Source organism: Chlorogloeopsis sp. ULAP01 (assembly GCF_030381805.1).
In the GTDB taxonomy this organism is placed as follows: Bacteria; Cyanobacteriota; Cyanobacteriia; order Cyanobacteriales; family Nostocaceae; genus Chlorogloeopsis.
The window spans coordinates 346,028-403,698 of record NZ_JAUDRH010000004.1 but is presented as its reverse complement, the minus strand read 5'-3'; the positions used below and the strand labels follow the sequence as shown (position 1 = coordinate 403,698).

Here is a 57,671-nt window from a genome sequence, read left to right as displayed (position 1 = left end):
TTGGTGCCATCAAATGCTGCACATCAAGCCAGTGCATACCGCCAATTTCTTCTACTGCCAAGCCCACAATTGTGTCTTGCTCTTCAATCGCTATCACCGGAATCTCTGCGCGATCGGTGTTTAATGCTGTTGTTCCTCCCAGAAATTGACCCAAATCAGCTACCCAAATTACTCGACCTCGTAAATTTAGAGTACCCAAAAGTAAAGGAGAAGCATTAGGAATTGGAGTAATTTTGTCAGGACTGAGTTCAATTACCTCACGAATACCTGTAGCTAATAGTGCAAACTCCTGATGCGAAGGAATGAAAAACCGCAGGTGTAATTCACCTTCAGGACTTTCTACTTGTAATTCAGGACGAAAGTGATCTTGTCCACTGCCCCCTAAAAAGTCCGGCTTGCTCATCATCTTATACTCATCCTTATCCTCGCAGCAGTTGTTTGACTGTTCCCACCAATTCTGTTGGTTGGAATGGTTTGGCTATGTAGGCATCCGCACCTTGCTTCATCCCCCAATAGCGATCAAATTCTTCGCCTTTAGAAGAACACATCACCACGGGAACATTTTGGGTTTTAGGATCGGATTTTAATCGACGGCATACTTCATAGCCATTCATTCGAGGCATAACGATATCCAATACCACTAAATCGGGCGGAGCAGTTTGAATTGCTTCCAACGCTTCTAATCCGTCGCTGGCATGGGTTACTGTTAAGCCACTTGCTTTCAGGAGGTCTGTGATCATCTCCCTTTGGGCAATACTGTCTTCCACAATCAGAACTGTACTCATAAATGCCTAATCTACCTCCTGATGTAAAGGTTCCGACTTGGAACGTCTCCGAATTTACCGCAAGCATTTAATGTAAAAAATCACTTTATTCACACTACTTAAGTTTCCCAAACTGAACTCTAATGTTGACTAATTCTGTGATAATATTTTTACTCTATCTTTTACTGAATCAACAAGTGGTGTATCTCTTTTGTTACTTTTAATACAAAAGGGTAACAAATATTTCTCCACTAAGATAACCAATTCATTATTCCCAAATGGCTTTGTTAAATAATCGGTTGCTCCCACCATTTTTGCTTTGACTCGGTCAAAAAATCCTTCTTTAGCGGTAAGCATAATGATTGGAACTTGCCGAAATGCTTGAGAATGGCGCAACATAGCACAAATTTCATACCCGTCTAAATCTGGCATAGTAATATCACACAAAATTAGATCGGGTTTAAGCTTAAAAATTAGACTCAGTGCTTCTAGGGGATCCCTCTGAGAAATTGCTTCGTATCCTTGGTTACGCAAAATACTTTCTACTGCCGTACAGATAGTGATCGCATCATCAATACATAATATGCATCGCTTTCGGTTTTCCTCTAAATTGGGTATTTTTTCGGATTTATGTGTCAGTAATTGTACCCAACCTTGTTGGATGTAAGGATGTATAGCTTTAGCTAATGTCACAATATCTCGATTCAGATAGCGAGCTAATTGACGCAGAGAAGTTTTACCATCTGCCCAACGCTGTAGCTTATTTACAGTTACTGCTGGTAGTGAAGAGCGTAGATTAACTATGTCAGCGATGACGGGAATTTGATCGGGAGATTGAATATGAGGATACAGTAACTTCCAATTTTGCACCTGCTTGATCATCTCAGTCAGTGCGGGGGCAATCTCTAGAGTAGTTAATTGCGGAGTCAGTGCCGAACCCACCTCAAAAATAAAGTTACCTTGCTGTAAATTCAGTAGATCGAAGAGAGTCTCATGCACCAAGCTGTGGATTATACTGCGAGCTTGGGTTGGATTAATGATATTTTGCTCTAACAACATCCATAGGTATGCATATTCGAGTGCATTTATAGCTCTTATCTGATTTAGTTCTCGTTCATCGAGTTGTACTTTAATTTGATAGTGGCGCAAATTATCACTCAAACGCGATAGACTGTTATCGCCATTAGCTGCATAAATAATTTGACCGTTGAGAAAAAAAACAAACCAAAACTGGCGATCGCCGCAATCATGATGTCTGTCTATTTCATCTACACATAATCCGGAGCATTTGTAGTCACTATGGATTTCTACAAATAATTGTCCAGTGCGTTGCCCCAACTCAATCAATTGCAGGATACTACGAATATCAATTTCATTTAAATTTCCTTGCATTTAGCGAAAAAGTACTCCTTTTAATTTTGTCAATTTTATTTGTAAGACTTACGTCCCTTTTGCTTACGATATAAAGAGCCAGTTCACTCTGGTTCTTGTTACTAGATTCAACCTGGTAATGACGGCTCCTATTGGAACCAACACAAGATGTGAATTAAGGGACAATTTGTGGAATCCAGTTTTTTAATTTTGCCCTTTTGTTTTTCTATCCTTTCAGTAAATGTATTGGAATTTACAGTTAAAGAATTAGAGAAAATTTTTATACTAGCTCTTATCCTGTATTTTCGACAAGGTAATAACCTAATCAATTCCAATTTCTATCTTTTGAGAGACATTAATCTTCCTAGATAACCTGGGTGATAACACGGTAGTCAGTGTAACTGATAGCAGTAGAAAATATAAAGAAGCGACAATTTGGTTGTATAAATCTTAAGACGTGACGGCAGTCGCTACAACTCTGGGAAACAGAGCAGCACGCTGCCTCCAATTTCGCGTCTATAGAATAGAAAATTTTGCCTGCCTTGTTTCCCCCTAGCTTAAGTTTTAAACAAGGCAGCTTACCGAAATTAAATTCGTATAACAAACACTGATATATAAGTCCATCAGAAGGATTAAGGGTGTGCTGTATTTAGCAGAAGTACAAAAACAGAAAGGCAGTTTACTTACTGGTGCTGGCAAAACAGAATTAAAACTGTTAGCTTGTCAGCGAACAGACCAAAGTTGGAGTACCGTATCAGAAGACGTAATCGCTGCTGAGGAAGCCAGTAAATTAAATGATGGCGCACTTATATTGGTGGAAATGACTCCTCAGCGTCAAGTGCAGCGGATTCAAGAGGCGGGGCGTCCGTTAGTAAATATTTTGCAGAATTTTTCTCGTCAGTTGGAAAAAATTAAAGTCAAAGAAGAAGAAATTGATCAGTGGAAAGAATCACTCACGTTTCAAGCACAGGAACTTAATCGTCGCGAACTAGAAATTGAGACGCGCTTGGAACAATTAGAAAACATGGAAGATGAGTTTCAACGCTTGGAGACACAAAAGCAAGTAGTTGAGACATCTTGTGCAGAAATGGAAAAGTTGCGAGAAGAAGTTGAGCGCAACCGTCAAGAGCTAGAAGGAGCTTGGGAACATTTGCGGGGTGAGCAGCGCCGCCTAGAAGAGTCTCAAGCAAATTTACAGCAGGGAAAGATGCTGGATGAACAGCAAAGCCGTCTAGTTAATGAATTACTAGATCGGCTCTCTGGCAACGTTGCTCCTACAGAAACAGTGCGGGAACATCTGCAATTAGCATTGGAAATGCTGGAAAAGCAACAGTCCCTTCTCAACTCTCATTGGGAAAAACTGGAGCAGCAAAAAATAGCGGTTGGCGAACAACAAGCAGAAGTAGATCGCTTGTCACAAGTTTTACCTGAGCGTCAAAACGAATGGCAACAAGCGCAAGATTCTCTAGAACAGCAAATAGCACAGTTGAGGATGAATACAGTTAGTCTCAACTGTAAGCAAGAGTATGCTTATCAACTGAAAAAGCAATTGCGACACCAAGAAGAACTATACCAGCAGATTCAATTCTTGGCAGCAATGTCCGGTGATGGATTTACTAGCCAAGAAGTGGATGTGGCAGCTTTAGAAAAAATGCCTCTGGAAGAATTGCACAAGATAGTGCAGGACTTGCAGGGAAAATTAAATATAGACTTTAATTTTGTAAAAGAACAAGAACAAGAATTTAAAGATAAACAAGAAACTATAGAAGAACTACAAAGAAAGATAAATCAGACATCTAAAACTGAGCGGAGTGCATTAGAGGTTGAACTGGCAGACGAAAAAGATCACTACCAAATGCTAAACGAAACACTCGTTGGACAACGTCGCCATTTGCTTGACTGTCGAGGGCTGCTCAAACAACACAAAGCAGTACTGCTAAATCGGCAAGAACAGGTTTACGCCTACTTGCAAGAAGACAAATTGGATTTCAATTCTATACTGCTACAGCTCGAAAAGCAGCGACAACGACAGTCAGAAGCACTGCAAAACTTGGAACGAGAAATTGAGCAGATTCAGGCTAGTATTGAACAAACCCAGGAAATAATAGAACAACAGACTCAACAGCAACAGACAAAGCGCCAAGAACTGCAAATGATGGAGCAAGATTTGTTGTCTTTGCGAACTGCTACTGCGGAATGTTCAGGCAGAGTGAATTTATATCAAGAGGCTTTACAACCAATTCAGGATTCTCTTGATGGATTGCGGCAGAAGTTACAAGGCATTACTGAAGTCCAACAAACAGGTGATGATCAGCTTCAGGTTATTAACCAGATACGTCAGGTTTTTGTGGATTTGATCTCTCAACCGCAATTAGCAGCAAATTAGGATTAGGGACTAGGGACTCGTTACTAGGGATTAGGAATAAATGAAGAAAGTGGGAGAGATGGGGGATTGGGAGAGTGTAAGATGCACAGAGAGAAAAATTCCCCGTGTCTCCTTGTCTCCGTCTCCCCCAGTCCTCTTTTTAGCCTCTAATCCCTACTTCCCAATCCAGATCCAATCGCCTTGTACTTGGGCGATCGCACCACCAGGAAATGGATCGGTTTGCGATCGATTGGGCGCTGTAATTAAAGCCGTGAGTTTTTCTATTTGCTCGAAGTTGGGAGCATCTGCAAGTATTTGTTGCAATACCTGTCGCATCACACGACGTTGTAAAGCGAGTGGTGCTTTTCGTAAGATGTGACGATTTAATTTGAGAGGAAGAGGGGAAGATGACGTGGGGACGGGGGGACACGGAGACACGTAGAGAATTTCTGATAACTTCTTTGCGTCTTTCTCTTCTTCACTCATCACTTCTTCTCTTAACTTTTGGGCAGCTTTTTCTAAATATTCGACTTCTGCTTGCAGTAGTTCTGCTGTTTGGGCTAAAGCTGATTCAGCTTGAGGGTTAAAATGCTCGCGTAAATATGGTATTAGCTCTTGGCGAATGCGGTTACGAGCATACTTCAAATCTTGATTGGTAGAATCTTCCCATATTGGCAACTGATTTTCTTGACAAAATCTTTCTGTTTCTGTGCGAGTCAATTCTAACAGGGGACGCACTAGCACAATGTCACCAATTAGCGAACGTCGCCAGGTTAAAGCTTGCAAGCCATCAGCGCCAGTGCCGCGAATTAAGTTATAAAGTAGGGTTTCTGCCCGATCGCTTGCTGTATGTCCTGTGATAATGCAGTTGTAATTATGTTGTTGAGCGATCGCACTTAAAGCTTGATAGCGCCAGTTACGTGCAGCAGCTTCACTTTGTAAAGATGGCAGATCTTGCGTCTCTATAGTTGCTAAATAAAAGGGAATTTCCCAAGTTTTAGCTAAACTTTCTACGTGTTGGGCATTTGCTTGCGAGTCGGTACGCCAGCGATGATCGCAATGAGCTATACCTAAATGCCATCCCCATTTGGCTTGTAAATCTAATAGTAATTTAATTAAACACAAGGAATCTTGTCCACCAGATACAGCAACTAATAAACGCTGGTTACGTTCAAATAGGTGACGTGAGCGAATAGTGCGATGGATTTTTGCGTGTAGGGGAGTCCATAACATTTTGAATTCAGATAACCGTCAAGACAATGAATCCATGACGGGATCTATGACCTACTAAACGGCTAATACTATTTTATAGATTAGATAACTGATGATTTAGTATAATTTTCTCTAACCATTTTGATTGATATTCTATTCTTTTCTAGGAATTTTTGGATCTTTCCAAGAATTTGAATTGTTTCTTCAACGCTCTCCATAAATTCATTACAAGCTACTCTATGCAGGAACTGAAATAACTGGTCATAGTAATCTCTAAATAATTCATCTTTGTATAATTTGTAGCTAAACTCAGACAGAGTAATGGGGTACTTTGTTCCTTTATCTACTAGATTATCCCCAATACCGTTTACATAATGAAACCAAAGAATACTCCCTTTGCTGGAAATCGCTCTTTTAAAATCTTCAATTAAGTAAAAAAACTCAGTAGTTAATGATTTTTTACTGAAAGGCAGAAATACAACATCTCTTTCATATAAAGCAATCCAGCAACTAACAGATGCCATTAAATAAGCTGTAGAGGTAATATAGTAACCATCTTTAGTAAACCAATCCAAAGATGAGGCAGTTTTAGGAGATAACTTTAGCGAATGACTAGGGCCATATGGTTCATTAATTTTATCTTTTATGGAAATTAAGCGAAACTCTAATTCATGACAAGCTAACCATAGTGGTTTTGCATAGAGATCTAATTTTTTACGAGCTTCGATTGATTCTTGCAAGCGAGGAGCGATTAGATAAGTTTCTGTAACCTTCATCATAAAAGTAAAGATACCACCTCCAATTACTCCATAAATTAGATTTGATAGCCCATCAGCCATATTTAATATTGCTCTAGATTATTCTTAAAATTAAGATTTTGTTACATTATTGCTTGGATACAATAATAAGTATAAATTAAGACTAAATCTATAGCTACCCTCTCCGCTTGCAGAGCTACGGTGTACACACAAATGATTTAATCACCCCAAATCCCATTTTTTCTCTTACCCAAGGCTCCAGCCTGGGAAAACATGATTGAGGCTCCGCCTCCTTTTCAGGCAGAGCCTTCCAATTTTCATTACCATGCAGAGCATGGTAATGAGAAAAATAGACTTGTGTATACACGGTAGGCTTGCAGAGAGGGAGGTGAGAGACAAATATGCTAAAAAAACCAACCGTATGAGTGTAAACCCTTACCCAAAAGATTCACCCCTAAATAGCAAACCCAGACTACAACAAAACCACTAGCAGCTAAAATTGCAGGGCGACGCCCTTGCCAACCACGAGTAATGCGGGCGTGGAGGTATGCTGCAAAAACTAACCAGGTAATTAATGCCCAAGTTTCTTTAGGATCCCAACTCCAGTAAGAACCCCAAGCTTCGTTAGCCCAAACAGCACCAGCAATAATACCAATCGTCAATAGAGGAAATCCAAGTCCGATGACTCGATAGCTGATATTATCTAAGGTTTCAGCAAGGCTAAGGCGTTGAGGTGAAAGGGGTTCACCAGAGGTTACTGTTTGAGGCTCAGAAGCAGTAACTAAATCTAAAACAGCAGTTTTACCGTTAGTGTTACTTTCATAACGAGCCAAGCCATTATTTTCTACTGCCACTGTTGAGGATTGAGAAACTAGTTCACCTGCTTTTTGTAAGCGGAAGCCGTTGCTGCGATAACCACCAGTACCAACAGAACTACCTTGGAGTTGGATCTCTTGCCCACGGGTAACGACGAGGAAAGCGATCGCCAACAGTGAACCTACCATCAAAGCCGCATAACTCAACATCATGACGCTGACGTGCATCATCAACCAATTTGATTTCAATGCAGGTACTAATGGTTCTGCTACTTGCATTTCTGCTGGTAGTGTGAGGGTAGCAAAAGCAGTAATGCCCATCGCAACTGGGGCAGTAACAACTCCTACCAAACGACTGCGGCTGCTGTTTTCAGCAATCAAATGGATGGTTGTGATTCCCCAAGCTAAGAAAAATAGAGATTCATACAAATTGCTGAGAGGAAAATAGCCAGCCTCTAACCATCGTGCTCCTAACAAAGTTGCGATGCACAAATTAGCGATCGCCATCCCTGCCGTTCCCAAAATCGGTAAATATGGCACGTTTCCAAAAGCCGCCCCAAACCAATAAACTAGCATCGTTATAAAGAGGATGGCAAAGGAGGCATTATCTAACCAGTTCTGGAGTTCAACCAGATTCATAAAATGTTCTCCCCCGTGGATTCCTAAAAATATTTTTTCTGACAGTTTTGATCCTATCTGTTTCTGGCTAATGATTGGTGATTGTCATTAGTCATTGGGAAGGGTGGGTTTTGTTGATTTTCTTTGGGTGAAAACCGACAATTTATCTTTTAAACCCGCCCGTACAGTGGTTAGTAGTTAGTTATTCTCCCTATCTCCTCTGCCCTTATTGCCCCCTGCTCCCCTTATCTGTTTGTCTCCCTCTCTCCCCCTCCTCTTTTTAGGGAGATGGTGGTGTTGCAGGTAAGGGTATGCTAGAAGCCTTAGGTAGAGTCGGCAAAGGAGTAACAAAAGAGGTGGGATTGTTTAGGGAACTATTGGAGGCTGGTTTTCCAGTTTTTTTGAGTCCTAAAATAATTTCGTAACGATTAGTACGACTATCCTCGATTGTAGTTGTTATGCCAATCGAGCGTGTTGCTTTTAACCATGCTTGTTGATTTGGCAACAGAGTTGGTAACGGAAAATTTTTGGCGGTACGTTCCACATCCAAGAAAAACTGGCTATTTTTAGGATTTTTTTCTAAGGGAACTGTTGCTTGGAATAAAAGATTACTAGCTAATGCATTGTTAGGTTTTGGGATAATTCGATCGCTGATGGGAGCGCCCAATGCCAAGAAAGCAACATCTCCATCTAACCAACCGTGAGTAGCAGTTAAGGTACCTAAAGGCCCAATCCAGTTAACAATAGGCTTACCAGCAACTGTTGCCTGTTGAATCTGGAATTGGTATTGAGTTTTCATGACTTCATCGAGCTGCTTTAAGGAAGTTTCTGCACGAGCGCGATCGCGTGCTTGTACCATAAACAGCAAAGAAGCACGAAAATCGTCTGATGAACTGTTGGGAGTATTGGGAATTACCGAAACAGAAAACTCTCCACTCATCCAGCTCAATAAATCTCGTTCTAAATCGAGATTCACAAGAGATTTCACGCCTCCGCGTAACTGTTCGGGTGCGATGGGCGAGAGCGGATTTCCTTGGGATGTTGAAACGTAGTCTGCCCAAAAACGTTGCAAGTTACCACCAGAAAGCATCATCAAGGTTTCAGATGGCACGCGATTTTGCATATTCCCAGCTTTGTTTTCAACTGCTAATACGCGCTGACTATTAGGGTTTAACCACGAAACACCCTTAACACGTATTCCTTGTGAATCCAGACTAACTGTTCCTGCTAAACCTTGGTTATTTTGCAGTTGTGCTAAAACTTGGGCGGGTAAATGACGGTTACCAGATGCGGCAGCAATCTTAGCAGAGTAGGGTACATTCACATAATATTGAGCAAAAGGTTGAGAGCTAGCAATTTTGGGAAAGTTATCCGTAAAACCTGCACTTGTAGCTAGGGATGTTCTATTTTTATATGCTTGAATTGCTTGTTCTATAGTTTTAGAATCGTCAGCAAGCACCAGAAAACGCCCATTGATTACTGCTGCTGATAAATTTTCTCCAGATGTTGAGTTCTTTTCTTTGATGGCAATACCTTCGTAAGTGCGCTCGCTCCATTCTCCTCCTTTGAGTGTTTTCGGTTGTGCTAAAATGCTCTGAGCTTTTTGTTGATTTTTGATTGGCAGCACCACTACTAACGACTGCTGATTAGCAATACTTCCATTTGTAGCTATGGGTTTGAGAGTGGGTTTACTTGCTTGTGGAGCCATGATTGCAATCGTTACTTGCTCGCCAACCCATGGTTTGATATCTTTTTGAAAGTCATAACCTTTACTATTGATAAAGCGATCGCGCAACTGCACTAGATATCGATCTAGTTCGGCTTGAGTTTCTTGTGTGCCAAACTCCCGCAATTGCTGCCATTGAGCAGGATCAGTAGTCAGAGAAACCGCAAATAAAGCATCTTGGGGGATTATATTTGCACCCACTGGTAAATTTCTGGAAAATAGTTGCCCCTGAGCTAACAGCCAGTATGCTGCCACACCACCACCAATTAATAACCCAGCTGATGAGAGTGTGAGTACCAGAGATGGTTTCTTTTTCTTCTTCATCGACGAAACAGATAGGACGGGCAGCGCCATTGAAACAAATACCTCATCATAGCGAATTTGTTAGTTGCTTTGTTGCCAAAGCAAACCAAAAAGTTTCCCCCGTCTGGGGTGTGAATCATACTAAATTATTTATTGGCTCTAGAAGTTAATAATACTTCGGTAATAAGTTACCATTGTTTTCTAAGCTTGACACGTTTTATGAAAGCTAATCCTCATGGTTAACTATCCAAATTTCGGCTAAAGCTTACTAAATTTTAATTTCTGTTGTAAATCCTTTAAATATACTTATTCGTTAGCATTTTCGAGATCATTTCTCCAACTTGTGAAAGTTTATTAATCATGCCATCAATATTAAATATGATCTAATTTAATATCTACAAGTTGATGGACAACTAGAAAATATTAATCTTGCTAAATTGTATTGAATATCACTATTGGTAAAACTTGATTATTTTTTCAAACGCAAAAATAAAATAATACTCTATTAGTATAAGAAATTACTAGCCTGAAAATAGGAACTCTTAACAGAGTTGGGGAACATGGAAGAGGTATTTTTATAGCAAGGTTTGTGTCCAAACCGGGTGTGAATGGCTGGCTTGAAAAAAGAGATATCAGAGGCACCACAGTAGATACGTATAGATACACCCGCCGTAAGCGTTTCATTGGCTAGCGGTATATCAATAAGTAGGCAGTCCAGATGAAAAAATTTCACAAGCCTTGCATGAAAGTGCTTTTCTCACCCAGCTTCCCCAGATTCCCCTGCTCCCCCTGCTCTTTCAAGTCAGATGGCAGAAGAAATCAATAGGGACTAGGGACTAGGAGCACCAGGAGCAATACCTAATCCCCGATACCCAATTACCAGTACCCTGTACCCCAGTACCCAATCCCTAATACCTGGTACCCTTTTAGTGTACGCATTTCATGACGGCTACTTAAATTATGCCGCAATGAGTAATCGTAACAACTCATATGTTTAACCTGGCTCCAACAGCTATATAGGTTTGATTATTTAATAACAATTTTTACTTCAAACTTGTGTTAATAAATGCAACAAGAAGTAAACACAGATAGTCAACAGTAATCTCAGCGAATCTTTAGAATAGCGATCGCTCAACCGTAGTTACCTTTGTGCTCAAATTTTGATTTAATTTGACTGGAATTAGAAGTCAACTATTCAAGCTGACTGTGTCGATCCCAAATATTTTGTTAAATAAGGCGAAAAGACTTCATAAATTAAAGTCAAGGGCTGTCCATGATGCCAAAACAAATAATGGCGTCCCCAAAATGGGCCTTTTTCATCGAAACCAGACTCCAATCCATCCGAATAACCATAATAAAGACCTTGGATATCTCGATATAGCTCTGTACGTAGACGAGCTAGACTAGCCCAAATAGGCAATGAACGATTTTGTAAATACTCATCTACATGGGAAGCCTCCCACCATGAGGTAGCATAAGCCAATCTTTGACCAGAGGCAGTACGCAGCCAGACTTGTCGCCGTAGTCTTGGCCCTGGCACGGCTTTAATCAACTCAGGAGCACCATCCAAATCCATGCCAATCAATGACATATCAATAACATCCACTTCTGTTGGCTCACTCGTGAGCAATTGTAAGTGTCTCGTTGGGGAACCATCGCCTAAAAGTAGCAATTGCCAAGCCGGAGCTAATTGAGCGTGTGGCAAACCTTGTTGAATAACTTCCTCCCCTCCTTGCCAGATGGGAGTTAGGCGGTGCCAACCCGTAGGCAACGTTAAGTTGTTTGTTTGTGCAAAAGTAGCAGTCAATTTCCTTTACAAATCTTCACTTATTTCTATCAAAGCACAAAAAACCCACACACCCAATAATGAAATAAGGCTATATAGGCAAATAAGGAAAATTTCGACTCTTGACTGGAAATTTTAAATGCGGATGGCGAGACTCGAACTCGCAAGGCAAAGCCACACGCCCCTCAAACGTGCGCGTATACCAATTCCGCCACATCCGCAAGGTTTTGCTGAATATCAAATATAGCACAAAAAAATATCTATAGTGGAGTAATACTTAGATATTTCAACAGGTAACGGCGAGGAGTCCCCCACCGCTCGCCCACCTAAAGGTGGGGGAGGAACGCCGCTCCCGGTACTGGGTACTGGGTACTGGGTACTGGGGGAGGTTGCAAAATTTGGGAGGGGTTTAAAGCCCCTTCCATAATTTTTCCGCTTTCCACCCAATTCCCAGTCACGAGTACCCAGTCCCTAGTCCCTTTTACAAAATCAACCATCCATATGCACAAAACTCTCACATAATTTATGTCTAACTGACAACAAAATTGTATCGAAGTGATATTAAATCGAAGTGTTCTTAAAAAGGGGTACAGCCAGAACTACATAGATGCAACACAGAAGTTAGGTACACTGTGGATGCACAGTGCGCCTTAATCGTCTGGAGCGGGAAATACCAGCACTAAGCATTGGTAAGCTAGTGAAACCCGTAAAAGCAGTGAAGTCAATGGTTTGGACTTGGTCATCTCCTGTCATAATGTGAAATCAGGCGAGAGCGTTGTTTCTAAATTGCCGGGAGAAAATGTCAATTTACTAAACTGATATCGAAGCTAGAAGATGAAGTTTGACAAGATATTAATTGCTAATCGGGGAGAAATCGCGCTTCGCATTCTCCGGGCTTGTGAAGAAATGGGAATTGCGACTGTCGCGGTACACTCAACCGTTGACCGTAATGCGCTCCACGTCCAACTTGCTGATGAAGCGGTTTGCATTGGCGATCCTGCCAGTAGTAAAAGTTATTTGAATATTCCCAATATTATTGCTGCCGCCTTAACTCGTAATGCCAGTGCTATTCATCCCGGCTATGGTTTTTTAGCAGAAAATGCTCGATTTGCAGAAATTTGTGCCGATCATCACATTGCTTTTATCGGCCCTTCTCCGGAAGCAATCCGGTTGATGGGTGATAAATCAACAGCCAAAGAAACGATGCAAAAGGCAGGAGTACCAACAGTACCGGGAAGTGAAGGGTTGCTGGAGTCAGAAAAAGAAGGATTAGCGATCGCCAAAAAAATTGGTTACCCTGTCATGATTAAGGCTACAGCTGGTGGCGGTGGTCGGGGTATGCGCTTAGTGCGATCGGAAAACGAATTTGTGAAATGTTTTCAAGCAGCTGCTGGCGAAGCAGGAGCAGCATTTGGTAACTCTGGAGTATATCTAGAAAAATTTATCGAACGTCCCCGTCACATAGAATTTCAAGTTTTGGCGGATAACTATGGCAATGTTATCCACCTGGGTGAACGAGATTGCTCAATTCAGCGCCGCAACCAAAAGCTGCTAGAAGAAGCACCCAGCCCCGCCCTAGACTTAGACTTACGAGAAAAGATGGGACAAGCAGCAGTAAAAGCAGCTCAGTTCATCAACTATACGGGAGCCGGAACAATTGAGTTTCTCCTAGATAAATCTGGAAATTTTTACTTTATGGAAATGAATACGCGGATTCAAGTTGAGCATCCAGTAACCGAAATGATTACTGGAGTAGACTTGGTTGTTGAACAAATCCGTGTTGCTCAAGGAGAAAGACTAAAGCTGACTCAGGATAAAGTGGTTTTAAGAGGACATGCGATCGAATGCCGAATCAATGCCGAAGATCCCGATCATGACTTTCGCCCTTCTCCTGGAAGGATAAGTGGTTATCTACCGCCTGGAGGCCCTGGAGTGAGAATTGACTCCCATGTTTATACTGATTATCAGATTCCTCCATATTATGATTCTCTCATTGGTAAGTTAATAGTTTGGGGGCCAGACCGTTCTACAGCCATTACGCGCATGAAACGAGCACTGCGCGAATGTGCAATTACAGGACTACCCACCACCATCGGATTCCATCAAAAAATTATGGAAAACCCACAATTTCTACAGGGTAATATCTATACTAATTTCGTGCAAGAACTTCAAAGCTAGGGTGAGGGTCTAGGGGACTGGGGAGATGGGGATAATAACCCTAAGCACTAAAGTACAGACGCGATTAATCGCGTCTGTACTAACCACTAACTCATCCCTAATTTACCCTAGACATCATAGTCAACAGTCCTTGCTGACCAAGGAGAATTTCCCTAATTAAACTGAAGATACCAACCCAAATAATCGGTGTAATGTCTACTCCCCCTAAAGGTGGGATCAACTTCCGCATTGGTACCAAAAAAGGTTCCGTAGGCCAAGCCACTAAATTCAAAGGAAAACGATTTAGATCGGCTTGGGGATACCAAGTTAGAACTATGCGGAAAATAAACAAAAGTGTCATCAGTCCCAAGCCGAGACCGAGAATCCAAGCAGTAAGGTTAACACCGATCATTGTCTATTGCTTCTCACTCTTTATGAAAAATAAAAACCTGGGGAGAGCCGAAATATTTAAGCTTTGTAAAGCTATTCCAATATTATTTTAACTAAATGTTCCAACCCTTAGGGTGAAAGAATTTGAGTGTACTGACTGTCAATTATCTAATTTGTGAAGGCAGTAAGCAAGCTTAGTGACCAAAATTTAGAAATCGCAAGTTCATGGGAGAATCAATTTCCCGTAGTAAAATCAATTCAATGCAAATAGCATAATTGCGATTTGACGCTAACACACCAAATGAGTCAACTACAAATACAACAGATGTATGGTTGTACTCTAACAGTGTGATAGACCATTAAAATTAGTATGAAGACTGTAAAAAAAGGTTGAGAACTATGACGCCTTCTTTAGCAAATTTTCTTTGGAGCTTGCTTTGGGGTACTTTAATTGTCGTTATCCCTGCTACTGTTGGGTTGATTTTGATTAGCCAAAGAGATAAAATCCAGCGTTCTTAATCATCTCATGAGAGTCAAATTGACTCTCAAAACTACTTGCAAATCAGTTAATTGCATAATTGCTGACATTTTGCAATTTATCTTTCTCAAGGTTAATCAGACCAAATCAGCAGATAATGGCTTTTTAGCTTTGGGTAATAATGTAGAGACGCGATCGCAGTCGCACGGGCGGATATAACGTCTGCACGGCGCTACTATGAGTTTCGCGTCTCTACAATATATTTATGTCTTGTTAGAGTAGAGATTTAAATTCTGACTGGATAACATAGATTTGATATTGGGAAAAGAACAATGATAACTTTTTGGCTGAACTCAGCCAGTGTTCTGGCTCAAGTAAATTTTGGAGCAAACTCAGCCAGTATCCTGGGAATATTCTTAGCTGTGGCTGGAGCAGCACTTTATTTTCTCCGTACTGTACGTCCAGAACTATCACGAGATCAGGATATCTTTTTTGCAGCTGTAGGCTTGCTCTGCGGCTTTATTCTTATTTTCCAGGGCTGGCGTTTAGACCCAATTCTCCAATTTGGTCAGTTGCTTCTAGTTGGCTCAACAGTCTTTTTTGCTGTCGAAAGTATTCGCCTGCGTGGAATCGCGACTCAGCAAGCCAAGCGCAATACCCCAATTGTGGATGATGAGCGGGAGGTTAGCCCTCGTTATAACTATGAAAAAAGATCCCCCTATAAGGCTCAGGTGGACTATGATTATGACCCACTACCTTACGATGACGAGTATGAGGAGGAGCAACCTCGTCCCCGCATTCCAGGTAGTAGAGAAAATCGTTCTTCTCGCGAAGAATTTTATGAAGAAGAATCTCCCCGTCGCCCAGAGCGCCGGAATGTAAGTGAAAGACCAGAATTGACAGATAGACAGCGCAGACGTGGTACTACGCGTCCGACAAAGCGCACTCCTGAAAAAATTGAAGATGATTGGGGTGCTTCCAGCAGAAAAGTTGATGATTGGGATACCCCAACTAGCGAAGAAAGAAGAACTCCTCGGCGTAGTAATAACGGCTCTTTCCGTCCAGAAAGTCGCGCTGAGGATATTGTAGATAATACGTCCAGACCACCGAGAAGACGTCGCCCATCGAGCAGCTCAGAACCGCAACCAGAGCGGACTGACGACGATGTTATATCTACTGACTATGTAGAATATAAACCAGTAAAAAATTCAGAAGAAGAACCAGATAATTCGGTAAATTTTGATGATGTTTAAATAAACTAGGGAGGAAGTTACAAAAAGGTAACAGAAAACAGGTGAGGTGAAAAAAATTACACCTAGATTTTGGCTCCAAAGACCACTTAATTGGAGTCTCATTTTTGGATTGACAGGTTTACTAATCTCTTGTAGCTCCGATAATATTCCTATTGGCCCCACTTCTGTTAATAGTCGCTACACTGAAGCACAACCGACTTTGAGTGGAAACGGGCGGCTTTTGGCATTTGTATCTAATCGAAATGGCGCTCACCAGATACTGCTGTACGATTTGCAGCAGCAGTCTTTTGTGCGTACACCACGTTTAAATCGTCCGGAGACAATCGCTGAAAGCCCAAGCCTTAGCTACAACGGACGTTACATAACTTATATTACTAGCGATCAAGGTAGACCAGTGGTGGCGCTTTACGATCGCGCCATACAGCAATCACAAATCCTTACTCCTACATATCGCGGTTGGATTAGAAATCCTAATATCAGTCCCAATGGGCGCTATGTAGTCTTTGAATCCGCTAGTCGCGGTCAGTGGGATACTGAAGTACTAGATCGAGGCCCAAATATTGAGTTAGACATTCCTAATGGTGCAACTATAACTCCACCTCCGCAGTAGCAAGAGGACACGGGGAGGTGGAGACACAGAGACAAGGGGAGTAATAAACAACTAACCTAACCACTAACCCTCCGGGTACTCTACCTTGAAGCCGCCCTAGCCTGCGGAAAGCCGCAGAAGCGTCTACCGACTTCTCTTTGCAGTGCTGCCTCACCACTAACAAATGACCAATTACTAATGACTAATGACCAAATGCTATATTTTTCTACCTATACTTACACTAACAACTTTATTAAATGGCTGTGGTGGCTATCCCCGTCTTTTGAGCTATCCTTTTGATCCTGGAGGAAGAAGTCTTAACAGTACTGCTTCAGAATTAACGCCGCAAGTTTCTGGAAGATTTATTGTTTTTACTTCTGACCGACGAGGCAGCCAAGATGTCTATATGTTTGATATGGTGACTCGCAGTTTAATTGATTTACCTGGTTTAAATTCTTTTGATGCGATCGCCTCTCATCCCAGTATTTCAGACAATGGTCGTTATATTGTTTTTGCTGCTTCTCGTCAGGGGCGAACAGCTATTTTCCTGTACGACCGAGAAACAAGACAATCACGTAATTTAACTACCAATCTACAAGCAGAAGTTCGCAATCCCACAATCAGCGCTGATGGCAGCAGAATTGCTTTTGAGTACAGTAACAATGGGCAATGGGATATTTTAGTCTATAAAACTTCAGGGCAACCATTAAATATACCTCAAGACCCACGGTGAGATAGGAGACGCGGGGACAAAGAGTAGAGGGAGGTGAGGGAGGTGAAGAAGCGATCGGAGTAAATTCTTCCCCATCTTCCCTATCTTCCAGTCCCTAATCCCTAATCCCTACTTCCTCTTTTTGCACAGCTTCGATTAGCGATCGCACTTGCCCTGTGCCTTCTGAAGGTTCAAATGACAAAGGGAATTTGCGCCTAGCTAGCATTCGCAAACCAAGGGGTACAATACCAAGCAATCCTCTTAAATCTCTAAAATAGTTCCCAACCACTTGTAAACCAAATTGCCGTTCATCAATCCAGCCACCTTCTTTGACTAGTTCTATTAAAACTTTGCGATGGCGAATAGAACGGCTGTCGCTTTTTTGTTTATGATCAAGAATTACTTGTTTAATTTTGGTGATTTGATCAAGCGGAGCTACATCCATTGGACAAACTGAGTTGCAGTATAAGCAACGTGTACAACCCCAAACTCCTTTTGTTCCTTCGTTATATTTTTCTAAGCGATTTTCTGTTTCGCTGTCGCGGGAATCTTCGACCATTCGATAAGCTTTGGCCAGAGCATGAGGGCCAACAAAATCAGGATTGACTTCAAAGGCATTACACTCAGAGAAGCAAGCTCCACACATAATACAATTACCAGTTTGATCCAGGCGCGATCGCTCTTCTGATGTTTGTAGAAATTCTCTTTCTGGTACTTGGCGGGCAGCAGTACTTACATAAGGAGTGATCGCTTCTAAATTGCTCCAAAAATTGCTCATATCTACTACTAAATCTTTGATCACGGGCATATTGCCAAGTGGAGCAATTATGATTTCTGGAATATTATTTGCGCTATTTTTTAGTTCTGCTAGCTGTTGTACTCTGGCAATTTCACTACCAACATTTTCCTTACAAGCTAAAGCTGAACGCCCATTGATTCGCATAGCGCAGCTACCACAAATTGTATTACGACAATTTTTACGAAACGCTAATGTTCCATCTTGTTCCCACTTAATCTGATTCAGGCAATCTAAGATTGTATTACCTGGTTCTGCCTGCAAAAGGTAAGTTTGTACAACAGGAGAAGAATTTTTTTGTTGACGAATAACCTTAAAAAGTACTTCCATTGCTATCAACCTATGTCTTGAAATCACCACATCTGGCTTAAAAATCATTCCTACACGCAGCTTCCTTACCCAATCAGCGATAAAATTGTCTCTCTTAATTACAGCTAGCTGTTAATATGCTGTTCATTCAAGAGCTAGTGATTCTTGTTTGAGGATAAGCATAAAAATTTAATTGTAGAAGCACTGAATGGGGTTTACGACTGTTTTGTCAACCTCTACACCCAGTTGTCTAAGGATATCACTGTATTTTGATGCTAACAAAAGTAAACCTGCTATAGGAAAAATGTATTAATAGGTAGCAGACTACCATTTCTTGGTTATATAGAATTGTTCAAGCTTTTAATGAACATCTTGGCTAATGAATCAACGACAGAATACTACGATAGTTTTTTTGCCTCTTCTCAATCAACAAGCTTGATAATGTAACTCAACTTGCCAAAACTACTTGTCTAAATTACATGAATTTTTATAAAATCTAAGCCACAATCCTCACAACGGCAATAAAGCGGTAAGAAAATCCTCACCGCTTTTTGCCTTCTCAAGGTCAGATATTAAGATATTAAAGTATAGTAGTAAAATTAATTCAAACTTAAACAATAATTTTGCTATTATTATTGCATGTTAGTATTTAATATAAAATTACGAGGTAACAAAACCAGTATAAATAGCCGTATAAGAGCGGCCAATACAGCTTTGTTTCATCGTAGTGTAGAGACGCAAAAAAGTCGTCTCATTTAGCAGGATAAAAAGGTGTATGTCTGTCAACCTTATGCAAATACTATGCTGTTAGAAGCTAAAAGTATGCATAAGGAAAACCTTATGAGTCAAGGGTAATAAAGGCAAGCACCAAAATCAGAAGCCTGTTATTTCTGAGTTCTACGACTAAATAATAGTAGTAGGGCTTACCTGCTTTGTAAAGTTGGCTTAAAATTACACCGTCACAGTAATGCCAAAAAAGAAAAATATTTCATTTTCAATGGCAAATGATGGTTAAAAGTGCCGTGAAATCAGCAGATTTAATGCCTGTACAACCACAATCTCTCATAAATAATGGGCAACCACAAAAGAGGTTGTTGGTCTGTTATAAACGGGAATTTGCCCTTTGTAAGGGTTAGCGTTCTTCATTGTATAAACTCGAAAAGCCAACTAATTGGCAAAAGACGTCATCTTTGAATAGTTTGGAGAGATTAAGGATATTTTGAGCGTAATGACTGAAACCGCAACCGCACCATTAACCGGCAAAGCACTGCTTGCTAAAGTAAAAGAACTTTCCAATTTACCACGACGAGAAAGAGCAAAGCAGTGTGGCTATTATACAGTTACAAAAAACAACCAGGTTCGTGTAAATTTAACCGATTTTTATGACGCATTATTATCGGCTAGAGGCATTCCCCTAAGTCCGGAAGCACCTAAAGATGGCCGTGGGCGCGAACCAACTTATCGGGTTAGTGTTCATCAAAACGGTCAGATTGTAATTGGTGCAACATACACCAAAGCGATGGGTTTACAACCTGGTGATGAATTTGAAATTAAGCTGGGATACAAACATATTCACTTAATTCAAGTTGACACTGATAAAAAAGGAACCTCGTCTGACTTAGATATCGAATCAGACGAAGAAGACATCGAAGAAGAAGAAGAGTAAATTGATCTGATGATAAGGATAAGTTGAAAGTGAACACTGGAAAACTTATCCCTAGAGTCAGTAGAATTTGCTACTGTAGTTAAAAATTTTCTTCATTCCGAAAAATACGATTAGACCTCTTGCAGAAAATACCTATTTTGGTAGAGGCTTGTTCCAAAATAGAAGAAAGGTAGAGCAAAAGTGTATTGTTTGGAGTTTTGAATAAGCGATCGCATCGTTACACCCAACAAAATTAAAATTTGCCCAGACAATAGAGAAAGTTTTTCTCTTTCCAAACAAAAAATTATAATTGCAAGAAGTCTGTCGTGTTTTTAATGAATTTGAGAGTGTTATTTGAGTTAACAGTCAATACTTTAAGGTCATTTCTGGAAAATGCGCCAGGATTGGTTGTGGTAACCACTTTTTTCATATTGTGGGTGGTGTGCTGGTTACCAATGGCAGCATTAACAGTTATCTTTCAAAATTGGCAACCAAACCAGCCTTTGCCTCCACAAAAAAAGCTGCCTTTACTCGTATCGCTCTACCTATTAGCACCACTTATTGTTTGGGCAGTCAGTTGGCTTACCGACACATCATTGTTAGATTACGGCTTTATTACTGAAGTTTCAATGCTAGGTTCTGTAACCCTGGGTTTTAGTTTAGGAGTAATGAGCCTAGCTTTTGTATTTTCTTGGCAATTATGGCTGGGTTGGTGTAAATTTCAAGAGTTTAATATCAAGCAAATATTATCTATTACCCTACCTATCTTTTTGATAGCTTTATTTGTAGGAGGTGTAGAAGAGTTAGTTTTTCGAGGTTTTCTATTCACGCAATTAGAGCAGGATTACCCAAGTTGGGGAGCAGCGATTATTTCTGGTTTTATATTTGCTGTACTACATTTAGTTTGGGAACAACGAGAAACCATACCCCAACTACCGGGATTGTGGCTAATGGGGATGGTACTGGTACTAGCAAGATTTGCTGATGGTGGGAAGTTGGGCTTGGCTTGGGGATTGCACGCGGGATGGGTATGGGCGATCGCCACCTTAGATACAGCACAACTAATCGAGTATACCGATAAAACCTCAGAATGGTTAACAGGTAAGAATAAAAAACCCTTAGCTGGTGTTGCGGGAATAGTATGTTTACTGTTAACTGGAGTAATTCTGTGGTTGGGCGATCGCATCTTACACAGCCCTGTATCATAGCTGATTAGGCTATCTTGATGCATATATATTCAGCAGCAGTAGGTGTAAGGTAGTTTGCTTGTGTGATTTCAAATCCAGCCCGCGTTAGCATACCTTCAATAATCCACGCAAAGGTACTGTGTTCCTCCCGCACGTGCATATGGTAGTCTTTATCTGTCCAGCCCTCACCTTCAGGCTTTGATGAATGCTCAATCCACTCATCAATAAAGGTTTTATGCTCACTAATTGGGAATGAGAATATAGCATCACGTAAGTAAAGAATGCCGTTAGGTTTCAGCATTGAAGCCATTCGCATCAAAGCAACCATTTTCCAGAAGTCTGGCAGAATATGCAGCGCAGCTTTTGTAATCACAAAATCACCCAGATTGTCATTATGTTCATAAGTTAAGAAACCAGCTCGGTGAAATTTGATGGTGCTAGCGCCCATTTTTCGAGCTTTTTGTTGAGCATAAGCCAGCATACTTTGAGAAATATCAATAGCGTGTACAAATGCCCCTTCAAGTGCAGCCTGGATTGCAAAAGTACCCGTGCCTGCTCCTAAATCGATTACGGTATGCCCTAAAGAAATTCCCAATCGCTTCACTAAAGCCTGTTCCTTCTGGGGGGTACTTGATGTTTGCTTGCAGTCAAAGGCTTCAACTTGAGCTATGTCCTCAAAATTAATACCAGCCATTTGAGATTCATCAAAGTACCAAGCAGGAAAGGAGTTCATATTGTGTCCATTTCTGTGTGGATTTGATAGATAGTTTAGATAATTTTAAGCTATGGAGTTTGAATCGTTCTTTAGAAAGAGTAATAACTAGTGGAATTTTTGTTACTGTGCTTGGTTGTAGTATTAGCCAATTTTTTACTACAAACTAAAATATTAGTATAAATTTAAACGAAATTGCAATTTTTAAAGATATGAGTTTTAGCATCTGGATAAAAAGATTGCTATTAATTTCGCTTATGCTCATTACCACCGTTATTATTCTGATCAGTGGAAGAGTACAACTACAATCAAATAAGCAAATTGCATCCGATCTAAGCTCAGAATCTGCTGCCTGGAGTCCATCTCATCTTCCTCAGCAAACTGCACAACAAAAAGAAAAACTTCAATCTTTTTCCAAATCCTCAGTCAAGACAACACCTAGCCCAAAGCCTAAGGCACAACTCGAATCAACCAATAATCAACAAAGCAAACTTAAAAATCTTCCTCAATATTCTTTTCAAATTACTCAAGCTTTTAAAGAGTATAGACCTAGATATGAAATTGCATTAGCTCACCCAAACAACTATGGAGAGCGTCATAGTACCGATATTAATGGCATATCTGTCAATAATCAAGCAATTATAGTACTTCATGAAACAGGCGGTTCTGCATCAAGTGCAATTAATACCTTTCAAGTTCCTCATGAGGATGATGATCGGCAAGTGAGTTACCATACCTTAGTCAAGCTAGACGGAACGGTTGTTTATATCGTTTCTCCAGAAAAGCGAGCTTTTGGTGCAGCTAACTCAGTTTTTGACGGCCCAAATGGTTCTGAAACAGTGCAAACTAATTCTAATTTGCCACCCTCTGTAAATAACTTTGCTTATCACGTATCTTTAGAAACACCACCGGAAGGCCACAATGAACAACCAACTCATGTTGGTTATACTGATGCTCAATATTATTCTTTGGCTTGGTTAATTGCTCAAAGTAGCGTTCCAGATGAGCGAATTACTACACATAAAGCAGTAGATAGATCAGGTCAAAAAAATGACCCCAGGAGTTTTGATTTCAATAAATTTTTTAGCTTGCTTCATTCTTTTCGTCAGCCAATTTCCTAAAAGTTTGGCAAGAACTATCGACTAAAACTATAAATTTTCTGTGTTTCTAATTGCTCGCAACAGATAGATGAAGGCAAGGTACCTGGGGAGAACGTCTGCCGATCCAATTGCACTTGCAGATTACTCAGGGGATCTACACCAGGAGAAATAAGAAATTCTAGCTTTTGAATGTAAGGCAAGGTAACTAGATAGTCGAGAATTTGCCCGATCGCCTGCACATAAGGATGACTTTTTTGTGTGTACCAATCATGAGTTGCCAATCTTGCTTGGTCAAATCCTAAGTGTACTGTTAAAGATGGTTTGTCAAATAAGGCGATCGCAAGAGGACGTGCTTCTTCTTGTAACAACAGATCGTGGCTTTTTACCAAATGCCGCAGTTTTTCTAAGCGTTCGTAACGTTCGGTTACAGCTTGCGGATCGTCTTGCCAGTGAATCGCTACTGTTACTAAGTAAGTCTGCAACAGCATATGACCCAACTTTTTCGCTTTTGTCGCCAAATAATTGGAATTATAGTTATTCGATTCAATTAATAATGGCACACGGTCAACTACTTCCATGTTGTAGCCTTTAACACCAGCAATTTTTCGGGGATTGTTGGTAATCAAGCGGATTTTATGCACGCCTAAGTCCATGAGGATTTGCGCTCCCATCCCATAGTCTCGTAAATCGGCAGGGAAGCCCAAGCGTTCGTTTGCCTCTACCGTATCCAGTCCCATATCCTGCAAAGAATAGGCTTTCAACTTATTAATCAGCCCAATTCCCCGTCCTTCTTGGCGCAGATAAACTACAACACCTTGACCAGCATTTTCAATCATTTTCAGAGCTGCTTGCAACTGCATCCGACAATCACAGCGCAAGGAACCCAAGGCATCCCCAGTTAAACATTCAGAGTGCATCCGTACCATGACTGGCTGATCTCCGAATTGGGAAGGATCGCCCTTGACAATCGCAACGTGTTCGGAACCATCAAGTGTATGGCGATAAGCGTAGATTTGAAACAGGCCGAATTGAGTGGGGAGATCGGCCACAGTTTCGCGGATGACAATGCGATCATGCCGGAGACGGTAGCTAATTAAGTCGGCAATGCTAATAATCTTCAAGTTGTGATGTTTAGCATACTCTACTAATTGAGCTAACCGTGCCATTGAGCCATCGGGATTTTGAATCTCGCAAATTACCCCGGATGGATACAATCCAGCTAGTCGGGCTAAATCAACAGCTGCTTCTGTATGTCCTGCTCGTTTAAGTACTCCTCCTTCCTTAGCACGAATCGGAAAAATATGACCGGGACGACGTAAATCTGAAGCTTTTGTACTAGGGTTAATAGCAACTTGAATTGTGCGAGCTCTGTCTTCTGCTGAGATTCCAGTAGTCACTCCCAAATGCGGCCCAGCATCAATACTAACGGTAAAAGCAGTTTGGTTTGTATCTGTGATGTTACTTACCATTAAAGGTAAATCTAATTCATCCAAGCGATCGCCCGTCATTGCTAGACAAATCAACCCCCGCGCTTCTACCGCCATAAAATTAATTGTGTCGGGGGTAGCAAATTGAGCTGCACAAATTAAGTCGCCTTCATTCTCTCGGTTTTCGTCATCGACCACCACAATGATACGACCAGCTTTTAAATCTGCAAGAGCTGTATCAATCGAATCAAATTTAAAGGCTTGGGTTGAATTAGTCTTAGACTCAGACACAGATTTTAGCCACCAAATATAAATTTTTCTTACAAAAACTTTATTTCAATTGTACCTTTTTATAAGGCTTGAAAACTATAGAAGTAATGATTTGTCAGCTTTGCTTTGAAATTGGGTATGTGGTACACAAGAAAGCTCAATTTTCATGCCTGGCTGTAAATTTTTTGATTGGAACTATCTTGGTAATCTTTAATTCTTCTGGCAGGGATTATAAAAATAAATGCTGCTTCGGTCAGAAATTTTCAAATTGTTGAATTTTGTAGCTAATTTATCTAGTTTAGAGTGCTTTAGCTGCATTTTTTTACTCTATCCTAGTTTTTTGCACTTTTGCACTACTTGATTTTTTTAACGACTTAGGGTAAATGAGCGCCTACATAATAATTACGATACCATACCAAAATTTAGGAGTAATGGACTCCACAGAACACAACTAAAATTTTTCCTACTTGTGGGTTGGTTGAAATGACGTAGCAAAAGATTCTATCGCTAAAATTGGGTTTTAGTACTCAAATGCAATACAACTTTCATAATCAGATTATGAACGGTTGGCATTAAACCTTCAACCGTCATATATGCTAAAAGCTAATAGCTTTTTGCTGTTTGCAGATTGTTAATATCTAAAAACAAATTAACCACAAAGCGGATAAGGATTTCATTATCATGGGCAATTTTAGACGCGTACCAGTTGGGATTGTTGGCGCGTCAGGCTATGGCGGAGTACAGTTGGTGCGCCTACTGATGGATCACCCAGAAGTAGAGCTAGTTTATTTAGGTGGTGATAGTAGTGCTGGTAAGTCATTTGCGGATATTTACCCGCATCTAGCTCAGACAGTGAACTTATCAATAGAAGCGGTAGATCCAGAACTTATTGCTCACCGTTGTGAAGTAGTTTTTCTCTCTGTACCAAATGGTTTGGCTTGCCAACTCGCTCCAAAATTACTGGAAAAAGGATGCAAGGTACTCGATTTAAGTGCCGACTATCGTTTTAGCAACCTAGCAACTTATACAGCTTGGTATGGTAAAGAGCGGCAAGATAATACAACTGCTGCCACAGCAGTTTATGGATTACCAGAAATGTTTCGCGATCGCATTGCCGAAGCTCAATTAATAGGTTGTCCTGGCTGCTATCCTACCGCCAGCCTTCTCGCACTTTCTCCACTCCTCAAACAAGGGCTAATTATCCCTGAAACTGCCATTATTGATGCCAAATCTGGCACATCAGGCGGCGGACGAGAAGCTAAAATCAATATGTTATTGGCTGAAGCAGACAATTCGCTGGCAGCCTATGGTGTGGTTCGTCACCGCCATACACCAGAAATAGAACAGATTTGTAGTGAACTAGCAGGTCATGAGGTAACCGTACAATTTACTCCTCATCTGATCCCGATGGTACGTGGCATTTTAGCAACTGTGTATGCCACTTTAAGAGATCCCGGTTTAGTAAGAGATGATTTAATAACTATTTACAAAGCCTTTTACCGCAACTCTCCTTGGGTAAAAATTTGCGAGCCTGGCATTTACCCTCAAACTAAATGGGCTTGTGGTAGCAATCTTTGTTATATTGGTATAGAAGTTGACCCGCGTACAGGTAGGATAATTGTGATGTCAGCAATTGACAACCTAATTAAAGGACAAGCGGGTCAAGCAATTCAGTGTATGAACATTATGATGGGTTGGGATGAGACTGTGGGGTTGCCAAAGTTAGGATTTTATCCATAAATCAGGGATTGGGTACTGGGTACTGGGGATTGGGTATTTAATTTGGACATAGCGAATTGGGAGTTGGGCATTGCCCTATGCTCTATGCCCCATACCCATAGCCCTAGCCCCTAGCCCCTAGCCCCTATTTCGGTCCTAGTCCGACAGTGCCAGCATAAATAGCGTGATCGCCTAACTCATCTTCAATTCGCAGCAGACGGTTATATTTTGCTACTCGTTCGCTGCGGCAAAGGGAGCCAGTTTTGATTTGTCCGGCGCGAGTTGCCACCGCTAGATCCGCAATAGTAGTGTCTTCTGTTTCACCAGAACGGTGACTGATTACTGAGCGGAAACCATTACGAGTAGCGAGATCAATTGTTTCCAAAGTTTCAGTTAAAGAACCAATTTGATTGAGTTTAATCAGAATCGCATTACCTGCTTGCAACTCAATACCTTTTTGTAAGCGCGTCGCATTAGTAACAAATAAGTCATCTCCCACCAACTGCACGCGGGAACCCAACTTTTGAGTTAGTGACTGCCAACTTTGCCAGTCTTCCTCGTGCAAGCCGTCTTCTATAGAGACAATTGGATATCGATCCACCAGTTGAGCAAGATAATCAATAAACTCAGCCGGAGAGTGGGGTTTACCATCATAGACGTACTGGCCATTTTTGTAAAACTCACTCGCAGCAACATCCAAAGCCAAAGCCACTTGCTCTCCAGGCTTGTATCCAGCTTTTTCAATTGCAGCAACTAGCAATTCTAATGCTACCTGATTTGACTCTAGATTAGGGGCAAAACCACCTTCATCCCCTACACCAGTAAGTAAACCCTTCTCATCCAAAACTTTGCTCAGGGTAGCAAAAACCTCCGCACCCCAACGCAATGCTTCTCGGAAGGAAGATGCCCCTATCGGGACAATCATAAACTCCTGGAAATCCACATTATTGGCTGCATGAGCACCGCCATTAATCACATTCATTAATGGTACAGGCAGCAAGTTAGCTAAAGGGCCGCCCAAATAACGATACAGGGGAATATCCAAAGATTCGGCACCAGCTTTAGCCGCAGCTAGAGAAATCGCCAAAATCGCGTTAGCGCCCAGATTCGATTTATTCACAGAACCATCTAGAGCAATCATTGTACGGTCTAGAAGTTCTTGGTTGAGGGCATCCATTTGCAACAACTTTGGAGCAAGTACCTCCTTTACATTTTGTACCGCCTTAAGTACGCCCTTCCCACCGTAACGACTTTTATCATTATCCCGCAATTCATGTGCCTCAAAAGTGCCAGTAGACGCACCACTAGGAACTTGTGCCAGTCCTACAGCACCATTTAACACATGTACTTCTGCTTCTATGGTTGGTCTACCCCGCGAGTCCAGAATTTCACGGGCGACAATTGCTTCAATGGCTGTATCAATCATCAGTCTTTTGTCCTTCTTATGAGTGCGTTCTCACTGCTGAACACAAACATTAACAGTTGCAGATCCGACAATCTAGCATAGGCTTTTGAGGGGACACTATAGGCAGAGATTAACGAAGATTTTTGCTCTGGTTCTTAGGTAGTGGTGGTTGGGTACTGAGTATTGGGAAGAATTACGCTTTTGCCAGTCACTAGTCCCCAGTCCCTAATCCCTAGCCTCTACTTTTTGTCTAGGAAACCACAGATAAACGTTGATGCACACCGATAAATTAAAGCAATCCCCTCCCACTATGGATGCTAATTCTTCACAAATTCCTCATCTTTTGCCCTTAGCCTAGAAGCTAGCAATCTGTCAACTATAAGTTGAAAAGTCTGTATTAGCTTAGAGAAGTTGTTTTGAGCTTACCCCAGTGAATTTCAACTAGACAGACAATAATTCATGCCCTGTAGAGAAAAAACTATGACTCAAAATAAAACAGATTCATACATGAAACTAATGCAAATCCCCCCTGGCTATCTCAATATTATGGGTTATGTCGATGAATCTGAAGTAAATGGTCCTGGATGTCGTGCTGTGGTTTGGGTACAGGGGTGCTTGCGAGAATGCCCAGGCTGCTTTAATGAAGAATCTTGGTCATTTGAGGTTAATCAACTAGTATCTGTTGACAGCCTTGCCGAAAAAATTCTTAGCAATCCTCGCAATCAGGGGGTGACTTTTTCTGGTGGCGAACCATTTTGGCAAGCTCCTGCGCTAGCAACTCTAGCTCGTAAAGTCAAAGCTGCTGGACTGAATGTGATGTCATTTAGTGGTTTTACCTTAGAGCAATTACAATCCGATTATGCCCCATCTGGCGCTCAAGACCTGTTAGATCAGTTAGATATTCTGATTGATGGCCCCTATATCGAATCGCTAGCATTGAATTCTCCTGATTCTCCTGTTTCCTCTAGCAATCAAAGGGTTCACGTCTTCAATCCAGCTTTAGAACAGAATATTACTTGGGCAAGCGATCAGATAGAGATTCATATTTTCAAAGATGGTAGTCGAATTATCACTGGTTATCGAGGACGGCTGGAACTGGGGGACTAGGGGCTAGGAAGAGGAGGGGGAGAGGGGGAGATGGGGGGCAAGGGGAAAATCCTTCTCCGCGTCCCCGCGTCCTTTTGTCCCCGTGTCTTCTTCCCAATCCCCAATCACCAGTACCCAATCCTTAGTCGCCTACATTTAGGCTTTCTCTGTTTTTCACATCCCACTTTAAAATCAAGAATTAGTAGTCAAAAAATCTGGAGAGCACTATGCGCCTACTACACACGATGCTGCGAGTTGGCAATCTTGAAGAGTCCCTTAAATTCTATTGTGAAGTTCTGGGAATGAAGCTACTGCGGCGAAAAGATTATCCAGGAGGAAAATTTACCCTCGCTTTTATTGGTTATGGTGACGAAAGTGACAACACAGTCATTGAACTAACTTATAACTGGGGTGTGGACAAGTATGAATTAGGCAATGCTTACGGTCATATTGCCATAGGAGTTGATGATATTTATGCTACCTGTGATGACATTAAAAATCGTGGTGGTAAGGTAGTGCGTGAACCAGGACCGATGAAACACGGTTCCACGGTAATTGCTTTTGTAGAAGACCCAGATGGATATAAAGTAGAACTGATTCAACTAGGTACTCAAGGTTCTGCCCTCAAGCAGGAAACAGAACAAAAACTTGTGACTCAGTGATTTTGAGGAAATATTTTAGGAGATAAACTTGAGCGTCAAGCAATGCCTGCGCCAAAGGATTTATGTACCAAGATTATTAGCGGGAGGGCTAGCTAGTTGGAGTATTTTCAGCCAAATCTGTTTACCTGCACCAGCAAACTCTTTGCTACCTCAAAAGCGACTATCTCCAGTAACTAAGATTAGTTCTTGGCAAGCCGAGTTATTACCCCATTCTCACTCTCAGTCTATTAATATTGGCACGGATTCTGATTTGCAAAATAAGCAAACTTCAGTTTCTGAACTATCTGATATTAAGCCGACAGATTGGGCTTATCAGGCGTTGCGAGCGCTCATCGAACGTTATGGTGTCATCTTTGGTTACGCAGATGGCACCTTTCGCGGTAACCGTCCTCTCAGCCGCTACGAGTTTGCAGCAGCCCTCGCCGCTACCCTAGAACAAGTAGAAGGTTTGATTGCCAATGGTGAGGACGATCGCTATATCCAAGAAGACGCGATCGTTTTAAGGCGGTTGCAAACAGACTATAGATTGGCTTTGGAAGATTTACAGCAGCGTATCAATAGAATAGATGCACGCACCCTTGAACTAAATGCGAATCAATTTTCTACCACGACCAAGCTGCAAGGTCAACAAATTATTGCTCTTAGTGATGGTAGTGATGCTAACAAAACTGTTATCTCCCGTTCCCGCTTAACCCTTTCTACAAGCTTCAACCAACAAGATTTATTAGTAACTCAATTAGAATCTGGCAACAATGGTGGTGATGCCACTGGTTTGGCGCAACAAGAACAGCGCAACCTTTTAGGAGTTACTGGTTTGATTGCCAACGGTGGTGGACTTGATTATGCAGAAGTTGAATCTTCTGTCAAGCTCAGACGCTTGTACTACACTTTTCGCCCTTGGCAAGATGTAGCATTAACCTTTGGTGCCAAAATGTTGCCGCGAGATTTTATTGATCGCAACAGATATGCTAATAACGAGGCCATAGATTTTAGTTCTAGCTTTTTTTTGAATAATCCCCTAATTGTTCAAAACCAAATTGATCGCAATGGTGGTGCAGGCGCTGCTATTTTGTGGAATCCTAGTGGCAGTAACTTGACTTTGCGATCGCTCTACATTGCGGCTGATGCGAATCTACCCAATGGCAATACTACAGAAGGTGGTTTATTTGGCGATCGCTATCAAGCAAGTGTAGAAGTCGAATACTCACCCAGTAATCAGATAACTCTAAGATTACAATATACAAATGCTTTAATTAATAATACTGATATTAACGCCTTTGGTATTAATGCTGAGTATGCATTAAACCGCAATACAGGCATCTTCGGTCGCTTCGGATTTGGTAGTTATAATGGATTCAACACTGCCATCAATGAAAATTTAGATTTACATCCCTTTAGTTGGGCGGTTGGTTTGGGTTCTCGTAACTTTATGCTTCCTGGTACTGTTGCAGGTATAGCTATTGGTCAACCCTTTGTCAGCAATGATCTAGGCAGCGCCACTCAAACTAATTTTGAGGCATTCTACAATCTCCAACTTAGTGACAACCTTAGTATTACCCCCACATTTTCACTAGTCACAAATCCTGATAACGATAGCTCTAAAGGTACTATTTGGCAAAGCACCCTCAGAAGTGTGTTTTCGTTTTAAATTGGATTGGGGACTAGGGACGCTTGAAGACGACAAGGGGAGGGGGAGACAACAAGACTTGGGGCAAGAACGTGAATCATAATTCTCCGCGTCCTCCTTCGGGTACTCTAACGAGAACCCGCTTCGCGTGTACGCAGTCGCTACAACGGGGGCTTTGGCCCACCCACGGAGGAGCCAGCGCCATGGGCGGGTTTCCCGACTTGTAGACGCCCGTCAGGGCGGCTTCCCGGAGGGTAGCGACTGGCGTTGGGGTTGGGGGGAGACCCCCGCGCACGGCGCTTCTTTGTGCAACGCGCTGCTCACCGTGTTTCTTTGTCCCCGTGTCCTCTTCCCATTACCCAACCCCCAATCACCAATCCCCGATACCCAGTCTCAAATTGCAACTGTAGATACAAGCAGATGCGGCCTGATAATGATTGGATAAATATTTAGGACATACTTTCCGTAGTTTAAGATTTAAAATTCCAAATCAAAAATTGTAAAGATGCAGCCTACAGATCCGGATAAATTTACAGATAAAGCCTGGGAAGCAATTGTCAAATCTCAGGATATAGTACGCGCATATCAACAACAGCAATTAGATGTTGAACATTTAATACTTGCTTTATTCCAGCAAGAAAATGGTTTAGCAGCACGTATCCTCAACCGTGCTGGTGTAGATGCTAACCGTTTGCAACAGCAACTTGAAGAATTTGCCCGCCGTCAACCCAAAGTCGGTAGAAGCGATCAACTTTACCTTGGGCGCTATTTAGACGCAATGCTAGACTTAGCCGAGGAAGCCAGAGTGCGGATGAATGATTCCTATATCTCTGTGGAACACTTACTTTTGGGTTTTGTAGAAGATGAACGTATCGGTCGGCGGATGCTGAAAAGCTTTAATCTAGATACAGCAAAGTTAGAAGCTACAATTAAAGTGATTCGCGGTAGTCAAAAAGTAACAGACCAAAATCCAGAATCTCGCTATGAAGCTCTACAAAAGTTTGGTAGAGACTTGACAGAGCAAGCAAAAGCTGGAAAACTCGATCCAGTGATTGGGCGAGATGATGAAATCCGTCGGGTAATTCAGGTATTATCTCGTCGTAGCAAGAATAATCCAGTTTTAATTGGTGAACCTGGAGTTGGTAAGACTGCGATCGCAGAAGCTTTAGCACAGCGAATTGTGAATGGCGATGTACCTGAATCTTTGAAAAATCGCCAACTCATTGCCCTGGATATGGGTAGTTTGATTGCTGGTGCTAAATACCGAGGTGAATTTGAAGACCGTTTAAAATCAGTTCTGAAGGAAGTAATCGAATCTAACGGTCAAATAGTCCTGTTTATTGACGAACTACATACAGTTGTTGGCGCAGGTTCCGGGCAACAAGGTTCGATGGATGCAGGCAATTTGCTCAAACCAATGCTGGCACGGGGAGAACTGCGCTGTATTGGAGCAACTACTCTAGACGAATATCGTAAATATATTGAAAAAGACGCAGCTTTAGAAAGACGCTTTCAACAAGTGTATGTAGATCAGCCCAGCGTAGAAAATACAATTTCTATTTTGCGAGGACTGAAAGAGCGTTACGAAGTCCATCACAACGTCAAAATTTCTGATTCAGCCTTAGTAGCAGCTGCTACCCTCTCAGCCAGATATATTAATGATCGCTTCTTGCCTGATAAAGCCATTGACTTGGTAGATGAAGCAGCAGCCCAATTAAAAATGGAGATTACATCCAAACCAGCAGAATTGGAAGCGATTGATCGTCGCTTGATGCAGCTAGAAATGGAAAAGCTGTCGTTGGCTGGAGAAGAAAAGGCGACAATCCAAACTCAAGAACGTTTGCAGCGAATTGAGCGAGAAATTGCTAATTTGACAGAGAAACAGCAGGAATTTAATGGGCAGTGGCAAGGTGAAAAGCTGCTATTAGAGGCAATTAGTACTTTGAAGCAAGAAGAAGAAAAGCTACGGGTACAAATTGAACAGGCAGAACGTGCCTACGATCTCAACAAAGCTGCCCAGTTAAAGTATGGCAAATTGGAGGGAGTACAGCGCGATCGCGAAGTCAAAGAAGCCGAATTACTGAAAATCCAAGCGCAGGGTAAAACTCTGTTGCGAGAACAAGTTACAGAAGCTGATATTGCCGAAATCGTTGCTAAATGGACGGGGATTCCGGTAAATCGCCTGCTGGAATCGGAACGACAAAAACTGCTGCAACTGGAAAGTCACCTGCACGAACGAGTTGTAGGACAAGAGGAAGCAACAGCAGCAGTAGCAGCAGCGATTCGCCGCGCCCGTGCTGGCATGAAAGATCCGAGTCGCCCCATTGGCTCATTTTTATTGATGGGGCCGACAGGAGTCGGCAAAACCGAACTTGCCCGCGCTCTGGCTCAGTTTCTCTTTGATTCGGACGACGCCCTCGTGCGTTTGGATATGTCTGAGTATATGGAAAAGCACTCAGTATCTCGCTTGGTAGGAGCGCCTCCAGGATACGTAGGTTATGAAGAAGGCGGACAACTTTCCGAGGCAATTCGCCGCCGTCCTTACTCTGTGGTGCTTTTAGATGAAGTTGAAAAAGCGCACCCTGATGTATTTAATATACTCTTGCAAGTATTAGATGATGGTAGAATCACTGATTCACAAGGCAGAACTGTTGATTTTCGCAATACTGTGATCGTGATGACAAGTAACATTGGTAGCGAATATATCTTAGATATATCTGGTGATGACTCCCAGTATGAAAAAATGCGAAATCGGGTGATGGATGCTTTGCGATCGCACTTCCGCCCTGAATTTCTCAATCGCGTTGATGATTTGATTATTTTCCATCCCCTCAATCGCAGTGAAATGCGGCAAATTGTTCGCATCCAACTCAAGCGAGTGGAAAATCTGCTTTCCGATCAAAAAATTTCCTTGGAAATCTCTCCAAGTGCTTGCGATTACCTTGTAGAAGTAGGTTACGATCCTGTTTACGGCGCACGCCCCATCAAACGGGCAATCCAAAGAGAAGTGGAAAATGCGATCGCCACCAAAATTTTAGAGAATACCTTTATTGGTGGTGACACGATTGTTATTGACAAAGGAGATAAAGGGCTGAACTTTAGTAAGAAAAAAGTAGTTACAGTCCCAGCACCAACAAACACAACTCATATATTAGAAGCTTCTCGCGAGTCTTAAAAAGTCAGGGGCAATAATAAAAAAGACACCATTGCCCTTGATCAAGGACTAGAATCGCTCGTTCACTAAGATGTACGAGCGATTCAAGCAAAAGTAGAGAAAGCGATCGCCAGTAAGTTACTGGTGAATAATTTTTCTCTAAAGACAGCGACTTAAATATTGCCACTTAAAATCAGAATTTGGTCACCCACTGTAAAGCTGTTGGAAAAAAGTTTGTAGTGAGGGCTTTAGCCCTTACTTAAAGACTACAGAACCACTAGTCTATAAAATTGCTTTTTTAGAGATAGTCTAAAAATAACTGTTTAGCTGTACGACCAGCAACTTCCCAATTAAGACGATATACATACTCATTGAATGATGACATAGCTAATCGTTCATATTCGTGGTAATGAGTAAAATAGTTAAGTATGTAGTTACAATAGTCGTCTATCGGTGCATCAACCGCAAAAGTTTTACCATTAATATTATCTTTAATTACAGTTGGTATTCCTGCTATATTTGTTGTTAAACAAGGGACACCAAAAGCATTTGCTTCGACTAAAACATGAGGATTGGTATCTGCTCTAGTAGGTAACATCAGAAAATGAGAATCACCTATTAACTGACACATCTGAGATAAACCATCAGGTTGATACTTGTTAATATATCCCAGTGGCTTGACAAAACTTGGCAAAGGTTCTTTAGAAATAGGTTGGCATCCTATGACTGTCAGTTCAGTCTCCAAACCTATTTCATTTAATTTTTTAGCAACTGCGAGAGCAATATCTCCACCCTTGCGCTGCCAATCAACTCCAGAGTAAATTAACTTACATATTTTTTTATTTCTTGACTTAACTAATTCTGTAATATCTGCGAATGTTCTTTCTGGCTTTATTTCTATATTTGCGCCTCTAGGAATAACATAAATTTTTGATTTATCTATTCCATAAGTTTTAACTACAGTTTCCACTGCCCATTCTGAGGTGACTATGAGTATTTTGCATTTTTCCAATGCAGCTTTTTCCATTTTATAAATATTATTTCTAGTTTCCTGACACAGATTACTGAGGTGAGGAAAAAAGTTAATTAATTCTGTTAGAGTTGTATCTATCCACAGAACTATTGGCTGCTGGCATTCTAGATAGGCAGTAGGGATTGCTCCTTCTGGAGAAATAACAATCTCACTATCTAAATGAGCTAGTTTTTTTGCTACCTGATTGGCATAATTTTGACAGACAATTGGTTCAGCCCAACTATAATAATCTTTTTTAATCAAGTGATTATAAAATAGCCATTTACCTCTAGTTAACCAAGAAAAATTTTTTTGTAGCGGCCCTAAATAATCAATTAAAATATTTTGGTTTGTTAATATCTGAGCAATAAAATTACTTGCGCCATAGTTCCCGCCATGATATTTTTGCCAACTAGTAGGATGTTGAACATCATAAGTGGTAACATAAGCAATTCTCATATACTACCCTTGTTATAAATTCTGATTACAAATATGTTCAAAATATTGGACAGTTTTTTCCGCTAACCTTGACCATCCTAACTTCTCTAAATTAGCTTGTCGCGATCGCTTTCCTTCAATCGCCCAATCTAAGCCTGTAGCTAGAACTTCTGTAGTCAACTCTCCAGAGTACAACTTTACCCATTCATCCCCAACCTGTTCTTGTAGCTCTGCCATAGATCCTTTATCAGTTACTAAGATAGGAGAATCAAAAGACAAAGAGAGTATTGCACTACCTGAGTTCAAAATTTCTTGAAAAGGTAAAACTACTAAATCAGCAGCCTTAAAATACAGTTGTAACTGTTCATCTGGCACGAACCCGAAACGCAATTTTACCTTGAAATCATTAACTGCTAAGTTTAATATCTCAGTACCAAGTTCTGGAACTTCAATTTTACCTGCTATCAACAATAGCCAATCAGTTGGGTTTAATTCTCGAAATACCTGTACTAAATGAGGAACATTTTTGTAGTAGTCAATATAACCCAGAAATAAAAGTAAATGACAATCAGGGGGAATATCTAAATTTGTCCTAGCTGTCTCACGAGTAATATTGTTAGGGTAAACCTGTCGATAATGACCATGAAAAATAACAAGATGAGGAAGATGCTGCAAGCTAGGAAAATTTTTTAGAGTTAATTCTTTACCTACTTGACTATGACTAATACATCCATCTAATTCCTTGATAAATTTGGACTGAAACCAATTTGCCAGTTGAGGATGTAATAGAGAATGAGGATACTCATCGTGAATAGTCCAAATAATTTTTGTTCCCCTGACCTTAGCCCACTTTATAGTTAATAACATCGTAATTACCCGTAACAGAGCCACAACTAAGTTAGGGTGACGTAATATAGTTTCAGTTGGCCAGTGTAGGTGAAAAATATCATAGTGTTGAAGCAGCAACTTACTAAAAGTGAATTCCTCAACTGTTACACCCAACTCAAGCATATGTGAATACAACAGCCAGTTGTAGGGATTTTTATACTTTGTTTTAAATGCCGGCCAGGCAATAATTTTCATCAAAAATTACCTACCTTAAATTAATAATTATTGATTGTGCGATGGTTCCTCTTCTAGACGCTTCGTAAACTGTTGACTTTGCTATCACTTTTTTTAGCTACTATGAGCGAGTAGGGAAATCCGCATCAGCAGTATGGTGTAAACAAAACCTAATAGGGTAAACTATCGCCACCATTATGCTCTTAAAATTCACAGTAGGCAAATTTTGTTAAACTCAAGTTATGCTAGAACAAGGCACTATCAGTATTCATACTGAGAACATTTTCCCGATTATTAAGAAGTCCCTGTACTCAGATCACCAAATATTCCTGCGAGAACTAGTATCTAATGCCGTTGATGCGATCCAAAAGCTGAAAATGGTATCCCGCGCAGGAGAGTATTCTGGCGATATTGGCGAACCAGAAATTCAAATTTCCATAGATAAAAATCAAAATACTCTCTCCATTACCGATAATGGCATCGGCATGACAGCCGACGAGGTCAAGAAATATATTAATCAAGTTGCTTTTTCTAGTGCTGAAGAATTTATTCACAAGTATAAAAATGTATCAGAGCAACCAATAATTGGTAACTTTGGGCTAGGTTTTTACTCCTCCTTCATGGTGGCAAAACAAGTCGAAATCGATACATTATCCTACAAAGAAGGAGCGCAGGCAGTTCATTGGACTTGTGATGGTTCTCCAGAGTTCACCTTGGCAGAATCATCCCGCACCACTCGCGGTACGACAATTACTCTCCATCTCATGGAAGAGGAATTAGAATATTTAGAATCAGCACGAATTACTAATCTTGTCAAGACTTACTGTGACTTCATGTCAGTACCCATCAAACTAGATGGCGAGGTGTTAAATAGGCAAAAGGCACCATGGCGTGAGTCTCCAAATAGTTTAAGTCAAGAAGATTATTTAGAGTTTTATCGCTACCTGTATCCTTTCCAGGAAGAACCTCTATTGTGGGTACATCTGAATACAGACTATCCGTTTATCATTAACGGTATTTTGTATTTTCCCAGATTGAGACCAGATGTAGATGTAACCAAAGGGCAGATTAAGTTATTCTGCAATCAAGTTTTTGTAAGTGATCACTGTGAAGAAATAATTCCTCAATTTCTTTTACCCATGCGGGGTGTGATTGACAGCAGTGATATTCCTCTGAATGTATCGCGGAGTGCTTTGCAAACTGATCGCACAGTCCGCAAAATTGGTGACTACATCGCCAAAAAAGTAGGCGATCGCCTCAAAGAACTTTACCGCGATAACCGCGAACAGTATATCAGCGCTTGGAAAGACCTCGGCACCTTTATGAAATTCGGGGTCATGAATGATGAGAAATTTAAAAAACAAATCGAAGAATTTATCATCTTTCGCACCACTGCCAAGCAGCCAGAACAAGCCGTTTCAGAAACTCCCGCAGTACAAGTTCAATCCGAAGAAGGGGACGCTTGGCAAGATGTCACTTCCACAACTGGGGGACAAGAAAATCTCAAATATCAATACACAACTATCCAAGAGTATTTAGAACGCAACAAAGAACATCATCAAAACCGCGTTTTCTACTGCACAGACGAAAGCGCACAAGCAGCTTACGTAGAACTACATAAAAAACAAGGTTTGGAAGTCCTGTTTATGGACTCCTTCATCGACACTCACTTCATCAACTTCTTAGAGCGGGAATACACAGATGTTAAATTTACGCGGGTAGATTCGGATCTGGATCAAACCCTTTTGGATAAAGACAAAGCTGGAGAAATTGTTGATCCAAAAACCAATAAAACCCGTAGCGAAGTTATCAAAGAGCTATTCGAGAAAGCTCTCAACAAACCCAAAGTTAATATCCGTACTGAAGCTCTAAAATCTGACGATCCGCAAGGAACACCGCCAGCGATGGTATTACTACCAGAAATTCTGCGCCGTCTGCGGGAAATGAATGCTCTAATGCAACAACAAGCAGCCGAATTTCCTGAAGATCATATCTTAGTGGTAAATACTGCTCATCCATTGATTCAAAATTTAGCAAATCTCAGTCAAGGCAGTATTATTCAAGGAGATGGAGAATCGCCTACAACGTTATTAGTCAACATGATTTGTCATCACATATACGACTTGGCATTGATGTCTCAGAAAGGATTTGATGCAGAAGGAATGAAAGCCTTTGTTGAGCGTTCTAATGAAGTACTCACACAGTTGACAGAAAAAGCTACTAGATAGAAAAATTTTGGCGATTTTTAATCGCTCAATATAGCCTGCCTCCGCAGGCTTCGTTCGTGTAGCCCCAGACTTCTAGTCTGAGGGCGAATTTTACAGCGAGCGATTGACGCCAGATGTGAATAAAATAGAAGATCGTGGTCAAAATAAATTGGAGATTCAAGCAATGTCTCGTCGCTGTCAACTAACTGGCAAAAAGGCAAACAACGCCTTTGCAATTTCCCACTCTCACCGTCGCACCAAGCGCCTTCAACACGCCAACCTGCAAAGCAAGCGCGTATGGTGGCCTGAAGGTAATCGCTGGGTGAGACTCAAGCTTTCTACTAAAGCCATCAAAACCCTTGAAACAAAAGGGTTGCAGGCAATGGCAAAAGAAGCTGGGATTAACCTTAATAAATTCTAAACTGCTTCAAATTCAAAAAATATACAGATCCCCGACTTCTCATAAAAGCTGGGGATCTTGTTTTTTTAAACTTTCATTACCCTCGTTACCAGGTTGAACCTGGTAACGAAAACTAGAGCCTCTGGCTCTCTTCTCAATCAAATTATGCAGGACATTTATAAGCTGATACCGATTCAAAAAATGTTTGTAACACATCCTGATGTAGAGACGCGCCATGGCACGTCTCTACAATGTCTATTTGTCGCATTTCTTTTTCAAATTGGTATGAGTTCACAAAAAAGAAATGAAAATTTGTCCCTTCTGCCTTTTTCAAGTTAGAAATCAGTCATATAAATTTTTCAACTAGTTGATATGTTTTTTTTTAAAATGGGCATCCTAAATCTATTCGGGTAACAACATCATTTAGATAGGAACATGGCTATGTCTCGTAACCGCCAACGAGCCAAGGCGAATAAAAAGCGATTTTTATCTCAAATAAAAAAACAATTTTTTCGGTTTTTACGTAATTTTTTTACTATTTGGAGATGTAGAGAAACGAGGAATGCTGGTTTTGTATTGCCAACAGTAGCAATGGTATCAATAGTGGTTGTTCTCCTCACAACTGCTATTATGTTCCGGTCATTTGACCGTGCTAAAAACGCCAGCAATGTCCGTGTCAATGAAGCTGTTTTGAGTGCTGCAACTCCAGCAATTGATAGAGGTAGAGCTAAATTAAATAAGCTGTTTCTAGATAAACGATTACCACGGGCAACACCAACGGATGAAGCTTTATACACTGTTCTGACAGATAAGTTAAACGAATATACCTTTGGTGACGAAACCCCACTGCAACTAGGGTTTGATATTAATAATAATGGCAAAATTGACCAACCACTAGAAGATACACCCATAAATCAAAATGAAACTCTCAACACTGCTTGGAGGTTCCCCGTTGATACCGATAACAACGGGAAATTTGATAGCTACACCCTGTATGGGATTTACTTTAAAACTCCTTCAGTAAGTAGTGATAATAAATATGAGCGTGCCAGAAATCCTTTAGAAGCCAGAACTCCACCGATGGCACAAGGTACTCTGGATACAAGCTGTGGTGCTAATACGAGTGCAGTTTTAGTAGGTAATACAGGATGGATTAAACAAAACAATGAGTTAAAGAAATCCTTTTTTGTTTATACTGCCACAGTACCAATTACATCCAACCCGCAAAACGATAGCACTATTGCTGCGGGTGATAAAGATAAATATGAGCAGTACAAAGGCAATAAAGGTTTTGCATCTGTAGAGTATCAACAAGATCGCGTCCAAATACCACCAAATAACTACGCTGTTGTTTACGAAGATGATTTAGAAGTTACTCCAGGTGCGGCATTCAATTTAAATGGGGCAATTTTTACCAATAGTAACTTTCTCACTCACGGTACTATCAAGTTATATCAAGTTAGTGCCTTAAAATCCTGTTTTTATGAAGCTAGAAATGCCAAGATTGTAGTTGGTGGCAATTTGACAGTTCGTGGATTTACATCTGATGATAGTGGCCCCAATACTTCAAACACTAAAGTTGATTTATTCAAAGGTAAGACTACTAAACCTCCTGAGGTATCATGGGTAAGATCTATATCAGCCCCAGCACGTCCTCAAAACATAGCTTATAACAATCGAGCCTATGTGAGTCGCATCAATAGACTAGTTGCTGCTCAAATGGCTAACAATGCAGATAGCGATCCATCAGAAGTAAAAGACGGTATTGAAAAGAAAAAGAAAAGTTTAGGCTTATCCAGCTTCACAACCGCAGAACTTAATACAATTCGCCGTCAACAATTGGAACTGTATTTTAAAAGACGCACCCGTCGTGTTCCTTTCGGAGAAGTTGGATTTAATGGTACAGATGCAGATCCTAGCCCACTGTTGCAAGGTAGTGGTGATTCTCTACGTCCTAATGATAAGTGGATTTATCCTACAGATCCAACCGACGGCAAAACAGGTACTACTTACACTACACTACCACTCAATATCAGTGGTTCATCCCTAGAGCCAAAAGCCACAGAGCCGAAAGAACTCAAAAAAAATAGTGGCAAAGAAGCAGAATTAGGTGACAGAGTTCTAGTTGGTAACAACTTACCTGAACTCTGGTGGGATAAAAATAAAGCGCAGTTTGTAGGAGCGGGTGTTGAAGATACGCAAGATATAAGTGGCATTAAATGGGATCAGCCAGCTAGTACAAATGAAACTCGTAACCGCCGTTCTTTAGTGCAGACATTAGCTGATGTCGGATCTACAGAAAGAGATGGCGACTGGGAATTAGACGCTGCTAAAAAACCAGCAGATCCTACAGAACCTGTGGGTGGTTTACGAGTCATAACTGGTGCAGGAATTTATTTAAATCAGGGTGGCACTCCTAGTAGTTTTGATAACACTACCACAACTATTTGGCCGGATACGATGCCAGTTCCAGGTACAGCACCAACTAAAAAAACTATCCAGCCATATTGGATGTATGCTTACATGGGTGCAGGTAATTCTAATAACATAGCATCCCTCACATATACATGGGCAGAACCTTCTAGTACCAACGTTCCTCGCTTGCAAATGCGGGCTACAGCAGTTTATCACTACAAATCTGCTAATTACAGCCCGCAAGCGCCAAAACCGATAGCGTGTGTGAGTAGTTTTTATGTTCCGTCTAATAGCACTACGGCTAAGAATATAGACATACTACCTAATGCTAATGGTATTCAGAAGGATGCTAATGGTAAATCCAACAACGGCATAGTTTACCCCGCACCTACCAAGACTGTCACCGATTATTCGACTGTGCTAACGTATCAATCTCAATTAAGGTATCCAAATGGTCGTTTAATAGATGATGGACTACTGGCAAGAGCATTAGCAAAAGCAGCAACAAATCGTACTTTATCAGAGCAGTCTGCGATAGATGCTCAGATTTGCGCCCTGCAAATTTTAGATGGCAGTCTTAGCCCTACAAATGCTGTCATGGATCATGGTGCTATTAGGGAAATATCCTTATTAGATCCAAGGGAAGTTCAAGGTAACAGTGGGACTAACAATAATGTTTTACCAAGCGATAACTATAATCGTGATGTCATAGATAGACAACCGCTAGAAATTCGCGCCACTGTCCTAAACCTTGATCTCCTTCGCAAAAAAACCATTGGTGGAGCTACCCCATCCCAAGAATACTTACTACCCAATAGCGGTATTATCTATGCAACTCGTGATGATGCTTTGCCAGATATGAGTGCAGATATCACAGCACTTCCTTTGCCCACAAGTAATTCAACTCCAACAGAGGCAAACAAGCTAGTCAGTTCTGTGGACTTTAGACTTGATCCTACCCGTCGTGCTAACGCCATTATGCTAGTAGAGGGTGACAAACTGGGGCGTACACCAACTTACCGAGATGTAGAGAAAGGATTGATTTTAGCTACCAATTTGCCTGTGTATGTAAAAGGTAACTTCAATCGTCATCAAGACTCTGCTGGTAACGAACAACAAGAGTTTACACAAAAACTCGACGGGGATTGGACTACTAATAAGTTCTACAGCGATCGCACTACGCTCAATCCCAACTTTGCTTGTCGTAAGAGCGATCCCAGATTACCCAGTTGCACCATTGGTGATGAATGGCGACCTGCTACTGTGTTAGCAGATTCTGTTACCTTAATTTCTGGAACTTTTAAAGAGGGATACCGTAATGAGGGTGACTATGACTGGAGTCAAAATCCCCTGGCTTCAGTACCATCTGGTTTCTCAAGGTTTAATAACTTTGTTACTCAAGCTACATGGTATGACGATACGGGTAAACCCAGCTATTCCAGTTCCTATTTAAATAACTTTGTTACACCCATTGTTTTTAGGACAATACCAGGTTCATATTTGACAGAAGTTTGTCCTGTCAGCAATGTCAGCAATGGACAAGGAACAGTAGGAAAAGGAGGTAACGCCCAGCAAGTTAACGTAGAACAGTATTGTAGCGATCCTAAAAACTGGACTATTCAGACATCCTGTAGTGACAACGGTGGAGGTAATACCTATCTCAATGACAAGATTGTAGGCAAAAATGGAGATCCTGGAAACAGTAGGATTAAAACCGGATATATCTTCGATGATCCAGAGGCGTTTGGACAGGAAAATAATCAAGGACCAAAATGTTTCGATGATAATGCTCCCCGCAGAATAGCCTTAGTTAGAGATTTAAGTACAGGAAACATAGTCTCTCCACTTAAAGTTTTAGGTGTAAATAAAAGTGGGAAAGTCCAAATCTTCGATTTTGAAAATCCTGGTTCAGATCTCATGCCCCCACCTAACGGCATATCTATGCCTTGGCTAAGGCCAACTGTAAGTGGTGGCTATATCTCGGCACTCACACCAATCTTGCAAATTAAGCAACCTTTCGCCACGCCTTCTGATCCCAACAATACTACCAAAATTGGTGGTGAAGGTACAGGTAGACAAGATACCAGAGGATGGCTACAAGCAGCAGGTGCTGACACTACTTTCAACTTAATTGTTGCTGCTGGAGATAGCCCAGCCCGTCCGACAGAAGACAACGGCGGTTTGCACAACTTTGTCCGCTTTATAGAAAACTGGCAACCTCCTAACACTAGCAGGAGAGCTATAATTAGCGGTTCTTTCATGCAAGTCAAAAAGAGCGCCTACGCCACAGGCCCCTATAATGGAGCAGCTGCTGATAATTACCGCATTGATATTGATGCTGGTAGAGGAACTGGCTTCCTTCCTCCGAAAAGACAATGGGGTTATGATGTAGCACTGCTGTCTCAGGCTCCTGACTTATTTGCTAGCAAACTGGTACTTACACCACCTGAGTTACCGGATGAATATTTCCGCGAAGTCGGTAGAGATGACAAATGGGTTGAGACATTGTTATGTGCTAAAAATAGCGCTGACAAGACTAAATTTGCCATACCTCAAGATCAGCGTCCTTCGATGTGCAAATCATAAAACACAGAAGCTGGTGATAAGTCATGATTAAACGCAAACCACAGCAAGAAACTTCATCTTCCAGTGATTCTGGTTTTACGATTATTGAGTCACTTTTAGCGATCATTGTAGTTGCCATTTTATTGGCAGCTATATCCCCAGTCCTTGTTATGTCAGCATCTATCCGTGTCCAATCTCGACGGATAGAAAAAGCAAATCAAGCTGCAACTACGTTCATTGATGGTGTTAGAACCAAGTCAATTAAAGCACCTGGTGAATACAGTGACGACAACAAAATTAAATTAGATCCAGCAACCAAAGATGCTCCGAGAAGTCTGGAAGATAATTTAATTAGTCTCACAACAATGCCAGTTCCTGATACAAAGGATGATAGTGATTTGTATCTCTTGAAAAAAGATGGCATGATTTGCCATACCAGTGAGACAGGTTGTACAAAAAGCCCAGATAGCCCATCTGAAGAGTTTTACATTCAAGCTCGTCAAATTCTAGTTAAAGGAAGTGGAGCCGATGAAGGTTATCGTCTAGCAATTCGAGTTTATCGGTCAGATGTTGATTTTGATAAACCTCTCCTAACTAGTACTGAAAGTTCCACCAAAAAAACAGCAACAACTGTTACTGGCAGTATAGGTAATAAGCAAGCACCAGCAATAGAAAAAACAGCAGATATTGGCAATATTACCACTACATTCCAGGCTTTATGTAGGCGTCTTGGTTTAGCGCCTGACAAAGATGGAAACAATCAAAACTGTCAATAATTAGCCCTTGTTTGTAGTAATACTATTTCACGAAAAGGCTGATATGGATGTACCCCACCGCCTACGGTATCTCCCCTTACTAAGGGGAGGTTGGGAGGGATTGAATATGAATCACTCAAAAAGTGAAATGGTATAAGGGGTTTATCCCTCCTGAAAATAAATTTTAGGACTAAAATCCTGACTACAAACTTTTTCCCTCTTTAGAAAATTGGAAAACTTTTTTGTAGTGAGGGATTTATCCCTCTACAAACTTTTTGCCCCTTTAGAAAATTGAAACAACTGATAATGTGCAAGCGGTGCATCTTCAGTAAAAGGATAACCCCATGATGAAGACACTCCAATTTATACTTAAGAGCCAAATCAAAAGCTCTAAATTCATTCAAAAATCCGGTGGTTTTACTTTCATTGAACTGTTAGTAGCTTTAATACTCGCAGTTTTAATCATCACACCATTATTAGGCTTCATGATTAATGTGATGGGTACAGACAGACAGGAGCAAGCTAAAGCCAGTTCAGAGCAAGAAATTCAAACTGCACTCAATTATATTTCCCGTGATTTACAGCAGGCTGTGTATATCTATGATGCTGCCGGTATTGAGGCAATAAAATATCAATTACGTTATCCAAGTGACGCACAGAAGTTACCATTACTAGTTTTTTGGAAGCGAGAATTAGTTAGTAATGTAGTAGCAGCAACCGATAATTCAAAAGATGATACTTTTGTTTACTCATTAGTTGTTTACTATTTAATCAAAGATAGTAATGCTACTTGGTCAAAAGCTGCTCGCATTGCTAGATGGCAAATTAAAGATGGTGTACAAGCTACAAGTGGTGGTGTAAGTTGTACAGGATATGATGCTAAGTATGTAAATACTGATAACTGCCCTAGTCCAGGTTTTGCTCCCTTTGAAGAGCAGTTTGAAGAGGCTGACAGTTTAGAGCAAGGGATGAACAAATGGAAGAAAAAAGCGTCTGTAAATTATACTACTGATGCCACAGTTCTGATTGACTATGTAGATCAAAGCACAGATACGGCAACACGACCAGATGCAACTTGCCCTCCTGACTTACCATCAGCAAAGCCTCCAATTACGTGGTCAAAAATAGCACCAGCAAATAATATCACAGGGTTTTATGTTTGCGTAGATAGAGCCAACACAACAGCACAAGTATTCATCCGAGGTAATGCACTAGCTCGTATCGAAAGCGATGTAAATAAAATCAAATACAATGCTGGTAAAAAAACTTATTTCCCCACAACAAGTGTGAGAGTTCAAGGGCGGGGATTTTTATTTAGGTAAATGCTGTAAATCGGAGGAGCAAGCAATGGCTGCTGATTACATAATAAAGAAGCTGAATGTCAAGTTATTTCAGATTCACAGCAGAAATGCAAAAAGCAAGCTACGAAGTTTTGCATCTGGATACAATCACCAAGATGCTGGTTTTAGTTTGCTAGAAATAGTAGTAGTAGTACTAATGATAGGAATTTTATCAGCTATAGTAGCTCCTAGCTGGCTAGGGTTTGTAAATCGCCAGCAGGTTAATAAGGCTAACGACTTGGTTTTAGCTGCTTTACAAGAAGCCCAACGAGAAGCTAAAAAGACAAAACGTAGCTACAGCGTTAGTTTTAGCACAAATAATACAACCAAAGCTGTCGAGGTTGCTATTTATCCGACTAAAAAACCTGATGGTTCCAATGTAACTGCTGCTGAAACCAGCCCAAAGCCGTTAGGTTCAGGCGTGGGATTCGATTCAAAGAAATTACTACTGGGTGCAAATCTCAGTTCTGAGAACACTGCCGGTGCTTCCGTAGGCTACAACTTAACTACTCCAACAAAAATTACCTTTGACTACATGGGTGCTCTGCCAAACGCCAACTTTGGTTCTCCACCAGCTGGATCTACAGATCCAGATCTTGCACCTGGTTTAAAAATTGTAGTAACTGTACCCAAAGCGGGAAGTACAACAGAAGCTAGCGCAACTAAGCGATGCGTGATTGTCAAAACTCTCTTAGGCTCAATGTTAACCGCAAAAGATACTGATTGCAATTAAATAAATTTTATTTTTACCAAAAATAAAAACAGTAAAAATGCGGTACATTTAACTGCTTATTGATAGCAAAATTGAAACATGAGGAGCATTTTTCACTTTTATAAATTTGTTAATTCACATCTTGAACCAATCCCAATATTCTGGAGGCGGCAGCCCACAAACCCTCGTTACCAGGTTGAACCTGGTAACGAGAACTAGAGCCTCTAGCTCTTTCAATCAAAGGGTGCAAGATATTAGTCTACCTACTTGATACTCAATATCTATTATTAGCTGTGTTAAGAACTCTAATAAAAATTTATTTTGTGCATTATGAATAATTGTCTTGAATTTACTGTCGCAATCCCAACTTATAACGGAGCAAATCGTCTACCAAAACTATTAGAATGTCTACGAAATCAAATTAATACCGAAAATTTATCTTGGGAAATTATTGTTGTAGACAATAATAGTACTGATAATACATCTCAAGTTATTCAAGCTTATCAAGAAAATTGGCAGTGTTCTTATCCTTTAAAGTATTCTTTTGAAGAGAAACAGGGAGCAGCATATGCACGCAAACGAGCAGTTATGGAAGCTAAAGGTCAATTTATAGGTTTTCTAGATGATGATAATTATCCTACACCCACTTGGGTATCAGCTGCTTATGCTTTTGGTAAACAACATCCCCAAACAGGCGCTTATGCTAGCCAAATTCATCCTGAGTGGGAAGTAGAACCACCAGAAAATTTTGAGAGAATTGCTCCATTTTTAGCAATTACAGAACGAGGAAGCTTACCTCTGCTGTATAAAGCCCATAAAAAATTATTACCCCCTTCTGCTGGACTGGTTGTGCGTCGTCAAGCTTGGCTAGATAGTGTACCTAATCAACCTATTTTAACTGGTAGAGTAGTAGGTAATATGCTTACCAGCGAAGACTTAGAGATGTTGTCTTATATCCAAAAATTCGGATGGGAAATTTGGTATAATCCAGCAATGGAAATCTATCATAAAATTCCTAGATTTCGCTTAACAAAGGAATATTTAATACCCTTTTTCCGTGGAATTGGACTTAGTCGTCATGTAACTCGGATGCTGAATATAAGACCTCAAATGAAATTACTCTTATATTTAGCTTATATGTTTAATGACTTACGAAAACTTATTTTTCATCTGATTAAGTATGGCTGGAAATTGAATAATGATTTAGTAATAGATTGTGAAATGCAACTATTATTAAGTAGTTTAGTTAGTCCTTTTTATCTTTGGAAATATGGGTATTTAAAGCACAAAAAATAGGAAATAAATTTGTTAATATTTAGAGTAAATAATATTTTTGAATAATTTATTTGAATAATTTAAAAATAAAATAAGTAATTTTATAAAAACATAAAAAGCGAATATATGAAATTAGACAAAAAACATGAAGATATACGAAAACTTATATAATTTATTACGAACAATAAAATATTCCAAAACTAATTTTAGTAGTGGTTTTACACTGCTAGAAACATTAACCGTTATTTTAATAATTGGGATATTATCGGCTGTAGCAGCACCCAGTTGGCTAGCTTTTGTGAATACTCGCCGTCTCAATGTTGCTCAAAACGAAGTTTACCGCGCCATGCGCCAAGCCCAAAGCGAAGCCAAAAAGGAAAAATTGACTTGGCAAGCTAGTTTTCGCAACAATAACGGTATTGTTCAATGGGCTGTTCATCCTGCTAGTATCAATCCAACTAATGCTAACTGGAATAATTTAGATTCTAATATTCGCTTAGATGGGGAAACGATCTTACAAGAGTCTGGTGGGGTGAAGCGAATTCGATTTGACTATATGGGTAGTGTTGATAAACCTCCTCTGGGTAGGATAACTCTATCTAGTAAACATGGTGGCAAAGCTAAACGCTGCGTTTTTGTCTCTACAATTTTAGGAGCAATGCGAACTGCTAAAGAACAAGCTCAACCCGATCCAAATGGTAAATATTGCTATTAAGATATTGTTGGCTAATTCAAACAAGGTATTGCGTGCTGCATTTATCAGAAATCGCCAAACAGCACTTGATTATTTTTACTCGCTATCCAGAATCAGGTAAAACCAAAACTCGATTAATACCTGCTTTGGGAAATGAAGGTGCTGCTTCTCTTCACCGCCAGATGACAGAATATACCTTATTGCAGGTTAAAGAATTACAAAAGGTGATTCCCGTTTCATTGGAAGTACGTTTTGCAGGCGGGAATTCTCAATTAATGCAAGATTGGTTAGGAAGTGATCTGGTTTATCAATCTCAAGGTGGAGGAGATTTAGGGAAACGGATGGAGCGATCGCTTGTCAATGCTTTTCAAACAGGAGCAGAATCAGCCGTGATTATAGGCACGGATTGTCCCAGTCTGAATACTAATATTCTTGCACAAGCTTTTGCAGAACTTCAGCAACGTAATCTCGTACTTGGCCCAGCAATAGATGGTGGCTATTATTTAATTGGTTTGCAGTATCCAATTCCAGAATTGTTTACCGACATAGACTGGGGAACAGATAGAGTATTCCAGCAAACCGTGGATATTGCTCACCAACTAAATTTGTCAGTATTCTACTTACCTACCTTAGCTGATGTTGACCGCCCAGAGGATATATCGATTTGGGAAAATATCTTGCAAACGAGTAAAGATAAAAAAATTAAGTAAAAGACAGAGGCAATCTCTATAGAACAAGTTTGATAGCCAGGTATGAAAAACCTTACCCCGGCTACGCTACCCCTCTGTTTCCCAAGCACAGAGGCAGGGGATAAGGTGACTTTCACATCAGAGGGCGCGAGGGAAATACACCCTTCTCCTTGTATATTTAGCACTGTCATTGCTTACAAGTTCTAACATGAGGATTCTCCGGAAGACACTAGAAAATGTAAATGCTACGGTGGTGTATTGACAAAGTAAGGAAAAATTTTTTACTTGCTACTCTCAAGGAATACTCCGTTTTTTCAACAATTAGGTTCGTTACAGGGAACAATATTGCATTGAATTTGACATAGAATATTCAATCACTCTTATCAACTGCGAGATGATGATTATGAATAACCGTTTAGCTGCCATCATCGCTGCCCGTACGTTAAAGGTAGCCGGGATAATCTTAATTTTGTCCTTTTTACTGGATGTTTTAATTCTGTTGTTTCCCTTTCAACCAACCGATCGCACTTGGCAAATCGATTTGGCAACAGCGTTAGTAGATCGGGGTATTGTACCGATGGTAGGGTTAGGTTTGCTCTTTGCTGGCTATTGGGCTGATAGTACTGATGATGGACGTTCGTCGGGTATAGACTTGAGATTTCCAGCGTTAATATTATCGAGCATCTTAGGCTTGATATTTTTGCTAATTTTTCCCTTGCATTTAAATAATGTACGTCAAGTTAGCGATCAAAGAGTTGAACAAATCAATCAAGAAGCTGAACAAGCAGAAACTCAGCTGAAAAATCAGCTATCACAGGTGCAAGCTCAATTAAGTAATGAACAAGTAAAAGCTGAGTTAGAAAAACAAAAAAATCAAGTTAGAACTCAATTTGCCGAACTACTGAAAGATGAACAAAAATATCAACAAGCACTTAATAATCCCAATCTTCCCGCAGCTCAAAAAGAATTACTCAAGAAGTTTAAAGCCAATCCCCAAGAGTTAGACAAGTTCCTTGCTCAACAAAGCGATCCGCAGCAAGCTGCAACTCAACAACTCAATCGAATTCGTCAAAGTAAAGAAGAAGCCGAAAAACAAGCCAAACAAAGAGCTTGGAAGTCTGGATTGCGAATCGGGATGAATAGTTTGTTACTGTCCATCGGATACATTATTCTTGGTTGGACAGGATTAAGAAGTATGAATGCTGGCAAAGGTGGTGTACCTAAAACTAGCATACGCTAATTCATTAACTACTTTAGGGCAGTAAGAGATATCTCATACTGCCACAACGATTAATAATAGAACTAAGAATTTTAAGATGTTATCAATTTACATATTGACCTACAACGAAGAGATAGATATTGCTGCTTGTATTGAGTCGGCGATGCAATCGGACGATATTATTATTGTAGACTCATGCAGTAGCGATCGCACTGTGGAAATTGCTCGTCGCTACCCTGTGCGTATAGTTGAACATGAATTTGAAAGTCATGGACGTCAGCGAACTTGGATGTTAGAAAATATACCTCCTAAACATGAATGGGTATATATTCTCGAAGCTGATGAACGTATGACACTAGAATTATTTGCTGAATGCGAACAAGCAATTCAAAATCCTGACTATATTGGCTACTATATTGCTGAACGCGTGATTTTCTTGAATCAATGGATTCGTCACAGTACACAATATCCCCGTTACCAACTGCGACTTTTTCAGCACGGCAAAGTTTGGTTTACAGATTATGGTCATACAGAACGAGAAGTCTGTGACGGAGCAACAGGTTTTTTAAAAGAAACTTATCCTCATTACACGTGTAGCAAAGGTTTAAGCCGTTGGATTGAGAAACACAATCGTTACTCTACAGATGAAGCCAAAGAAACGCTGTATCAATTAGAAAATGGAACAGTTAACTGGCAAAGTTTGTTTTTTGGTAGCTCGGAGGTTGAACGTCGCCGTGCTTTGAAAGATTTATCCTTACGATTACCTGCTAGACCTTTACTACGTTTTTTGTATATGTATTTTATCCTGGGTGGCTGCTGGGATGGACGAGCTGGATTGGCTTGGTGTGTATTACAGATGTTCTACGAATATCTAATTTTGCTCAAAGCCTGGGAGATTAGGGATACTACTAAACCAAGCTTAGAGACAAAAGCTTTGGAAAGCAAAGTTATATAATTTAACTTTTTTTATATTTTTCACATAAAATTTTTCATCATAGTAAGAACTTATAGCCCTAAAGTAAACTAACCAGAGAAAGGAGATTCTTTTGCTGGCTAATCTTGCTTGCAAAATGACAAGCAGCTTTTGATAGGGCGCGGTAATATTAGAAAGACCATAAGTGCTTGCAACAATCGTTTACAAGTCGTAAAAAGAAAAATAATGCTCCATGAGACTAACAGCCAAAATTTAGGTTGATATTAGGTCTATATTCACTAGGTAAGAAAAAATAGCTGCTTTCTCAGCCAAGCCATGTTGTTGTATTGAGCAATGACTGGCGGTGCCTTATACATAAGAACTGTCTTAGCCAATTCAGAAAACTGCTGTTATGAGTGCCAATAACAGACATTACACTAGCCTAAACAAGGAGAACCGGGATTTGGTAATTGATCGTTGGAAGCAAGACTTAAAAAATGACCTGATTGCTGGTTTATTGGTAGTAATTCCCCTAGCAACAACAATTTGGCTAACAATTACCATCGCCACTTGGGTTGTTAATTTCCTCACCCGTATTCCTAAACAGCTCAATCCCTTTCAGGGGATGCATCCGATTTTAGTCAATTTACTGGATCTCCTAGTAGGACTGATGGTACCCCTTTTGAGTATTTTACTCATCGGTCTGATGGCTAGGAATATTGCTGGTCGGTGGTTACTGGATGTGGGTGAGCGAGTTCTACAAGCGATTCCTTTAGCGGGACAAGTTTACAAAACCCTCAAGCAACTTTTAGAAACATTACTTAAAGATACTAATGGTAAATTTCGCCGGGTAATTTTAGTAGAGTATCCTAGACGCGGAATGTGGGCGATCGCTTTTGTGACTGGTGCCGTTAGCAGCGATATCCAAGCTAATATGTCTCGCCCTGTATTGAGCATTTTTATTCCCACCACCCCCAATCCGACAACTGGATGGTATGCGGTGGTTCCGGAAGAAGAAGTAGTCAACCTATCTATGTCTATAGAAGATGCCTTTAAAATTATAGTTTCTGGTGGTATTGTTGCGCCCAATACACCCCTACCACCTTTAGTGATTGCTAAAGACTGTAAGTTAGAAGTATCATCTCTGGAGTCAAAGCGGCAGGCTTTTCCGATTGAAGATGCTTAAAATCCATATTGTAATGTTACAGACAAATTCATATGCTTAGTTATCTAATTAAACCGATTGCATCATAATTCTGTTTTAATCGGTAAATCACTTCTTAATCATCTCTTACTTAATTTATATGCGACCCAGGAAACCTCGTCAAATCGCCAGGGAATTAGCGCTTCTGAGCCTCTCCCAACTGCCAGCAAACCCCAAAAAATTGACTGAGGAACAACTACCAAAGTTAGTGCTGGCGGCTGTACGTACTTTGAGATCAGAAGTACAAGATACTCTAGATAATGCTGCAGCAGAACTCCAGCGCAGTAATGATCGCCTCTTAAGTAGCGAAGTTCGTGCTGCCGATCTCAACTCTGCTAGAGTCATGGTAAAAGAAGCGATCGCTTCCACTCAAACGGCTATCAACCAATTGGGTGCAGCAATTGAGTTTCCAGAATTAATTCAACTGGCAAATCAGGATAAGGAAGTCAGCAGATACGCCGTTGAAATTGTCAGAACTATTGATGAAGAGCGAAACAATATAGATCAACAAATATCTACAGCCCTTGTAGACTGGCAAGTGGCTCGTCTTGCCCAAATTGATCGCGATATTTTGCGTATCGCTGTGGCGGAAATGATGTACTTAGAAGTACCTAACAAGGTAGCAATTGACGAAGCAGTCGAACTAGCTAAACGCTACAGTGGAGAAGAAGGGCATCGGTTTATCAATGGTGTTTTACGCCGAGTGACAGAGCAAAAACAGACTGTGTGAAATGGGGGGAAAATGGGAAACGGGAGTGGGAAATAGGGAGGTTGGCAAGAGAACTACCAACCCTAATAACTAAATGACTAACTACTAAACTACTAACTAATAACTGTAGTGTGGAAATAGCTCACAACTAACATAACCAGCTGCAAATGGTTTTTAATTGGTTCCGTCGTCAACATAACGATTCCTCTGAAACATCCTCTCAAGAAAAACAGAGGGAAACTCCGTCTGCAAAACCATCTCCCCCAGACACAGCCGCAATCGAAACTCCAGAAACAGAACAGCCAGCAACAGCAGATTTACTGGCATACGCTAAAGCCGCCTACAAAAATATTCAACAAAAGCAACAAGCTCAACCAGAAGAAACTCCTCCTAGTGAAGAAGTCACTGAAACTTCGCCAGAAACATCAGCCTCGGAAACTACTGTTATAGACACAGTACAACCAGAGCAAAAAGCTACTGAAGAAGTGGCACTACCACAGGAGGAAGCAACACTAATTGTTGCAGCACAAACAACCACACCAGAATCTGCCTCCTCAGAAGTAGCAACGGTGTCTGATTCGATAATTCCTGTAACGGCAGACACTGAGAGTCAAGAAGTTACACCCAGTGTGGCTGAAGGAGTAACAATTGAGGCTCCTGCTTTGGAACAGGAAACAACGACACCTAGCACCTTATCTTTTTTAGAACGAGCAGCCGCAGAACGACAAGCAAAGCAGGAAAGACTAATCGCCACTGCTATTGAAGTTACAGAACCGGAAGAGTTACAATCAACTATCGCTACGCCAGAAGTAGAAGAAATACCGGAACTGGCTTTTGATGAAGGATTTTTATGGTCAACAGAAGTCTTGGCAGCACAAGGGCGGCGTGCAGAAGACGTTTCGATTGAAGAAATCACCTGGCTTAAAAGGCTGCGTCAGGGTTTAGACAAAACCCGTCGTAACATTGTAAATCAACTCAAGGCAATTGTCGGTCAAGGGCCACTCAACCAAGCCGCAGTTTCAGAAATAGAAGCCCTGCTGCTGCAAGCTGATGTGGGTGTAGAGGCAACAGACTATATCATCGAAGCTTTACAGAAAAAGCTGCGCGAAGAAGTATTGCCACCAGAAGAGGCGATCGCTTACCTCAAAAAAATCCTCCGAAATATGCTGGAGCAGCCGATCCAAAAATCTCAAAAGTTTTCCTTTGCTCCAGAAAAAGACACTTTAAACATTTGGTTAATCACTGGAGTTAATGGGGCTGGTAAAACCACAACCATTGGCAAACTAGCTCACCTAGCACAAAAATCTGGCTATCAATGCTTAATTGGAGCAGCAGATACCTTCCGAGCTGCTGCTGTCGAACAAGTAAAAATTTGGGGCAAACGCAGTGGCGTGGAGGTAGTTGCCAATCCTGGCAAGAACACCGATCCGGCTGCTGTGGTTTTCGATGCGATCGCAGCAGCAACAGCACGAGAAACAGAGTTATTGCTGGTAGATACCGCAGGAAGGCTGCAAAATAAGAAAAATTTAATGGAAGAACTCAGTAAAATCCGTCGCATTATCGACAAAAAAGCCCCTAATGCCAAAGTAGAATCACTGTTAGTTCTTGACGCCACACTAGGTCAAAATGGATTGCGGCAAGCTGAAGTTTTTTGCCAAGCTGCCAATCTTACGGGCGTGGTTTTAACCAAACTCGATAGCACTGCCAAAGGAGGTGTTGCCTTAGCGGTGGTGCAGCAGTTGGGCTTGCCTATTCGCTTTATTGGTGCTGGTGAAGGTATTGAAGATTTGCGCCCTTTTTCTAGCTACGAGTTTGTCGAAGCACTCTTAAGTGGCTAGTTGGGTTGCTTTGATTTTATTTGTCTCTAAAAAAAATTTAGGACTTACTATTCTGGTATCATTCGTTTGAATTACTTTGCAATCTGGTACTAGAAAAACTGTAAGTCCTAAAAACGTAAGTCCAAGCAAAATTAAGTTTGTCGTCAAGGTGGACAATTTTTGCTAGAGAACATCAAACCTTTTCTTTAACCTCATCCGGCAAGGGATTGTAAAATGTTCCAGCAAAAAAGTTAATTGGTGTATATCAGTAGTGATATGCTATTTATTGCTTTTTCAACAATTACCTGTAGCTTAAATAATATTCTCCGGAGGAAGTTTAAAGCACAATACAAGCATAATGATGAAACTAAAACATTATAGTTTTAATGCTGATGTTTAAAGTATGAAATTATGCTTTCTCGATAGTTTTTTCAAGAACTTGTATTTTTTGTAGATAGAGTGCAAAATTACGTTAAATTAGCGATCAGACTATTATAACTTGACAAAAACTTTATGCTTTTTAACTTCTAGTACCTTTTAACTTAATTGACTATAGGGCATGAATAGGGTATCCTCCTACAAGTTTTTCTATCTAAAGGCATATTACATAACGATTCAGTTATGAAAGAATGGAAAGCTTTATGGTACTTAGTAAAAGTTACTGCTATCGATGGAGTGATTTAACATTAAAAACACACGAGTGAAAAATTTTGCCTTGATGAAGATAATAAATAAAATTATGAAATGCTTCTAAAATTTACACAATACGTCATTCTACTCTTGCTAAACTGACTAATCTTGTCTAAATATGGTTTAGCTCTTTCAACACAACTGTATTTATTCAATCATTACCAATCTGCTTAGTGAAGTGCAATAATGCCCGTGCCTGTGCCTCATCTGCCTTCTGAACCTACCGATAGTAATAGTAGTGCCGCAACCGATGTGACTCCAGTTGTGGCACTCAAAGAACTTGTGGCAAGGTTGCATCGTGAGCAGAACAAAATCCAAGATTTGTTAAGTTCTTTAGGATTTGCCCTCAGAAGCTTCAATAACTTAAATCAGTTTTTGGAGCTGATTCCGTTGATGGCAACAAGAGTAACAGACGCAGACGGTAGCGCATTGTTTCTCTATAAGCCCAATGGTCAAGTCAGGTTAGAACAGCTACATTGGCAGGATAGCCGTCAAAGAAAGAATATCCGTAAAGCGCTAGAAACTGCTAGCAGTCAAATAATTCATGTGCCAAACACGCCTCCATTAGCAACCAGTACAGGTATTTTAGATGACCATATGCATCGCTATTTGGGGCCAGATATGCAAATCTTCGGTACAGCAATTCTGGTAAAGCATGTGGAACGAGGTTGGCTCTATGTTTTAAGCCGCGATCCAGAATATAGTTGGACAGAAACCAGACAAAAGTTAGTCCGCTTGGTGGCAGATCAAACCGCAGTAGCGATTGAAAATGATGAACTTGCCGTAGAGCTACGGAAAAAAGAACGCCTCGATCAGGAATTGGAAATTGGCGCAGAAATTCAAAGGCGGTTGCTGCCACGTCAATGCCCTAGCATTCCTGGTGTTACTCTTGCCGCTCGTTGTAAACCGGCTAATCGCGTTGGTGGAGACTACTACGATTTTATTCCTACTAATCAAAATTTAATTTTTCAGCCCAATTATAATCCTGAAAGGGAAGTCAGTAGCTGGGCTTTGGTGATTGGTGATGTGATGGGCAAAGGAGTTCCCGCAGGGTTAATCATGACTATGATGCGAGGAATGCTACGAGGAGAGGTTTTGCACAGTAATTCGCCAGCGCAGATTCTGCAAAACTTGAATCGAGTTATGTATGCAGATTTAG

General features: G+C 40.8%; 46 protein-coding genes and 1 tRNA gene (2 of these 47 running past the window's edge). 30 read left to right on the top strand and 17 right to left on the bottom strand.

The features are described from left to right. The 3 genes from QUB80_RS10340 to QUB80_RS10330 all read right to left on the bottom strand — a co-directional run. Nucleotides 1-406, bottom strand: the 5' portion of a protein-coding gene (locus QUB80_RS10340) for a chemotaxis protein CheW (RefSeq protein WP_289789406.1). The gene continues 125 nt to the left of window position 1, outside the view; 406 of the gene's 531 nt are visible here — the first part of the coding sequence; the start codon lies at nt 404-406; its stop codon lies off the left edge, out of view. 13 nt (nt 407-419) lie between these two features. Further along, nucleotides 420-785 (bottom strand): response regulator transcription factor, encoded by a 366-nt coding sequence (locus QUB80_RS10335; RefSeq protein WP_016876361.1) that lies wholly within the window; start codon nt 783-785, stop codon nt 420-422. A gap of 129 nt (nt 786-914) precedes the next feature. Beyond that, entirely contained in the window at nt 915-2,156 is a 1,242-nt protein-coding gene (locus QUB80_RS10330) for a response regulator (RefSeq protein ID WP_289789405.1), read from the bottom strand. A 619-nt stretch (nt 2,157-2,775) separates the two neighbouring features. On the opposite strand from QUB80_RS10330, the gene hmpF reads away from it, so the two are divergent. Continuing rightward, entirely contained in the window at nt 2,776-4,521 is a 1,746-nt protein-coding gene (hmpF, locus tag QUB80_RS10325) for a pilus motility taxis protein HmpF (RefSeq protein ID WP_289789404.1), read from the top strand. Between the two features lie 153 nt (nt 4,522-4,674). Here hmpF and tilS read toward each other — a convergent pair whose 3' ends face one another. The 7 genes from tilS to QUB80_RS10290 form a co-directional block, all read right to left on the bottom strand. Beyond that, a complete protein-coding gene (gene tilS, locus QUB80_RS10320) occupies nt 4,675-5,733 on the bottom strand; it encodes a tRNA lysidine(34) synthetase TilS (protein ID WP_289789403.1) in 1,059 nt (352 codons plus the stop codon). 80 nt (nt 5,734-5,813) lie between these two features. Next, nucleotides 5,814-6,551: a hypothetical protein gene (locus QUB80_RS10315; RefSeq protein WP_289789402.1), complete on the bottom strand. Its 738-nt coding sequence runs from the start codon at nt 6,549-6,551 to the stop codon at nt 5,814-5,816. A 323-nt stretch (nt 6,552-6,874) separates the two neighbouring features. Continuing rightward, nucleotides 6,875-7,924, bottom strand: a complete 1,050-nt coding sequence (ccsB, locus tag QUB80_RS10310; protein WP_289789401.1) for a c-type cytochrome biogenesis protein CcsB — start codon at nt 7,922-7,924, stop codon at nt 6,875-6,877. A gap of 259 nt (nt 7,925-8,183) precedes the next feature. Next, nucleotides 8,184-9,983, bottom strand: a complete 1,800-nt coding sequence (locus tag QUB80_RS10305) for a DUF3352 domain-containing protein (RefSeq protein WP_289789400.1) — start codon at nt 9,981-9,983, stop codon at nt 8,184-8,186. A gap of 1,144 nt (nt 9,984-11,127) precedes the next feature. Continuing rightward, entirely contained in the window at nt 11,128-11,739 is a 612-nt protein-coding gene (locus QUB80_RS10300; protein ID WP_289789399.1) for a chorismate lyase, read from the bottom strand. A 119-nt stretch (nt 11,740-11,858) separates the two neighbouring features. After that, nucleotides 11,859-11,939 (bottom strand) — tRNA-Leu (locus QUB80_RS10295). 105 nt (nt 11,940-12,044) lie between these two features. After that, nucleotides 12,045-12,176 (bottom strand): hypothetical protein, encoded by a 132-nt coding sequence (locus QUB80_RS10290; RefSeq protein WP_289789398.1) that lies wholly within the window; start codon nt 12,174-12,176, stop codon nt 12,045-12,047. A 376-nt stretch (nt 12,177-12,552) separates the two neighbouring features. Here QUB80_RS10290 and accC point away from each other — a divergent pair, with 376 nt between their 5' ends. Next, nucleotides 12,553-13,896: an acetyl-CoA carboxylase biotin carboxylase subunit gene (gene accC, locus QUB80_RS10285; RefSeq protein WP_289789397.1), complete on the top strand. Its 1,344-nt coding sequence runs from the start codon at nt 12,553-12,555 to the stop codon at nt 13,894-13,896. Between the two features lie 97 nt (nt 13,897-13,993). On the opposite strand, the gene QUB80_RS10280 is transcribed toward accC, so the two are convergent. Beyond that, complete coding sequence (locus QUB80_RS10280) at nt 13,994-14,287, bottom strand: YggT family protein (RefSeq protein ID WP_289789396.1); 294 nt, start codon at nt 14,285-14,287, stop codon at nt 13,994-13,996. Nucleotides 14,288-14,664: 377 nt separating this feature from the next. Between QUB80_RS10280 and psbX the strand changes: the two genes are divergently transcribed. The 5 genes from psbX (at nt 14,665) to QUB80_RS10255 (ending at nt 17,318) form a co-directional block, all read left to right on the top strand. Beyond that, nucleotides 14,665-14,784 (top strand): photosystem II reaction center X protein, encoded by a 120-nt coding sequence (gene psbX, locus QUB80_RS10275; RefSeq protein ID WP_289789395.1) that lies wholly within the window; start codon nt 14,665-14,667, stop codon nt 14,782-14,784. A 7-nt stretch (nt 14,785-14,791) separates the two neighbouring features. Further along, on the top strand, nt 14,792-14,962 hold the full coding sequence (locus QUB80_RS10270) for a hypothetical protein (protein WP_289789394.1): 171 nt from the start codon (nt 14,792-14,794) through the stop codon (nt 14,960-14,962). Between the two features lie 113 nt (nt 14,963-15,075). Next, the gene (locus QUB80_RS10265; RefSeq protein ID WP_289789393.1) at nt 15,076-15,996 is read left to right on the top strand and encodes a Ycf66 family protein; all 921 of its coding nucleotides are present in this window, start codon (nt 15,076-15,078) and stop codon (nt 15,994-15,996) included. A gap of 46 nt (nt 15,997-16,042) precedes the next feature. Then, entirely contained in the window at nt 16,043-16,606 is a 564-nt protein-coding gene (locus QUB80_RS10260; RefSeq protein ID WP_289789392.1) for a TolB family protein, read from the top strand. A gap of 184 nt (nt 16,607-16,790) precedes the next feature. Next, nucleotides 16,791-17,318, top strand: a complete 528-nt coding sequence (locus tag QUB80_RS10255; protein ID WP_289789391.1) for a TolB family protein — start codon at nt 16,791-16,793, stop codon at nt 17,316-17,318. Between the two features lie 94 nt (nt 17,319-17,412). Here QUB80_RS10255 and QUB80_RS10250 read toward each other — a convergent pair whose 3' ends face one another. Next, nucleotides 17,413-18,423: a succinate dehydrogenase/fumarate reductase iron-sulfur subunit gene (locus tag QUB80_RS10250; protein WP_289789390.1), complete on the bottom strand. Its 1,011-nt coding sequence runs from the start codon at nt 18,421-18,423 to the stop codon at nt 17,413-17,415. A gap of 1,207 nt (nt 18,424-19,630) precedes the next feature. Between QUB80_RS10250 and QUB80_RS10245 the strand changes: the two genes are divergently transcribed. Beyond that, nucleotides 19,631-20,068, top strand: coding sequence for an AbrB family transcriptional regulator (locus QUB80_RS10245; protein WP_289789389.1), 438 nt, complete (start codon nt 19,631-19,633; stop codon nt 20,066-20,068). 314 nt (nt 20,069-20,382) lie between these two features. Next, nucleotides 20,383-21,255 carry a CPBP family intramembrane glutamic endopeptidase gene (locus tag QUB80_RS10240; protein ID WP_289789388.1) on the top strand — a complete coding sequence of 291 codons (873 nt, stop codon included), beginning with the start codon at nt 20,383-20,385 and terminating at the stop codon, nt 21,253-21,255. Between the two features lie 4 nt (nt 21,256-21,259). On the opposite strand, the gene QUB80_RS10235 is transcribed toward QUB80_RS10240, so the two are convergent. Next, a complete protein-coding gene (locus QUB80_RS10235) occupies nt 21,260-21,967 on the bottom strand; it encodes a class I SAM-dependent methyltransferase (protein ID WP_289789387.1) in 708 nt (235 codons plus the stop codon). A gap of 191 nt (nt 21,968-22,158) precedes the next feature. On the opposite strand from QUB80_RS10235, the gene QUB80_RS10230 reads away from it, so the two are divergent. After that, complete coding sequence (locus QUB80_RS10230) at nt 22,159-23,067, top strand: N-acetylmuramoyl-L-alanine amidase (protein WP_289789386.1); 909 nt, start codon at nt 22,159-22,161, stop codon at nt 23,065-23,067. Nucleotides 23,068-23,081: 14 nt separating this feature from the next. On the opposite strand, the gene ribBA is transcribed toward QUB80_RS10230, so the two are convergent. After that, nucleotides 23,082-24,764 (bottom strand): bifunctional 3,4-dihydroxy-2-butanone-4-phosphate synthase/GTP cyclohydrolase II, encoded by a 1,683-nt coding sequence (ribBA, locus tag QUB80_RS10225; RefSeq protein ID WP_289789385.1) that lies wholly within the window; start codon nt 24,762-24,764, stop codon nt 23,082-23,084. Between the two features lie 660 nt (nt 24,765-25,424). Here ribBA and argC point away from each other — a divergent pair. Beyond that, nucleotides 25,425-26,483: an N-acetyl-gamma-glutamyl-phosphate reductase gene (gene argC / locus QUB80_RS10220; protein WP_289789384.1), complete on the top strand. Its 1,059-nt coding sequence runs from the start codon at nt 25,425-25,427 to the stop codon at nt 26,481-26,483. Between the two features lie 124 nt (nt 26,484-26,607). Here the strand turns inward: argC and eno are convergent, their stop codons facing one another. After that, nucleotides 26,608-27,888, bottom strand: a complete 1,281-nt coding sequence (gene eno / locus QUB80_RS10215; protein ID WP_289789383.1) for a phosphopyruvate hydratase — start codon at nt 27,886-27,888, stop codon at nt 26,608-26,610. 459 nt (nt 27,889-28,347) lie between these two features. On the opposite strand from eno, the gene QUB80_RS10210 reads away from it, so the two are divergent. The 4 genes from QUB80_RS10210 to clpB all read left to right on the top strand — a co-directional run bounded on the left by QUB80_RS10210 (nt 28,348) and on the right by clpB (nt 34,417). After that, nucleotides 28,348-28,974, top strand: coding sequence for a 4Fe-4S single cluster domain-containing protein (locus tag QUB80_RS10210; RefSeq protein ID WP_289789382.1), 627 nt, complete (start codon nt 28,348-28,350; stop codon nt 28,972-28,974). Nucleotides 28,975-29,180: 206 nt separating this feature from the next. Next, entirely contained in the window at nt 29,181-29,615 is a 435-nt protein-coding gene (gene gloA / locus QUB80_RS10205) for a lactoylglutathione lyase (RefSeq protein ID WP_289789381.1), read from the top strand. Between the two features lie 22 nt (nt 29,616-29,637). Then, a complete protein-coding gene (locus tag QUB80_RS10200; protein WP_502875290.1) occupies nt 29,638-31,263 on the top strand; it encodes an iron uptake porin in 1,626 nt (541 codons plus the stop codon). Between the two features lie 484 nt (nt 31,264-31,747). Then, a complete protein-coding gene (gene clpB / locus QUB80_RS10195; protein ID WP_289789379.1) occupies nt 31,748-34,417 on the top strand; it encodes an ATP-dependent chaperone ClpB in 2,670 nt (889 codons plus the stop codon). Between the two features lie 277 nt (nt 34,418-34,694). On the opposite strand, the gene QUB80_RS10190 is transcribed toward clpB, so the two are convergent. Beyond that, the gene (locus tag QUB80_RS10190) at nt 34,695-35,867 is read right to left on the bottom strand and encodes a glycosyltransferase family 4 protein (protein WP_289789378.1); all 1,173 of its coding nucleotides are present in this window, start codon (nt 35,865-35,867) and stop codon (nt 34,695-34,697) included. A gap of 12 nt (nt 35,868-35,879) precedes the next feature. Next, nucleotides 35,880-36,929 carry a glycosyltransferase family 4 protein gene (locus tag QUB80_RS10185; protein ID WP_289789377.1) on the bottom strand — a complete coding sequence of 350 codons (1,050 nt, stop codon included), beginning with the start codon at nt 36,927-36,929 and terminating at the stop codon, nt 35,880-35,882. Between the two features lie 221 nt (nt 36,930-37,150). On the opposite strand from QUB80_RS10185, the gene htpG reads away from it, so the two are divergent. The 15 genes from htpG to QUB80_RS10110 form a co-directional block, all read left to right on the top strand. Beyond that, nucleotides 37,151-39,136 carry a molecular chaperone HtpG gene (gene htpG, locus QUB80_RS10180; protein WP_289789376.1) on the top strand — a complete coding sequence of 662 codons (1,986 nt, stop codon included), beginning with the start codon at nt 37,151-37,153 and terminating at the stop codon, nt 39,134-39,136. A gap of 163 nt (nt 39,137-39,299) precedes the next feature. Next, complete coding sequence (gene rpmB, locus QUB80_RS10175; RefSeq protein WP_289789489.1) at nt 39,300-39,536, top strand: 50S ribosomal protein L28; 237 nt, start codon at nt 39,300-39,302, stop codon at nt 39,534-39,536. 420 nt (nt 39,537-39,956) lie between these two features. Further along, nucleotides 39,957-44,516: a hormogonium polysaccharide biosynthesis protein HpsA gene (gene hpsA, locus QUB80_RS10170; protein WP_289789375.1), complete on the top strand. Its 4,560-nt coding sequence runs from the start codon at nt 39,957-39,959 to the stop codon at nt 44,514-44,516. A 23-nt stretch (nt 44,517-44,539) separates the two neighbouring features. After that, nucleotides 44,540-45,271, top strand: a complete 732-nt coding sequence (hpsB, locus tag QUB80_RS10165) for a hormogonium polysaccharide secretion pseudopilin HpsB (protein WP_289789374.1) — start codon at nt 44,540-44,542, stop codon at nt 45,269-45,271. Between the two features lie 326 nt (nt 45,272-45,597). Continuing rightward, complete coding sequence (hpsC, locus tag QUB80_RS10160) at nt 45,598-46,572, top strand: hormogonium polysaccharide secretion pseudopilin HpsC (RefSeq protein ID WP_289789488.1); 975 nt, start codon at nt 45,598-45,600, stop codon at nt 46,570-46,572. 25 nt (nt 46,573-46,597) lie between these two features. Continuing rightward, on the top strand, nt 46,598-47,323 hold the full coding sequence (locus QUB80_RS10155; protein ID WP_289789373.1) for a pilus assembly FimT family protein: 726 nt from the start codon (nt 46,598-46,600) through the stop codon (nt 47,321-47,323). A 309-nt stretch (nt 47,324-47,632) separates the two neighbouring features. Next, complete coding sequence (hpsE, locus tag QUB80_RS10150; RefSeq protein ID WP_289789372.1) at nt 47,633-48,598, top strand: hormogonium polysaccharide biosynthesis glycosyltransferase HpsE; 966 nt, start codon at nt 47,633-47,635, stop codon at nt 48,596-48,598. A gap of 124 nt (nt 48,599-48,722) precedes the next feature. Further along, the gene (locus QUB80_RS10145; protein WP_289789371.1) at nt 48,723-49,292 is read left to right on the top strand and encodes a type II secretion system protein; all 570 of its coding nucleotides are present in this window, start codon (nt 48,723-48,725) and stop codon (nt 49,290-49,292) included. 32 nt (nt 49,293-49,324) lie between these two features. Beyond that, nucleotides 49,325-49,981: a TIGR04282 family arsenosugar biosynthesis glycosyltransferase gene (locus tag QUB80_RS10140; protein ID WP_289789370.1), complete on the top strand. Its 657-nt coding sequence runs from the start codon at nt 49,325-49,327 to the stop codon at nt 49,979-49,981. A 382-nt stretch (nt 49,982-50,363) separates the two neighbouring features. Further along, the gene (hpsJ-B, locus tag QUB80_RS10135; protein WP_289789369.1) at nt 50,364-51,200 is read left to right on the top strand and encodes a hormogonium polysaccharide biosynthesis protein HpsJ; all 837 of its coding nucleotides are present in this window, start codon (nt 50,364-50,366) and stop codon (nt 51,198-51,200) included. A gap of 76 nt (nt 51,201-51,276) precedes the next feature. Then, the gene (locus QUB80_RS10130) at nt 51,277-52,134 is read left to right on the top strand and encodes a glycosyltransferase family 2 protein (RefSeq protein WP_289789368.1); all 858 of its coding nucleotides are present in this window, start codon (nt 51,277-51,279) and stop codon (nt 52,132-52,134) included. Nucleotides 52,135-52,504: 370 nt separating this feature from the next. After that, nucleotides 52,505-53,278, top strand: a complete 774-nt coding sequence (locus QUB80_RS10125) for a DUF502 domain-containing protein (RefSeq protein ID WP_289789367.1) — start codon at nt 52,505-52,507, stop codon at nt 53,276-53,278. A 118-nt stretch (nt 53,279-53,396) separates the two neighbouring features. Continuing rightward, nucleotides 53,397-54,026 carry a transcription antitermination factor NusB gene (gene nusB / locus QUB80_RS10120; protein ID WP_289789366.1) on the top strand — a complete coding sequence of 210 codons (630 nt, stop codon included), beginning with the start codon at nt 53,397-53,399 and terminating at the stop codon, nt 54,024-54,026. A gap of 146 nt (nt 54,027-54,172) precedes the next feature. Then, complete coding sequence (gene ftsY, locus QUB80_RS10115; protein ID WP_289789365.1) at nt 54,173-55,843, top strand: signal recognition particle-docking protein FtsY; 1,671 nt, start codon at nt 54,173-54,175, stop codon at nt 55,841-55,843. Between the two features lie 861 nt (nt 55,844-56,704). Next, nucleotides 56,705-57,671 carry the 5' portion of a PP2C family protein-serine/threonine phosphatase gene (locus QUB80_RS10110; protein ID WP_289789487.1) on the top strand. It continues 428 nt past the right edge of the window, so 967 of the gene's 1,395 nt are visible here — the first part of the coding sequence; the start codon lies at nt 56,705-56,707; its stop codon lies off the right edge, out of view.

What these genes read in the sequence shown, in the direction of transcription:
- QUB80_RS10330 (WP_289789405.1), bottom strand. Translation starts at nt 2,156, where the DNA reads ATGCAAGGAAATTTAAATGAAATTGATATTCGTAGTATCCTGCAATTG.
- accC (WP_289789397.1), top strand. Translation starts at nt 12,553, where the DNA reads ATGAAGTTTGACAAGATATTAATTGCTAATCGGGGAGAAATCGCGCTT.
- hpsB (WP_289789374.1), top strand. Translation starts at nt 44,540, where the DNA reads ATGATTAAACGCAAACCACAGCAAGAAACTTCATCTTCCAGTGATTCT.
- hpsE (WP_289789372.1), top strand. Translation starts at nt 47,633, where the DNA reads ATGAATAATTGTCTTGAATTTACTGTCGCAATCCCAACTTATAACGGA.
- QUB80_RS10130 (WP_289789368.1), top strand. Translation starts at nt 51,277, where the DNA reads ATGTTATCAATTTACATATTGACCTACAACGAAGAGATAGATATTGCT.
- hpsJ-B (WP_289789369.1), top strand. Translation starts at nt 50,364, where the DNA reads ATGAATAACCGTTTAGCTGCCATCATCGCTGCCCGTACGTTAAAGGTA.
- QUB80_RS10155 (WP_289789373.1), top strand. Translation starts at nt 46,598, where the DNA reads ATGGCTGCTGATTACATAATAAAGAAGCTGAATGTCAAGTTATTTCAG.
- QUB80_RS10270 (WP_289789394.1), top strand. Translation starts at nt 14,792, where the DNA reads ATGAGAGTCAAATTGACTCTCAAAACTACTTGCAAATCAGTTAATTGC.
- QUB80_RS10255 (WP_289789391.1), top strand. Translation starts at nt 16,791, where the DNA reads ATGACCAAATGCTATATTTTTCTACCTATACTTACACTAACAACTTTA.
- QUB80_RS10125 (WP_289789367.1), top strand. Translation starts at nt 52,505, where the DNA reads ATGAGTGCCAATAACAGACATTACACTAGCCTAAACAAGGAGAACCGG.
- psbX (WP_289789395.1), top strand. Translation starts at nt 14,665, where the DNA reads ATGACGCCTTCTTTAGCAAATTTTCTTTGGAGCTTGCTTTGGGGTACT.
- ccsB (WP_289789401.1), bottom strand. Translation starts at nt 7,924, where the DNA reads ATGAATCTGGTTGAACTCCAGAACTGGTTAGATAATGCCTCCTTTGCC.
- tilS (WP_289789403.1), bottom strand. Translation starts at nt 5,733, where the DNA reads ATGTTATGGACTCCCCTACACGCAAAAATCCATCGCACTATTCGCTCA.
- ftsY (WP_289789365.1), top strand. Translation starts at nt 54,173, where the DNA reads ATGGTTTTTAATTGGTTCCGTCGTCAACATAACGATTCCTCTGAAACA.
- nusB (WP_289789366.1), top strand. Translation starts at nt 53,397, where the DNA reads ATGCGACCCAGGAAACCTCGTCAAATCGCCAGGGAATTAGCGCTTCTG.
- rpmB (WP_289789489.1), top strand. Translation starts at nt 39,300, where the DNA reads ATGTCTCGTCGCTGTCAACTAACTGGCAAAAAGGCAAACAACGCCTTT.
- QUB80_RS10250 (WP_289789390.1), bottom strand. Translation starts at nt 18,423, where the DNA reads ATGGAAGTACTTTTTAAGGTTATTCGTCAACAAAAAAATTCTTCTCCT.
- QUB80_RS10335 (WP_016876361.1), bottom strand. Translation starts at nt 785, where the DNA reads ATGAGTACAGTTCTGATTGTGGAAGACAGTATTGCCCAAAGGGAGATG.
- QUB80_RS10235 (WP_289789387.1), bottom strand. Translation starts at nt 21,967, where the DNA reads ATGAACTCCTTTCCTGCTTGGTACTTTGATGAATCTCAAATGGCTGGT.
- QUB80_RS10280 (WP_289789396.1), bottom strand. Translation starts at nt 14,287, where the DNA reads ATGATCGGTGTTAACCTTACTGCTTGGATTCTCGGTCTCGGCTTGGGA.
- eno (WP_289789383.1), bottom strand. Translation starts at nt 27,888, where the DNA reads ATGATTGATACAGCCATTGAAGCAATTGTCGCCCGTGAAATTCTGGAC.
- QUB80_RS10210 (WP_289789382.1), top strand. Translation starts at nt 28,348, where the DNA reads ATGACTCAAAATAAAACAGATTCATACATGAAACTAATGCAAATCCCC.
- hpsC (WP_289789488.1), top strand. Translation starts at nt 45,598, where the DNA reads ATGAAGACACTCCAATTTATACTTAAGAGCCAAATCAAAAGCTCTAAA.
- QUB80_RS10305 (WP_289789400.1), bottom strand. Translation starts at nt 9,983, where the DNA reads ATGGCGCTGCCCGTCCTATCTGTTTCGTCGATGAAGAAGAAAAAGAAA.
- QUB80_RS10315 (WP_289789402.1), bottom strand. Translation starts at nt 6,551, where the DNA reads ATGGCTGATGGGCTATCAAATCTAATTTATGGAGTAATTGGAGGTGGT.
- hpsA (WP_289789375.1), top strand. Translation starts at nt 39,957, where the DNA reads ATGTCTCGTAACCGCCAACGAGCCAAGGCGAATAAAAAGCGATTTTTA.
- argC (WP_289789384.1), top strand. Translation starts at nt 25,425, where the DNA reads ATGGGCAATTTTAGACGCGTACCAGTTGGGATTGTTGGCGCGTCAGGC.
- QUB80_RS10145 (WP_289789371.1), top strand. Translation starts at nt 48,723, where the DNA reads ATGAAGATATACGAAAACTTATATAATTTATTACGAACAATAAAATAT.
- QUB80_RS10240 (WP_289789388.1), top strand. Translation starts at nt 20,383, where the DNA reads ATGAATTTGAGAGTGTTATTTGAGTTAACAGTCAATACTTTAAGGTCA.
- clpB (WP_289789379.1), top strand. Translation starts at nt 31,748, where the DNA reads ATGCAGCCTACAGATCCGGATAAATTTACAGATAAAGCCTGGGAAGCA.
- QUB80_RS10265 (WP_289789393.1), top strand. Translation starts at nt 15,076, where the DNA reads ATGATAACTTTTTGGCTGAACTCAGCCAGTGTTCTGGCTCAAGTAAAT.
- htpG (WP_289789376.1), top strand. Translation starts at nt 37,151, where the DNA reads ATGCTAGAACAAGGCACTATCAGTATTCATACTGAGAACATTTTCCCG.
- QUB80_RS10230 (WP_289789386.1), top strand. Translation starts at nt 22,159, where the DNA reads ATGAGTTTTAGCATCTGGATAAAAAGATTGCTATTAATTTCGCTTATG.
- QUB80_RS10185 (WP_289789377.1), bottom strand. Translation starts at nt 36,929, where the DNA reads ATGAAAATTATTGCCTGGCCGGCATTTAAAACAAAGTATAAAAATCCC.
- QUB80_RS10190 (WP_289789378.1), bottom strand. Translation starts at nt 35,867, where the DNA reads ATGAGAATTGCTTATGTTACCACTTATGATGTTCAACATCCTACTAGT.
- QUB80_RS10245 (WP_289789389.1), top strand. Translation starts at nt 19,631, where the DNA reads ATGACTGAAACCGCAACCGCACCATTAACCGGCAAAGCACTGCTTGCT.
- gloA (WP_289789381.1), top strand. Translation starts at nt 29,181, where the DNA reads ATGCGCCTACTACACACGATGCTGCGAGTTGGCAATCTTGAAGAGTCC.